This window comes from Sphingomonas edaphi (assembly GCF_003583725.1).
GTDB lineage: Bacteria > Pseudomonadota > Alphaproteobacteria > Sphingomonadales > Sphingomonadaceae > Sphingomicrobium > Sphingomicrobium edaphi.
Genome location: NZ_QXTF01000004.1, coordinates 1 through 57,671, shown reverse-complemented (window position 1 = coordinate 57,671; position 57,671 = coordinate 1). Strand labels below are relative to the sequence as shown.

General features: G+C 60.1%; 42 protein-coding genes (1 of these 42 running past the window's edge). 21 read left to right on the top strand and 21 right to left on the bottom strand.

The genetic code is table 11. From position 1 onward, the window contains the following. Positions 1-365: the 3' portion of a hypothetical protein gene (locus D3M59_RS10670; RefSeq protein WP_119533664.1), read on the top strand. The gene continues 307 nt to the left of window position 1, outside the view; only the last 365 of its 672 coding nucleotides appear in the window; its start codon lies off the left edge, out of view; its stop codon occupies positions 363-365. A gap of 101 nt (positions 366-466) precedes the next feature. On the opposite strand, the gene D3M59_RS11965 is transcribed toward D3M59_RS10670, so the two are convergent. The 7 genes from D3M59_RS11965 to D3M59_RS10630 all read right to left on the bottom strand — a co-directional run bounded on the left by D3M59_RS11965 (position 467) and on the right by D3M59_RS10630 (position 13,038). Beyond that, positions 467-3,427, bottom strand: a complete 2,961-nt coding sequence (locus D3M59_RS11965) for a site-specific integrase (RefSeq protein ID WP_147416748.1) — start codon at positions 3,425-3,427, stop codon at positions 467-469. Next, the gene (locus tag D3M59_RS10660) at positions 3,424-4,854 is read right to left on the bottom strand and encodes a hypothetical protein (RefSeq protein ID WP_147416747.1); all 1,431 of its coding nucleotides are present in this window, start codon (positions 4,852-4,854) and stop codon (positions 3,424-3,426) included. Before D3M59_RS10660 ends, D3M59_RS11965 begins: the two co-directional genes overlap by 4 nt. 286 nt (positions 4,855-5,140) lie before the next feature. Further along, a complete protein-coding gene (locus tag D3M59_RS10650; protein ID WP_147416746.1) occupies positions 5,141-7,024 on the bottom strand; it encodes a polysaccharide biosynthesis protein in 1,884 nt (627 codons plus the stop codon). Positions 7,025-7,139: 115 nt separating this feature from the next. Then, a complete protein-coding gene (locus D3M59_RS10645) occupies positions 7,140-9,395 on the bottom strand; it encodes a GumC family protein (protein WP_119533659.1) in 2,256 nt (751 codons plus the stop codon). A 15-nt stretch (positions 9,396-9,410) separates the two neighbouring features. Next, positions 9,411-10,109 (bottom strand): polysaccharide biosynthesis/export family protein, encoded by a 699-nt coding sequence (locus D3M59_RS10640; protein ID WP_119533794.1) that lies wholly within the window; start codon positions 10,107-10,109, stop codon positions 9,411-9,413. A gap of 108 nt (positions 10,110-10,217) precedes the next feature. Then, a complete protein-coding gene (locus tag D3M59_RS10635; protein WP_119533658.1) occupies positions 10,218-12,755 on the bottom strand; it encodes an O-antigen ligase family protein in 2,538 nt (845 codons plus the stop codon). A gap of 22 nt (positions 12,756-12,777) precedes the next feature. Further along, positions 12,778-13,038, bottom strand: a complete 261-nt coding sequence (locus D3M59_RS10630) for a hypothetical protein (RefSeq protein ID WP_119533657.1) — start codon at positions 13,036-13,038, stop codon at positions 12,778-12,780. A 501-nt stretch (positions 13,039-13,539) separates the two neighbouring features. Between D3M59_RS10630 and D3M59_RS10625 the strand changes: the two genes are divergently transcribed. From D3M59_RS10625 to D3M59_RS10615, 3 genes are read left to right on the top strand one after another with little or no spacing between them, the layout of a single operon-like run. After that, the gene (locus D3M59_RS10625; RefSeq protein WP_158582008.1) at positions 13,540-15,633 is read left to right on the top strand and encodes an ATP-binding protein; all 2,094 of its coding nucleotides are present in this window, start codon (positions 13,540-13,542) and stop codon (positions 15,631-15,633) included. Beyond that, complete coding sequence (locus tag D3M59_RS10620; protein WP_119533655.1) at positions 15,633-16,004, top strand: response regulator; 372 nt, start codon at positions 15,633-15,635, stop codon at positions 16,002-16,004. Before D3M59_RS10625 ends, D3M59_RS10620 begins: the two co-directional genes overlap by 1 nt. Then, positions 16,001-16,279, top strand: coding sequence for an Hpt domain-containing protein (locus tag D3M59_RS10615; RefSeq protein WP_119533654.1), 279 nt, complete (start codon positions 16,001-16,003; stop codon positions 16,277-16,279). Before D3M59_RS10620 ends, D3M59_RS10615 begins: the two co-directional genes overlap by 4 nt. Here D3M59_RS10615 and D3M59_RS10610 read toward each other — a convergent pair. From D3M59_RS10610 to D3M59_RS10585, 6 genes are all read right to left on the bottom strand, one after another. Next, positions 16,267-17,685: a glycosyltransferase family 2 protein gene (locus D3M59_RS10610; protein ID WP_119533653.1), complete on the bottom strand. Its 1,419-nt coding sequence runs from the start codon at positions 17,683-17,685 to the stop codon at positions 16,267-16,269. The two genes, D3M59_RS10615 and D3M59_RS10610, sit on opposite strands and share 13 nt — an antisense overlap. Next, entirely contained in the window at positions 17,682-18,719 is a 1,038-nt protein-coding gene (locus D3M59_RS10605; RefSeq protein WP_119533652.1) for a HEAT repeat domain-containing protein, read from the bottom strand. Before D3M59_RS10605 ends, D3M59_RS10610 begins: the two co-directional genes overlap by 4 nt. Further along, positions 18,719-19,705, bottom strand: a complete 987-nt coding sequence (locus D3M59_RS10600; protein ID WP_147416744.1) for a YaiO family outer membrane beta-barrel protein — start codon at positions 19,703-19,705, stop codon at positions 18,719-18,721. The genes D3M59_RS10605 and D3M59_RS10600 overlap by 1 nt, the downstream gene beginning before the upstream one ends. A gap of 23 nt (positions 19,706-19,728) precedes the next feature. After that, a complete protein-coding gene (locus tag D3M59_RS10595; protein ID WP_119533650.1) occupies positions 19,729-20,109 on the bottom strand; it encodes a response regulator transcription factor in 381 nt (126 codons plus the stop codon). A gap of 237 nt (positions 20,110-20,346) precedes the next feature. Continuing rightward, entirely contained in the window at positions 20,347-20,787 is a 441-nt protein-coding gene (locus D3M59_RS10590; RefSeq protein ID WP_119533649.1) for a hypothetical protein, read from the bottom strand. 86 nt (positions 20,788-20,873) lie between these two features. Further along, complete coding sequence (locus D3M59_RS10585) at positions 20,874-21,353, bottom strand: peroxiredoxin (protein WP_119533648.1); 480 nt, start codon at positions 21,351-21,353, stop codon at positions 20,874-20,876. Positions 21,354-21,451: 98 nt separating this feature from the next. On the opposite strand from D3M59_RS10585, the gene D3M59_RS10580 reads away from it, so the two are divergent. Then, positions 21,452-22,012 carry a YqgE/AlgH family protein gene (locus D3M59_RS10580; protein WP_119533647.1) on the top strand — a complete coding sequence of 187 codons (561 nt, stop codon included), beginning with the start codon at positions 21,452-21,454 and terminating at the stop codon, positions 22,010-22,012. 1 nt (position 22,013) lies between these two features. Here the strand turns inward: D3M59_RS10580 and D3M59_RS10575 are convergent, their stop codons facing one another. Next, positions 22,014-23,807, bottom strand: a complete 1,794-nt coding sequence (locus D3M59_RS10575; protein WP_119533646.1) for a tetratricopeptide repeat-containing sulfotransferase family protein — start codon at positions 23,805-23,807, stop codon at positions 22,014-22,016. A 135-nt stretch (positions 23,808-23,942) separates the two neighbouring features. Between D3M59_RS10575 and ahcY the strand changes: the two genes are divergently transcribed. The 11 genes from ahcY to secA all read left to right on the top strand — a co-directional run bounded on the left by ahcY (position 23,943) and on the right by secA (position 43,326). Further along, positions 23,943-25,334 (top strand): adenosylhomocysteinase, encoded by a 1,392-nt coding sequence (ahcY, locus tag D3M59_RS10570; protein WP_119533793.1) that lies wholly within the window; start codon positions 23,943-23,945, stop codon positions 25,332-25,334. Positions 25,335-25,494: 160 nt separating this feature from the next. After that, positions 25,495-28,842 (top strand): TonB-dependent receptor domain-containing protein, encoded by a 3,348-nt coding sequence (locus tag D3M59_RS10565; protein ID WP_119533645.1) that lies wholly within the window; start codon positions 25,495-25,497, stop codon positions 28,840-28,842. Positions 28,843-28,954: 112 nt separating this feature from the next. Continuing rightward, the gene (locus tag D3M59_RS10560) at positions 28,955-31,306 is read left to right on the top strand and encodes a sensor histidine kinase (protein ID WP_119533644.1); all 2,352 of its coding nucleotides are present in this window, start codon (positions 28,955-28,957) and stop codon (positions 31,304-31,306) included. Beyond that, entirely contained in the window at positions 31,303-31,740 is a 438-nt protein-coding gene (tsaE, locus tag D3M59_RS10555; protein ID WP_119533643.1) for a tRNA (adenosine(37)-N6)-threonylcarbamoyltransferase complex ATPase subunit type 1 TsaE, read from the top strand. Before D3M59_RS10560 ends, tsaE begins: the two co-directional genes overlap by 4 nt. Beyond that, positions 31,725-32,729, top strand: a complete 1,005-nt coding sequence (locus tag D3M59_RS10550) for an aminoglycoside phosphotransferase family protein (RefSeq protein WP_119533642.1) — start codon at positions 31,725-31,727, stop codon at positions 32,727-32,729. The genes tsaE and D3M59_RS10550 overlap by 16 nt, the downstream gene beginning before the upstream one ends. Beyond that, a complete protein-coding gene (locus D3M59_RS10545) occupies positions 32,726-33,487 on the top strand; it encodes a nucleotidyltransferase family protein (protein WP_119533641.1) in 762 nt (253 codons plus the stop codon). The genes D3M59_RS10550 and D3M59_RS10545 overlap by 4 nt, the downstream gene beginning before the upstream one ends. Next, a complete protein-coding gene (gene addB / locus D3M59_RS10540; RefSeq protein ID WP_119533640.1) occupies positions 33,480-36,419 on the top strand; it encodes a double-strand break repair protein AddB in 2,940 nt (979 codons plus the stop codon). The genes D3M59_RS10545 and addB overlap by 8 nt, the downstream gene beginning before the upstream one ends. Then, positions 36,412-36,663: a hypothetical protein gene (locus D3M59_RS12170; RefSeq protein ID WP_199662504.1), complete on the top strand. Its 252-nt coding sequence runs from the start codon at positions 36,412-36,414 to the stop codon at positions 36,661-36,663. The genes addB and D3M59_RS12170 overlap by 8 nt, the downstream gene beginning before the upstream one ends. Then, positions 36,648-40,055, top strand: coding sequence for a double-strand break repair helicase AddA (gene addA / locus D3M59_RS10530; protein WP_119533639.1), 3,408 nt, complete (start codon positions 36,648-36,650; stop codon positions 40,053-40,055). Before D3M59_RS12170 ends, addA begins: the two co-directional genes overlap by 16 nt. Before the next feature lie 58 nt (positions 40,056-40,113). Next, positions 40,114-40,440, top strand: coding sequence for a thioredoxin TrxA (gene trxA / locus D3M59_RS10525; protein ID WP_119533638.1), 327 nt, complete (start codon positions 40,114-40,116; stop codon positions 40,438-40,440). 132 nt (positions 40,441-40,572) lie between these two features. After that, positions 40,573-43,326 carry a preprotein translocase subunit SecA gene (secA, locus tag D3M59_RS10520; protein WP_119533637.1) on the top strand — a complete coding sequence of 918 codons (2,754 nt, stop codon included), beginning with the start codon at positions 40,573-40,575 and terminating at the stop codon, positions 43,324-43,326. A gap of 4 nt (positions 43,327-43,330) precedes the next feature. On the opposite strand, the gene D3M59_RS10515 is transcribed toward secA, so the two are convergent. Then, positions 43,331-44,455 (bottom strand): acyltransferase family protein, encoded by a 1,125-nt coding sequence (locus tag D3M59_RS10515; RefSeq protein WP_119533636.1) that lies wholly within the window; start codon positions 44,453-44,455, stop codon positions 43,331-43,333. Positions 44,456-44,574: 119 nt separating this feature from the next. On the opposite strand from D3M59_RS10515, the gene putA reads away from it, so the two are divergent. After that, on the top strand, positions 44,575-47,694 hold the full coding sequence (putA, locus tag D3M59_RS10510) for a bifunctional proline dehydrogenase/L-glutamate gamma-semialdehyde dehydrogenase PutA (RefSeq protein WP_119533635.1): 3,120 nt from the start codon (positions 44,575-44,577) through the stop codon (positions 47,692-47,694). A 55-nt stretch (positions 47,695-47,749) separates the two neighbouring features. On the opposite strand, the gene D3M59_RS12365 is transcribed toward putA, so the two are convergent. Then, complete coding sequence (locus tag D3M59_RS12365) at positions 47,750-47,872, bottom strand: hypothetical protein (protein WP_267896960.1); 123 nt, start codon at positions 47,870-47,872, stop codon at positions 47,750-47,752. Between the two features lie 549 nt (positions 47,873-48,421). On the opposite strand from D3M59_RS12365, the gene D3M59_RS10505 reads away from it, so the two are divergent. Beyond that, positions 48,422-48,805: a lysozyme inhibitor LprI family protein gene (locus D3M59_RS10505; RefSeq protein ID WP_119533634.1), complete on the top strand. Its 384-nt coding sequence runs from the start codon at positions 48,422-48,424 to the stop codon at positions 48,803-48,805. Positions 48,806-48,980: 175 nt separating this feature from the next. On the opposite strand, the gene D3M59_RS10500 is transcribed toward D3M59_RS10505, so the two are convergent. Together D3M59_RS10500 and D3M59_RS10495 are read right to left on the bottom strand one after the other, a co-directional pair. Next, positions 48,981-50,849, bottom strand: coding sequence for a DUF885 domain-containing protein (locus tag D3M59_RS10500; protein ID WP_119533633.1), 1,869 nt, complete (start codon positions 50,847-50,849; stop codon positions 48,981-48,983). An 83-nt stretch (positions 50,850-50,932) separates the two neighbouring features. After that, the gene (locus D3M59_RS10495; protein ID WP_119533632.1) at positions 50,933-52,783 is read right to left on the bottom strand and encodes a DUF885 domain-containing protein; all 1,851 of its coding nucleotides are present in this window, start codon (positions 52,781-52,783) and stop codon (positions 50,933-50,935) included. Between the two features lie 550 nt (positions 52,784-53,333). Here D3M59_RS10495 and D3M59_RS10490 point away from each other — a divergent pair. Together D3M59_RS10490 and D3M59_RS10485 are read left to right on the top strand one after the other, a co-directional pair. Then, entirely contained in the window at positions 53,334-53,540 is a 207-nt protein-coding gene (locus D3M59_RS10490) for a cold-shock protein (RefSeq protein WP_119533631.1), read from the top strand. A gap of 79 nt (positions 53,541-53,619) precedes the next feature. Further along, a complete protein-coding gene (locus tag D3M59_RS10485; RefSeq protein ID WP_119533630.1) occupies positions 53,620-53,841 on the top strand; it encodes a hypothetical protein in 222 nt (73 codons plus the stop codon). Between the two features lie 96 nt (positions 53,842-53,937). Here D3M59_RS10485 and D3M59_RS10480 read toward each other — a convergent pair whose 3' ends face one another. From D3M59_RS10480 to D3M59_RS10470, 3 genes are read right to left on the bottom strand one after another with little or no spacing between them, the layout of a single operon-like run. Next, entirely contained in the window at positions 53,938-54,324 is a 387-nt protein-coding gene (locus D3M59_RS10480) for a VOC family protein (protein ID WP_233543233.1), read from the bottom strand. Between the two features lie 3 nt (positions 54,325-54,327). Beyond that, a complete protein-coding gene (locus D3M59_RS10475; RefSeq protein WP_119533628.1) occupies positions 54,328-55,974 on the bottom strand; it encodes a carbon-nitrogen hydrolase family protein in 1,647 nt (548 codons plus the stop codon). Then, positions 55,949-56,257, bottom strand: coding sequence for a DUF6481 family protein (locus D3M59_RS10470; protein ID WP_119533627.1), 309 nt, complete (start codon positions 56,255-56,257; stop codon positions 55,949-55,951). The genes D3M59_RS10475 and D3M59_RS10470 overlap by 26 nt, the downstream gene beginning before the upstream one ends. A 466-nt stretch (positions 56,258-56,723) precedes the next feature. On the opposite strand from D3M59_RS10470, the gene D3M59_RS10465 reads away from it, so the two are divergent. Next, a partial coding sequence (locus tag D3M59_RS10465) for a VCBS domain-containing protein (RefSeq protein WP_199662502.1) occupies positions 56,724-57,671 on the top strand: 948 nt, incomplete at its 3' end.

Genomic DNA, 57,671 nt, shown 5'->3' with positions numbered 1-57,671 from the left:
TCGACGAAGCAGTGCCGCTTATGAAGGCGTTCGACCTAGCGCGCTGCGATCACCAACCGGCAACGCTCATCTATGCGACGCTTTCGTTCCCGGACACACGCCGGCTCCATCATGCATGGGAAGAGAGCAGGGCATTCGCTTATGAAAACCTTGCTCGGAAACGCCAGCTACCGGTTCTTCTGATCGAGCACCGTCCAGGCGATGCGGGATCCAATAATCCGGTTCATATCCATTTGCTCATTTCGGCACGACGGATGGACGGCACGGGATTCCGAGGCTTTGCCGACGACCTCATCTGTGACGAGGGGCAGCGCGTCCTTTATGATGAATGGGCGGACTTTCGGTCTCGCTGGGCAACCAGATAGGTCTTAGACGGTCGAGGGTCGGTCGTTCGCTCTAGAAGAACATCGACCCTCGGCAAACCGGTCCAACACCACCTCAGTCATGGGCGCTCTCAGCCGACCTACTAAGAAGGATTATCCTTCGTAATCCCGCGAAAAATTGCCAGCATCTGCAGGCCAAAGAGATAGGCGGAAGTGCCCGGCTGATAAACGGCTCTTCCGCCCTCATTCAGCTTCTTAATCTCATTGGCTCGCGCCTCCCTCTTAGCTTTCGCCGCCAATCTCCGTTTGGATAGGAGCTCGCCGGATCGGAGGGCTTCCTCGTCACGCAAGTCATTTAGCGCGTCGAGGCGGTGCTGACGGGAGAATGACCAGCCCAGCTCGTCCTCCTCGAGCTTGATATAACTGACCCACAAAGCAGGTCTTTTATCTGCTCGGGGATGCTCTACCGGTTTAAGCTTGGCTTCTCGGTAATGATATGGTGCTTCCTCGGGATATAGGGCCATTTTATCAGTGTGATGCTGACACGCGCGGACCTCAGTTCTTGATCCAAATGCGATGCCGATATGCTCCCCCGGTACGCCGAGACTGCGTAGCAGCGCCGCAAATTCTTTGGCCCGCTCCTCGCTAGAGAACCGGCAGGCTCCATCGTTCGTTCGATAACCGTCGAGGAATTCCCGTAACAGGCTCAAATCCTGCTCAGTCGATACCTTGGCTTTCCGCCTCCAAAGCTTCTCGACCAGGTCATCCGCGATTGCCCCACGGGGCAGGTACAAAGTTTGCGGACGGGTCTTAATCTGCGTTTTGCCAACGAGAAAGCGACGGCTTTTCCGCCATCTGCTCAGCCGGTCATTGGAGACGCGAGATTTCAATGCCAGCGCACTTGCTACGAAGGGCGGCAGAGTGATTAGCTTATGAACCAATTGCCAGTCTGTCGAATCCTCGGGGGCCGGTTCGGACTGTTCGGTTGTCCACGGCGCCAAGCCCGATTTTCGCCATTCGCCCTGCTTCTCTCGGAATTGTGTGTTCTTGTTCAGCGGCAGGAGATCATCCGAGCTCTTTAGGAGAGGCTTCATTTCGCGAAGCGATTTCTTCAAAAAATTCGGATCGATCAACTTAGGCGGCGCCAGCCTTGGCTCATCAAGGTCCTCATCGAGGTGGTCGCGGATGTATTCACAAAGCGGGACTTGGCTGACGGAACGTGAGCAATAGAGGTAGACGGCCAAGTCCAGCAGATGCTGATAGCTCTTCAAGGTCCGCGGAATGCCGGTGTGGCCCATCAGCATGCTTACGGCATGCATAGCGGATTGCCCCAGCGAGCCGCGGCCAATCAACCTGTTATGCAGTTGCCGGCTGTGGCTCCACGTGACGATATTGCGAAACGAGCCCGGAATAAGGAGTTCGCTCTCCGGATCCGGAAGCAGCAACTTCAGCATCAGGTAGCTAGAAAAGCTGTGGCGAAGGCAATGATAGGTCAGATCCTGGCCGGTAATTGCCTTTAATATCTTGTCGATCCTATCGGTCAGATATTTGGCGGACGGCAAAATCTGACCGCCCAATGGCCCGAAGCAAAGGATTGGCCGCCCGATTTTGCGGGCATGTTTTCGCCTTGGAGCGAGCCAGCCATTCAAAAAGGCCAGTTCGCGAGGCGTCATTAAAACGTCGAGAGGAACAATCCGCCTGCTGTCCGGCGTCTTGAGGTTTCGATAGCGATTGCTTTGTAGGTGTAGTTCGTGACGCTTGTCAGACGATGCGAAGTCTGACGTTTCGAGCCCCGCGACCTCTGTCATTCGCAGGCCAGCACGAAAGCCAAGGATAATCATCATGGCAAAGTCGCCCGACGGGTCCATCTTGTAGGCATAGCTGAGGCAACGGCCATACTCGTCGTCGGAGATGATTTCGGCCTCGACGGGATCCAGGAACTGAGATCCGCCTCCCGCTCCGCCTAAACCGGTGCTGGACAGACGCTGGCTAGTTTTGTGCTCAGCCCACGCAAACCTGTCGTCCATGAATCGTACGAAATCGACCGCTGCACTGGCTACCAGCCGGCGACGAGTATGACATTGCTCGCAGGTTATGGCTACTTTCGCCCGCGAGAGAACCGCATATCTATTGAGGTCTGTTAAGGTGACAGGATAATTGCCTGCGAATATCCCTTCGAGGAGGGTCACGAGCTTCTGCTCTACGGTATAAGGGGCGTAGCCTTGAGGCCCATAGGGCCGCCGGAGCAAAAGTAGTGCAATGCACCAGCTCAAGATCTGCTGTCTTGCAGGCTCGTTCGTAAAAGAACTCTGGGCTTGTCTCAACCAACTCGCGCAAATGACCTTGATCTGCCGAGGGGAATATTCGCTGCGTTTGGCTATTTGCCGCCCATGGGCAAATGCCTTGCCCTCCCGCGTATTTTTCGCGGTGTAATTGGCGTACCACGCGGCCATGGCGTCATGGGCACTGGGCGGTCTTTGGCGCCATGTCCTGTTCGGATGAACTGGCGGAGAATAATTTTCGGCGGCCGCTCGTCCCTCAGTCAAGCGCAGGTATGAGCGCTCACCGATGGCGGTTGTTTCGCAATTGCCGAGCGCCTGATCGATCAGCAGAGGCGGCATCCTCAAACGCCAGTGAATGGCAGCCCATTTCTCAAGATCGTCGATTGCTGAGACGTTTACTGTTTTTCCTAAATTACGGTCCCGGAGAAAGGCCAGCAGGCACTGCTCTGCGTCCATAGTAGGATTAGTTCTGCGCCACTGCAGCCGCCGTTCGAGGAGCCGGTGCGTAATTGGATCGGCAAACCAGCGCCGCGTGCGGTACCCGCTGGGCGACTGACCGCACTCCACCTCGTAGCTGATCCATGCCAGGCCGTCAGAGGTTCGCATTCTGTCGACGGCATCCATCCAGCTTTGCCAAGCGCCCCGATCCAGCAATGCGCCGTGCACAACCGCAGAGCATAAAATTTGGCCCAAGCGCTCTTCACTGGAATACCAAGGATCCTCTGCAAGCCATTCAGCCGGGAGAAAATCGAGGGGCCGAGCCGCAGTTCCGATTTCAATCCCGAAAAAGGGGGAGGCTCGGAGGGCATTTAGGCGGCTCATGCGACTGCTCCGGTCGCATCGCGGGCATGCCAGCGGATTTTTTTCAGCATCTCCGTTAGTACGCCGTCTATTTCGGAACGATAGAGGAGGGGGTCGAGGCAAGAGCCAAACGACCAAGGCTCGTTTCCGAGGAGCCAGTGACCGAAGAAGGCATGCAGGGTATCGCTGCTGCATCGGCCCGACAAAACCGAACGGAGCCAATGCCGTCCTGCATTAGGTGTCATCGGTCGCCAGAGGCCTAACTCGGTGCTGAGATCTTGCCATAGGGCCCGGTAGCGCAGCCGCACCATCGCGCCATTCTCTATGGAAAAGATCGGCAGTCTTCCGCTGGCCACCATGTTGAGAACCCGCTGGTGGTCCTGCTTTTTAAGCAGGCTGCCAAGAACGCCCAAGTGGTCTTCGTAAATCGCAATTTGCTCCCGGGCGACATCGGCAACCCAGATCATTCGGGCGTGGTCCGCACGTTGGCGTAGCTTGTCATGAATTTTGCAGAACCCCGTGATCTCGTCGATCGCGGCTGAACCCGGTAAAGCTTCGCCCATCCCTCGATGGCCGGTCGCAAAACTAAGAAGTGCCACTGTTTGAAAGGTCATGGCCTTGTGGCTTTTCAAAGGGTTTCGAGCAGTCTTCTTTAAATACTTCCGGCAAGCTTCGGCGAGGTCGCGGACTTCTCGCCACACAGGTGACATCGAGTTACCGATCCTTTGATCGTCTGGTGCGTAGCTCGGGACCCATTTCTCGTCGCCACGAAGAATGCCGTTAGCGCGCTTGGCGCTTGTCGCGGCATTGCTAACGAACGTCTCGCCGTAATAATTCGCGGTCCGGCCAAGCGTTTCTTCGCGGCCGGTTAGTCTCATCGCGCCGACGAGATCTCCGCCGTATTGGAAGGTCATCGCCCGCGTCAAAAAGCGCTCTAAGCTTGGCACTGTACGTGAGCAGGCTCGTGGGCGTCCGCATTCCACCGGGCGGCGGGTATCGAGCAGTTGCTCGATCTTGGTGATGTGCGCCTCTTTGCGGGAGACAAACAGGGGCGCCGGCCCATTCCTCGCCTTGCCAAGAGGCGAGAACTGGGTCGGAAACTGTTTTAGGCAGTCCTGGACAATTTCCTCGACGTCAAAGTAGACGAATTGATAGACAGGAGGCGTCGCGACGCCCTTGCGACCTCGCGATTTTTTCGCACGCTTGGATTTGTTTCGTCTCGCGTCGTGAACGTCAGCGGTGCCCGCAATGAAGCGCCAGCTAATTTGATCCTTGTTCCAAATCAGTCCCTCGGGGTTGCACCCGGGGAGATCAAGATCGCTTTCGTATTCGACGATCGACATGCGGCGAAGGTCTTTAAGCTTGCGGCCTGTCGTCAGGATTGCCGCAATGGCGAGTTTTGCTTCCGGCTCGAGGCGTCTGGGAGCTTTGAGACCCGCCTTCAGCATTTGCCGAATTTCCCACAGATCAACCTCGGACAGGTGCCACCAGTCCATGGGCAGAAGCTGGTTTCTGCGGGTCTCGCTGAGGATTAGGGTGTCGGACGGTGATTGCGGACTGCTAGCCACGCTGGTGGTCGCCCGACGCGCCAGGGAAGCAGTCCGCTTCGTGAACTTCGATTTGAGGATACATAATGTCTACTACGCAACTGATACTGCGCGGCGCGTAGCTGCAGGCGTTTAACAAAAGGTATCGAGGCCGGCGATATCGGCCGTCGCAGTTCTTTTCCCAGACTTAGGCCGCGATAACTTCTCGCGCCTCTTCCGGTTCAATGCTCCCATGGGGCTGTCGATAGCCTGGAACGAGACCCAGAAGCGTCTTCACCGCTTGTTGCTCATCCAAGCGATGGAGCGACTTGCGCAGGTGTTCGAGCACGTCGCATAGTGTCAGCCAGCTCAGGCTTTCCTCGCGTGCCCGGACTATACGCGGATGGTTCGTTTCTTCCGCGTCTGCGTCGATGAGCAGTTCTTCATACAGCTTTTCGCCAGGGCGAAGGCCAACCTCGACGACTTCGATGTCGCCCTCGGGATTGTCCAAGGTGCGGACCGTCAGGCCTGAAAGCTCGATCATGGCTGCCGCGAGGTCCGCAATCTTTACCGGCTGCCCCATGTCCAAAAGGAAGACTTCGCCGCCGTTGGCCATGGCGCCCGCTTGGATGACGAGCTGGGCGGCTTCCGGGATCGTCATGAAATAGCGGGTGACGTCACGGTGAGTTATCGTGACCGGGCCACCCTGCGCGATCTGCTCGCGAAACTTCGGCACGACCGAACCGCTCGAACCCAGCACGTTGCCAAACCGGACGGCAGTGAAGTTAGTGCGCGACTGGGCTTCCGCGCGCGACTGGATCACCAGTTCGCAGGCGCGCTTGCTGGCGCCCATGATGTTCGTTGGACGAACGGCCTTGTCCGTGCTGATCAGGACGAACTTCTCGGTGCCAACCAATTCGGCGTTCAACGCTGAATGAAGCGTACCCAGCACGTTGTTGCGAATGCCTGCGATGCGGTTCGCTTCAACGAGCGGCACATGCTTGTATGCCGCCGCGTGGAAGACCGTTTGCGGCATCCAGCGTGCAAACAGGCGGGCGCAGTCATCCTCGTCCGCGACGTTGGCGAGATCGGGCGTGATCTCTAGTTCGAGGTTCTCGCGCCTCTTGATGTCCTGAAGCTCGGCATCGATGCGATAGAGCGAATACTCCGACTGGTCCGCAAGAATGAGGTGCTTGGGAAATTGGCGCAGGATCTGACGGGCAAGCTCACTGCCGATCGATCCACCGGCGCCGGTCACCATTACAACCTTGCCACGGATGTCGTGGGCGAGGAGAGCTTCGTCCGGTGCTACTTCGTCCCGACCCAACAGCTCTTCGATCTGAACCTCTTTTAGGTCATTGATCGACACATGGTCAAAGGCGATCTGAGAGATTGAGGGGAGGGACCGAACCGCAACCTTGATTTTCGTGTGATTGAGCCGGTCGACGATCTCGCGCTTGGCCTGCCGGGACGCCGAAGGCATCGCGAGAAATACCTCGTTGACATCTTCACGGGCCAGCACTCGCTCGAGCTGCGAGGAGTGCCAGATGGTCTTGCCCTCGAGAATGCGCCCCTTGAACGCGCGGTTATCGTCAATGAACCCGACTAGGATCATGCCAGGCTCGTGCCGCATCGAGTGGGCGAGCTGCTGCCCGGCGGATCCCGCTCCATAAATCAGGATGCGCTTGCAGTTAGGAAGCCGGGAACGAGCGTGAATGGCGTCCCAGATGATTTGGGCTGCCGCGACGCGAAGGGTCGCAGCTCCAAAGAAGAAGACGAGGGGATGAAGGACCGAGAGGGTTCTTGGGATGCCGGGAGGGTGCAGAGTAAACAGCACCGCAGCGAGCATCGACGACATGCCGATGAACACCGGAATCATCCGGAATACAGTATGCCTTCCTGAGAAGCGGATGACTGAACGGTAGGTGCCGCCGGCGAAGGCGGCGATTAGCCAGCTGGCATTCGCCAGCACCATGAACTGGATGACGGGTAGGTTAACCCAATCCCATTCGCCTAGGCGTAGCCAAAAGGCAATCCAGACTGCAAAAGAACAAATTGCGAGGTCTGCCGCAACGACCAAAAGGCGGCGCACTGCGCGAGGCAGTGCGACCAGCTCTGGCAGGTACGAGTAAACTTGACGCAACACCCTGTTTCACCACGCCTACAAACAACAAAAGCAGAATACTCTAACGTCCCTGAATACTTCGTCAGCGAAGTTTCAGAATCTCCGAGAGCTTCTTGGGTTCTTTTTGCTGCGCATACGCATATTGGTATCCGTAATTATCCCCGTATCCCTGCTCCTTGGCATCGAGCTTGGTGAGGATTGCACCCAGGATATTCGCACGCACCGCATTCAGGCGATTAATAGCCATGCGCGCTTGCGACGCGCGGGTGCGGCCGGCTTCGATTACGAACACTGCGGATTCGCAGGACCGAGCGAGCAGAATGGAGTCAGCGAGTCCGAGGACCGGCGGTCCGTCAACGATCACGTGATCGAAGGCGTGGCCGACATTCTCCATGAGCTTGTCGAAGCCGTCGGTGGCCAGAAGCTCAGCCGGGTTGAGCGGCATGCGGCCGGCAAGCATGACCGATAGGCCAGACGAACCGATCGGTTGAATGGCTTCATTCCACTGGATTTTGCCCGACAGGACGTCGCTGACGCCATGCGCCATGGGCTGCTTCAAATTACGATGCAGCGACGGATTGCGCATGTCGCCGTCGATGATGAGCACCCTGGAACCGACGCTGGCGAGCGACCGTGCGATTGCCAGCGCTGTCGTTGACTTGCCTTCGTTGGCCTGCGTGCTGGTGAACAGCATGGATGCTGGTGCCCGGCTTCCCGACGAGAACTGGATCGCCGTCAGGATCGAGAAGTATGCTTCCGACAGGTCCGAACGTCCCTGAGCCAGCTGCTCCGCGACCTCGGCCGCCGACAGCTTTGGCGTTGTTCCAAGAAGCTTGATCCCAAGCTTTTGCTGGAATTCCGCCGGAAGAATGACCGCGTCAGCGAGCTGCTCACGGACAAGCGCCGTTCCGCCGCCAGCCAGAAGGCCGAACAGGAGGCCGATGGCGAGGTTCAGCGGAAGATTGGGCTGCGACGGCGATTCCGGCGCCAACGCTGCATCGACGATCGAAACGTTGTTCGTGCCGACGCCGGCTGCCACGCCGACTTCTTTGAAGCGCTGGAGGAGCGCGTCATAGAGCGCGCGGTTCGTATCGACGTCACGCTGAATGATGTTGAACTGGATCGAGCGCTGTTGCTGGTCCAGGACGGCCGACTTCAGGCCATTCACCCGCGCCTGGAGCCCTTGCTCGTTAGCGAGCGCTTGCCGGTACTTGTCCGCCAAACCTTGCGAGACCGACGACGTCACGCGGCCTTGTTCACGTCCGATCTGGCGGTCGAGCTCGGCAATCTGCGACTTCAGCGCTGCAACCTTGGGATATTCAGGTCCGAAGTCGCTCTGGAGCTTGCTGAGCTCACCGGTGAGTTCGGCCCGCTGACCACGAAGCTGGTTGACTGCGCTATTGGTGAGCGAGGATGCCGCTGCAGCACCGCCACTGTTGGCGCGGTAGTCGGCTTCCGCCTGGACACGTGCTGCGCGGGCAAGCGCAAGCTGAGCGCTCAGCTGGGTAAGATCGGCCGAGGCAAGAGTCTGCTCGCTGGAAACACGACCTTCACCGCCTTCGCTGGCAACTTTGATGATGCCTTGCGCCTGCGCATATTCGGCCGCTTTCCGCTCGGATTCCTCGAGCTTGGCACGCGTCGCATTGATGCGGTCCTGGAGGAATTTACGGGCGTAGGTCGTCGCTTCGTAGCGCCGAGAGAGGTTGGTCTCGATAAAGTTGTCGGCGAGCGAGTTCGCAATGGTGGCCGCAAGGGCAGGGCTGGCAGCGACATAATTCACGTCAACAACGCTCGAGCCCGGAAGTGGCGCGACCTTGGTGTTAGCGTTGACCTTCTCGGTCGCAAGCTTGAACCGTTCATCGCGCGACAAGGCCTGAATGTCATCGGCGCGGTCGTCATTAAGGTCGGTAAGGAAGCTTGTATTGTCGGCCAAGCGCAGATCCCGAACGACCGCTTCAGACAGCGAACGGCTTTTCAGCAGTGCATACTGAGTCTGGTAAAATTCGAGGTTCGGCCCCGAGCTTTCCTGGGAGTCCACGCTCTCGACATCGACGACCTTGGCAGCCTCGCGCGCAATCTGCAGGCGAACCGTCGCAGTATACTGGCGCTGCATCATCATGCTGACGAGCAGGGCCAGCACGAGGCAGGCCGCTGTTATGCCGCCGATGATCCAGCGGTTGCGGTAAAAAATCCGCCAATAGTGCCGAACCAGTGACTCTTCGGGCTCTCCCGGAATCTCACCGAAATAGTTGCCGGCAAGCGCGGGGACACCAGGCGCATAGGCCTGGATTGATGAGCCAGGCCCAGCGGGGCCAGCAAGGTCACGGATATCGGACACTAAGAGACTTCCTGATTAAAGAACGGGTACGAAGCGGGCGAGGAGCGGGAAGCTCATCGTCGCGTCGCGGAAGAAACGCCGGGCGGAGTTTTCACCCACCACGACGATATCATTCCCGTAAACTTCCGGGTCGGCGTAGCGACCGGAACGAATGTCCCGCAGGTTGAACATCGCAGCCATTTTCTGGCCGCTAACCGTGCGGAAGACGATAACCTTATCGATGTCGGCCGATTCATTGGCGCCGCGTGCTGTCGCGACGGCTTGCTGAAGCGTCATCTTGCCGACAATCGGATAAACGCCGGGCTGCACGACCGAGCCATCAATGGTTACGGTCCGAGCACGAGCTTCCTTGATGTTCACCGCGACCTGCGGGTTCTTGAGATAGCGGCCCTTGAGCTTCGTTGCGATCGCGTCGCCCAGTTCCTGGGGCGTCTTGCCGCCGGCCTGGACCGACCCAACGAGTGGCATTGCGAAATTGCCGGCTTCATCGACAGCGCCTTCACGTGCCAGTTCCGGAGCGTCAAAAACGGTAACGCTGATCACGTCCAGCGCACCGATACGGTAGTTGGTAAAGTCCGCAGCGGTCACCGTCTGGTCAGGGGGGGGGAGGGCCTGCGCTACCCGAACAGCGGTCGAGTTCTGATCGAGACCAATGCCTCCGCCGCAAGCGCAAAGCGCGAGGCTGAACAAGGAAACAAAAGATCGATTAGGCATCGTCATTCTCCGCAACACGCTGGCCCGACGAGAAGGTCGAAAGCGCGGTTCCATTGGAACTTTTTGAAACAATTATCAAGTTTTTCATATTTTTAGCCGCTTCAAACTTCATCTCGCTGACAGTTCGAACTCGTCTAGTTCTGCCGCCGCAGGGCGTCCCGTAGCGAGGCCTTCAATAACCAACCTCGTGAGCAGGCAGCCTTGGGGGACGGTGAAATCGACGACAGCAGGTTCATACCTATTGTTTTGCGGGATGATCTGCGCAGCCAGCTCATTAGCTGGTGCGCAAAGCAATCGCACCCGGAACGATTCCGGAGCATCAGCCCTGGCGCGATAGGTCAGCCGATAGGCCGCTGGCGGCAATTGCAGATATCGTTCGGCGGCAATGTCGATGCGGTCACCCTTCGAATCCGCGACAAGGTGTGAAGGTGGAGCAGGCTCAACTGAGCCGGTGGCGCTGCTGCCTGACCTCACCTGCCAATCGAACAGGGTCGAATCCTTCGCATAATCTTCCTTCGGGCGATCGAAGCCACCATCCTCGAGTAGGACAGCTGGATCATTGGGCCCAAGCAGGGACCGGACCTGCATCGCGTCGGCGTATCGCTTCTTGCCGATTAGATAACTGACGAGACTGCGGATGTCCGAGCGCCGCGGAGCCGCGTCGATCGCGGCCTGCGCCTTCAGCGTCGTTATGAGGCCGCGGATTTCATCCGGATTAGGGTCGGCTGACAACTGGAAGAACTTTGCGCGCCACGGCGGCTCGATCCGCATACGGTTGGCAACTGCCTCCGCAAACTGCGGATCCATCGTCGCAATCCGGAAGATCCGGATGAAGCTTGCCGGCGGCTCTGTTGTGCGAAGTAGGGCGCCGGCGCGAAGGACAGCCGTCTGATATTCATTTTCGCTCAAGGCTTGCTGGAACGCCCAGAACTGCGTTGGCGGGTCGCGCCAGCCAAGTGCGCTTGCCAATTGCCAGGTTTGCCCGGCCGGCTTGCCTTGGGCTTCACGGGCCAGTGCGAGGCTGCGAAGGGCTGAGGCCGTCATGGGGCGGGCGATGATGGCATCGGCGGCCAGTTGCTCAGCGCGTTTCCAGTCCTTGGCGCGGAAAGCCTGGCCAGATTGATCGACCTTCACGAACGCGTTGGCTGGCATGAATGCCGCTGCAGCACTTGGCTGACCTTCCCGGATCGCAGCCTCCGCCATGCTCACTCTTACCGCCTGGACGGCGATCGGGAGCGCAAGGACGACGGCAATCGCCGTAATCATCTTGCTGCGCTTTGAAGTCTCTTCACGCTCCTTGGGAGGATTGCCGAGCAGACCGACGGCAAAGGCGAACAGGGAAGCCAGCGCCAGAGTGCGAAGCGGATAATCTGCAAGGCTGTGAAGGACCGCCAGGAGGATAATCAGCACGGCGCCCATGATGATGCCGAGGTCGCGATGATTGACCTTTACTGCCCGGTATACCGCGTAGGCGAGAGCCGCTGCGGCAATGGCGAGGTATGCGGCGCCGATCACGCCGGTCTCCGTCAGCCACTCAAGCAGGTCGTTGTGAGCGTGATTAAGGAAACCACGCTGGGCGAGATCAAGATTTTCGTTCGGCGAGAAGACTTGGACGAACGTACCAAGGCCACTTCCGGACTTCCAATATTGCTCGAGCGTATAAAGAATGTCTGGAAGGTAAGCATAGCGCGCATCTTCACCGACGCGGAAGCTCTCCCGAAGACCAAGAGAGTTGGTGCCTGGGTAGAGCAGGACGATCAGCCAGAGGAGCGCAAGCACGCCGCCCAACGCTGCCGTCCAGCGAAGCGTGGATCCACTACCCATGGCGATGAGAAGCGAGCCCGGGATTGCAAGGCCAAGCAGCAACACGCCCGCCCGCGCGCCAGCGGCAAGACACATGACGGCAAAGAACAGGATGCCGAACCAGCAGGCCAGCTTGATGCCGGATACCTGGGACTTCCTGCGCGAGCGCACTGCCGGCATCGTCCGGATCAGCATGGCGCAGACCACCATGGCGATCGCCATAAAAAGGGCCTGGTGGTTGGGATTGGCAAAGAGGCCGGACGCGGCGCCGACGCTCGGCTTGCCATAAAAGGTCAACCAGCTGGGGCTCCCGAGGGCAAGCTGGGCGGCCGCGATGAGTCCGCTGATCGCTGCGGACACCGCGATTAGCTGGAGAAGGCGGTGGCGGTGCGCGCCTGACGAGCGCAGGGTGTGTAACAGCAGCGCAACCGGAAGCAGCATGACCGTCGCGCTGCGGATGGTCGCTTCCGCGTCAAGCGTCAGTGGCCGCCAGCTGTTAGCAGCGCCAACTTGGGAAAGAGCCTGAACAGCATTTTCGCGCCCGGCGAGCTGCTTCCACATCTCAGCGGGCAGGGGAATTAGCTGAATGACAGGCACTGCGAGCAGGAGCAGTCCCGCAATCGCGATTGGCCAGGAATAACGGGGAATGGACGCAGCGCGCCCGAACTGGTCGGCCAGAACGCTAAAAAGAAGCAGGCTGCCCGCAGCAGCGAGCAGCCCGTTCTTGGCGAAGCCTTCAGCGCCGCCACCACCTATTAAAAAGACGGCGACTAAGGCGGCGGCAAAGAGCCCGTTGGCAAAGGGGGCTTGGCGCAATGCACCCGCCGGCAAAGTGGCCAGCATGTAACCCCCTTAGTTAGTGTAATTAGCCGCGGCTGATGGGCGAGCTGTCGCTGTCGTTACCCTTGGTGGCGATCCATACGCCAAACGCGAGGGTGAGAGCGATAATCGCATAAGCTGGCCAAGGAGCGAAAGCGCTCGAACCGCCGTAGGGCTGGGCGGCGCTGACGCTGCTGGCAGCGGCGGTCGGCACGGCTGCGCTCGGACGAGCGGCGATGCTAGCGGTCGGAACGGCAACAAGGGCCAGAGCACTCACGGCGGCGGCGACATTACGAACTGCACGCATAACAAACTCCCTTTTCTGATGGCCCGGCTAACCTGAACGGCCTTCTCATGCAACCCTTAGTAGCGCGAATTTGTGCCTAAATTCTGCCAATTAAATTCCGGTAAATCGCTGGAGTTCCATCGAAATAAGCTAAAACGGCGCTTTTGCGCGCCTATTTCGTTTAACGAGCGTCACGATATGCGGTGATGAAGATGCAAATAGGCAACGGGCATAAGAATCTGCTTGGCTTATGGAACCGTCCACATTTGGTCGCGTTTGCGCGCCCGACCAACAGCGATTTATTGCAACCGCATTACTATCGCTCATTGACTGGTATCGCTTTCGCTACTGAAAATCACGAAAACTGATGCGCCAATCATCGGCGTCTCTGATCCAACGAGTTCGCGGCACCTATAGTGGCGAGGCTTGTATCGGCAGGCGCAAGCCCTAAACCTCGCTGCCACGACTAACCCGATGGTACCGCGTCTCTCCTCCCAGTCCGGCTCACGCCTGCTTGCTCTAGTGGCTGGGACCATGACGGTGGCGCTCGTCCTTTTGCTCGCCATGCTCCAATGGCGGCAATTCCAGTCTGAAGCCTCGATCCGAGTTGCCGTCCAGGCATCCAATGACCGCTTGGCAATGATCGACGGCTATCTGACCATTCTCCGCGACATCGAGAATGGCCAGCGGGGCTATATGGTCACCGAGAGCGAGGAGTTTCTCGAGCCGTTCAACCTGGCGATCGGCCGACTGAAGCACTCTCACGAAGAATTGCAGCGTTTCACGGGGGCAGATGCCACGGACGCAGCGTTGACGACCCAGTTGTTGAAGACCGGTGCGGCCCGCGCACAGCGATCCTCGGAAATCATCCGCTTGCTAAATGCAGGCAACAGCGCTGGCGCGATCTCCCTCGTTCGGGAAGGTTACGGCAAGGCCATGATGGACCGGGCCCGGTCTCTCGCCGATCAGCTAACAAACCGCGAACAGGTAAAGCTGCGGCAATTGGTCTCTGGCGCGGCCAGTCAGCGATACGCACAACAACGGGCAATCCTCCTCGTCGAACTCGCTCTGCTACTGGCCGTGTTCCTCATGGTCGTCGGTCTCTTGCGAAACGTCCGCCAGGTCGAAGCCAATTCAGCAGACATGCGAGACTCCGCCGTTCGCCAGGCCGCAATCTATGAAGGCGCGACCGACGCCATGATGATGCTGGACCAAAAAGGCATCATCGAAACGGCGAACTCAGCCGCCGAGAGGCTCTTTGACAGGACCCGGAAAAGCTTGGTCGGCCAGTCCAACCTAGTCCTCTTCAAGGAGCCGCCGAGCCAAGAGGTTAGCGCAGCCTACCTCGACAGCCTTGCAAAAGGCGCTCCCTCCAGCCTCGGCAAGCGGGATTTCATCGGCTTACGCGGAGACGGAACGGACATCGAAGTCGAAGTTGTGACCACGCCAATCCAGCTCGAAGACGGGCTACATTACTTGGCCGTCGCCCGGGATGCGACGGAACGCCGGCGCACTGAGCGCTTGAAGTCCGAATTTGTCGCGACCGTCAGCCACGAACTCAGGACGCCTTTGACGTCGATTGCCGGCTCGCTCGGGCTCTTAAGTGGAGGGGCGGCCGGAGAGATGCCGCCAAAGGCGTTGCGTCTCGTAAAAATCGCGCATGACAATAGCGAACGGCTTATTCGTCTCATCAATGACATCCTCGACATTGAGAAAATCGAGTCCGGGAAGCTGCACTTCGACCTTCGTCCCGTAAAACTGTGCAAAATCCTGAGCGATGTAGTGCAGGCGAACCACGCATACGCAGAAAGGCATGAAGTCGGGCTGGTCGAAGAGCCTTGCCCAACCGACTGGGAAATCCACGCCGATCATGACCGCCTCATGCAGGTGTTCACGAACCTTGTTTCGAACGCCGTGAAATTCTCGCCGAAAGGCGCTGACGTCGTGATCTCGGCGAGGAAAATCGACGACAGCGCGATCATCAGCGTCGTCGACAAGGGCGATGGGATACCCGAAGAGTTCAAAAGCCGGATCTTCAGCAAGTTCTCTCAAGCTGACTCGACCGATGCGCGCCAAAAGGGCGGAACGGGACTTGGGCTCTCGATCGTGCGCGAACTGGTCTTCAGGATGGGCGGGGAAGTTCGCTTTGATAGCCGCAAAGGCGAGGGGACGGTCTTCAACGTCGAATTTCCGCTGGTCAGCAGTTTCGATGCCGTCGCCCAGAGCACTCTAAAGCTTGAGCGATTAAGCGAAGCAGACTTACCTTCTGTGCTTCATGTCGATGACGATCCCGACATGCTGAGGCTGATCGCCAGCGCGTTCGAGGGCAAGGCCACGATGCACTCAACGCCGAGCGTGCGGGAAGCCGAGGCGGCCCTGCAGCGCTTCGAGTTCGACGGGGTCATTCTCGACATCGGGATGAACGATGGAAACGGTCTCGACCTCATCCCGCTGATCCGGAAGACCAACGACGAGGCGCCGATCATCCTCTTTACCGCTAGGGACGAGGAAGCCATGACGGACGTGCCGGTCGATGCCTGTCTCACCAAGTCCAAATCGGACCTCGATACGCTCGTCCGGGTGACGCTCGAGCGGGTCCAGCAAAAGGAAGTCTGATGACCGACCGGGTGCTCTACGTCGACGATGAAGACGATATCCGGGAAATCGCAGCCATGGCGCTTGAGCTTGATTTGGACTTCGAGGTTCGTACCTGCGCATCCGGGAAAGACGCCATTGCACTCGTCTGCGACTGGCAGCCCGACATCATTTTGCTCGACGTGATGATGCCGGAAATGGATGGACCGACAACATTCGGCATCCTCCAGGCGAGGATGCTGGAAGACTTGCCGCCGGTCCTGTTCTGCACGGCGCGAACGCAGGCTGCTGATGTGGCGACCTACCTCCGCCTCGGAGCAGAAGGGGTGGTGCCGAAGCCATTTGATCCCATGACTTTGGCTGCAACCGTTCGGGCGCACCTGGCGAAATGAGAAACTTTGACGAGAAGTTCGAAGCGCTCCGCTCTCGCTTTCTTGCTCGGCTGGCCGGTGATCGCCGGGCACTCCTCGACGAGGCATTATCGTTGGAGGATCTGGAGGCAGTCGTTCATCGCCTGAGCGGAAGCGCGGGGATGTACGGCTATGCTGCACTCAGCACGTCAGCAGAGACGCTGGAGAATGCGATTAGAGACGGCGCCACTCGCGATACGATTGGCGACTTGGTCGAGGACCTGATCGCGGAGATCCGGGTGGTTCAGGCGCGCTGAAAGCCTCGGCGGGTCATCTGGCCCCAGCCTTGCTGCTTGCGGAGGAACTGCCAAAGTCCGCGCAGCCTCCAGAAATTGCTGAGCTGCCGATATCCAAAATTCTCCACGATCGCGACAACCGTCAGGACGATAAGGTCAGTGGGCTTCGGGAAACGGCGCAGTTCGACCTCCTCGAGGATCAGCGTCGCGACGCTCACGAAAATGCCGAACGTGAAGGTGATGGCGAGGTAGGCGAGAAGATATTCGATCGACAGAAGCCCGACGCTCCACAGCAGCGGCACGAGGATGTAGCCCGCGACCTCGATCACGGGGCCCAGCACATCGACGACCAGGATCTGGCCAAAGCCCAGAAACCCGATGCGGCCGTAGCGTGGATTGAAGAGCATGTCCTTGTGCTTGACGAAGGTCTCGAGTGATCCTCGCTGCCAGCGCGCCCGCTGTCGTCCAAGAATTGTGAGGTCTCCAGGTGCCTCGGTCCAGCACACCGGTTCAGGAATAAACTCGATCCGGTAGGGTTTCTCTTGTTCGCGCATGTGCCGGTGAAGCTTGATCACTAGCTCCATGTCTTCGCCGACGGTCCCATGGCTGTAGCCGCCGACTTCAAGCACAAGGCGCCGCCTGAAAAGACCAAATGCGCCGGAGATCACGGTTAGAGCCTGCATCCGGCTCAGCGCCAGGCGAGCCATCAGGAACGCGCGCAAATATTCGACGATCTGGACAAGCGCGAGGAAGTTGCGAGGCAATCGGACACGCGTCACCCGGCCCGCGTGAATATCGCTTCCATTTGCCAGCCGGATCGTCCCGCCGACGGCAATCACTTCATCGGGCTTCTCAATGAAGGGGCGAACGGCTCGAAGAAGAGCGTCGGATTCCAGGATGGAGTCCGCGTCGATTGAGCAGAACAGCGGGGAACGGGCAACGTTGATGCCGGCATTCAGCGCATCCGACTTCCCGCCATTTTCCTTGTCGATGACGAGAAGGTTGGGAATTCGGGGCGACGCGTAGAGGCCGCGAATTGGGGCGTGTCGGACGGTGAGATCATAGTAGCGGTCGACGGGCTGGAGCGCGAACTGGTCGATGAGCCGCTCCAAAGTTTCGTCGGTCGAGCCGTCATTGATGACGACGACCTCCATCTGCGGATACTGCAGCGAGAGGAGCGAATTTACGCTCTCGACGATGGTAACCACTTCATTGAAGGCCGGCGCCAATACCGCGATGGGCGGAGCCCGGTCGCTGTAGCGTTGCCAAAGCAAGGACGAGCGGGATACCGGCGGACGGTTGGCCAATGATATTGCCGCATAGACGAGCTGGACGATGTAGAGGCCGATCTGGAGAAGGCCGGTAATGATGACGACCCAGGCAATGGTGGTCGCCATCGTGATGACCCAAGGCTGCCACTCGATCATGCCGGGATTCCCTGTTCGGCGAGGGTCAGGCGGGCTGCACTTCGGGCCGGCTCTGCTTTGCCTTTGCTGATTCTAGACAAGATGGTTTTGCCTTCGCTCCCCAAGCGGACGAGGGCCTCGCCTGCGCGAAAGCGGACCCACCAGTCGGGATCGGATAACATCTCGCCAAGCTTGAAGGCGGTATCCGACATGCCGATGCGGCCAGCTGCCTCGGCCGCCGCAGCGCGAACCCACCAGGTTGGGGCCGACAAACAATGACGGACAGCAGGTGCTCCGCCGGGATGCGAAAAAGCGCCGAGCGCTCGCAAAAACCGGGGGAGGTCCTCGCTCGAAGGGTCGGTGCGGAGCGCCAGTTCGTTGATGGTTTTGACGAGGCCATAATCCTGCGAGGCTGAAAGCGCGTCGATGGCAGCGGCTTTGACGGAATTGGGGACCGTGGGGAGGAGAATGAGATCGCGGATTTCGGCGGGACGGTAAGCAGCAATCTTCTGGAAGAGGCTGACGATAAGCATGGAGTTTTCGCTGACCCCAAGGCCGAGCGTTTCCATCAGGCGCTCGGCAGCGGGAGCCCGGCCGGATTCTGCCAGGGCCATCGCGGCCGCAAGACGAACGTCCGGGCTTTTGTCGCTGAGCGCGAGGGCCAGCGTTTCACTGCTCTTGTCGTCGTGAAAATAGGCAAGGGCTTCAACCGCAGAGGCCCGTTTGCGAGCAGAGCCTCGTCTTGCCTGGCGTTGGAGCTCGGCTGCTGCGCCAGCGTCCGTCGCTGCCGCCGCGATCTGGGCCCGTTCATCGCCGCGCACGAGCTGTACCAGTTCGACGGAGAGCGCAGCCAACAACCACTTGGGTACTGCAAGTTCAGTAAGTGCGGTCCGCTTCTTGCCGCCAAGGAGGAGCGGCATCAGGAGCTTGCGCTGCTCGAGGATGTTTCGTCTGCGCCGCTCAGTGATGAAGCGACCGACAACCAGGGCGGTCATGATTGCGAGGGAGAGGGCGGCAAGGGCCAGGGAAATGTCCCAAAGGTCCAGCAGGCCCATCAGAACCGAATTCCAGTACCAATGGAAATCGACGTCCTCTTGGCACTGCCATCAGGATCATCATGCGCCACCGACAGGCGAACGTCCTGATTGTCTGTTATCCCGAGTGCAAGGCCACCGAACTGGCTGGACGTTCGAAGCACAACGCCCTCAGAAATGTCTGGAGCGTTGGCGACGCCGCCGAAAAGGCGCAGCTTGGGAGTGGGGAGATAGTCAGCCCGGGCGAGCCAGCCGCTGCTGTGATCGCTGCCCTGGAAAATGTTGATCCACTGGGCCGTCAACCAGACCCGGCCGCCGCCGAGATACTGCTGGACGCCAGGATTGAGCGTCCAGACTTCACCAGAAGCATAGTCGGCCCATCGAGCATCCAGCGTTGCAATCGTGGGATTGGAAGTGCCGCCGATTTTCGCAGAGCCTCCCATACCCAGCTGTACCTTGGGTCGGAAATCGGCATCCGGTGTTCCCCCGGTGAGCAGGTAGCCAGACAAATCGTTGCCTTGCCGGAAGTCTACGCGTGCTTCGCCGTAGACGTCGGTCCGGCGAAAGCGGCGAGCCAGCTCAACCCGGCCGGTCAGGACAACCGCACTGTTTTGATCATAGCGAAGCTGGACTGAGGCATCGCGCCAGTCCGGTTGGCCCTGGCTCACTGACGTGAGGCCACCATCAAGGTCGAGTTTGAACCGAGTAGCTGCAGGGGCAGGAGCGGCCTTTCGTCGCTGGGTTACGAGTTCCAAGCCGTCCCGCGCGTCCTGGTAGTTGGGCGCAACCGCCAAGGCCTGCCGGAAGGCGGCTTCCGCGTCGTCGAGCCTTCGCAGTGCCAGCAATGAATATCCATACTGAACAAGCGCATCGCTGTTTGCGGGGTCAGCCTTGAGGACTTGCTCGAGAATGGAGGCCGCGCGTGCAGGGTTTGCCGCCCTTCGTGCTTCCACAGCTTCCGCATAAGGGTCGGGCGACTGAGCCGTTGCAGGAATGGCGATGCCCAAAGCCAGGCAAGCGAACCCGAGCCTCACTGGGCTGGACCAGTCAGTCGGATCAACCGCGCGACTAATTCTTCGGGAATAAAAGGCTTTGCGAGGAAGTCCGACGCTCCCAACTCAAGAGCTCCCACAATATCCTTCTCCTGCTTTCTCGCGGTCAGCATGATGACCGGCAGAGCTTTCAATGTTGGGTTTTCCCGGATCCGGCGCAGGACCTCGTAGCCGTCGATGAACGGCATCATTGCGTCGAGAACGACGGCCGATGGTGGCTTTGACTCCAGGAGTTGCATGGCCTCGCCGCCGTCACGGGCAGCCTGCACATCGAAACCCTTCGCGGCTAGTCGGAATTCGAGGAGTTCAAGCAAGAGGGGATCGTCATCGCAGACAAGAACGCGAACGGGGGTACTCATAACGGGACTTTCAGGATTGTCAGCAAGTCAGGCTATTTCAGTCCCTTATGTCGACTGTCCGACCGACGAAAGACGAATTAGGCGCTTACAGTCAAAGCGACCGTACACCGTGCCCATGGTGCATCAATGGAAATCAATACTCTCGGCTCTCGATGAAGGGACGGACAGATGAAGGAAGAGGCGATGCTCAACGAGCACCGCCTCTTGGGGAAGTCCGAGATTGCTTAAGGGAGTAGCTTAGTACGCGACCGCGCCGGCCTTCAGTTGGTCAGAGACCATCGGGTCAACCGGCTTATTGGTCTTCGCGCCGGTGTCCTTGAGGGTCAGCGCCTCTTCGGCAATTTCAGCCTGGGACTTCTCGGCATGGCCATCCAGCCGGCTCTTCACTCGCCCAGCGACGGACTTAGCCTTCACTTTCGCTTCGGCCAGGCCATCCTTCACACGGCCCGAGATATCGTCCGTCGTCTCTTTCAGGCTCCGGTTAGAGCGCGAGAAAAAGAATGCGCCAGCAGCAAGCGCGGCAACGGCCGTTACAGCGCTGGTTGCAATGGCGGCGCTAGCATAGGGACGGTCCCTGACCGTGCGGCCGGCGCGGGCTGCGACCGATTGCTTCTGTTTACGCGAACTCGTCCGGGTCGACCGGCTCGAGGTTGTAGAGCGCTTTTTCGTGGTAGCCATCGGGATACTCCTCACTGGATCGGTTGATCATCTGTGGGGAGTAACGCCCGGCACGGCATTTGGTCGCGCCGGGCGCCGTGTAAATCTTACAGCTGGCCGAGCATGGTCTCGGCGCTCGAGGCCGAGTACTCGCCCGGCGCTTCAACATTGACCTGCTCGACGACGCCATCGTTGACGATCATTGAGTAGCGCTGGCTACGCTTGCCCATTCCGAACTTCGAGGCGTCCATGGTCAGGCCAAGCGCTTCGGCAAACTCACCATTGCCGTCGGCCAGCATGGTGATCTCCTCGCTGCCCTGCTCCTTGTTCCAGGCACCCATCACGAAAGCATCGTTGACGCTCGTGGCAACAATCTCGTCGATCCCTTTGCCCTTCAGCTCAGCCGCCTTTTCGACGTAGCTGGGCAAGTGCCGAGCCGAGCAGGTCGGCGTATAGGCGCCCGGGACTGCAAACAGTGCAACGCGCTTTCCGGAGAAATAGTCGCCGCTCTTTACCGGAACGGGACCCTCGGGGGTGGCGAGGGTCAGCTGGACGTCGGGAAGGCGCTCGCCGGGCTGGATGGTCATCGAAATCTCTCCTGTGGATGGACAGGCCGGGAGATAGGAGCGGCTGATAGCCGCCACAAGACTTGTCGGAGCTAGGCAGCAGCGTCATTGTCAGGCCCATGGAAACGCCGCGCTTTCTTTCAGGCAAATTGCTCCTCGCCATGCCCGGCATCGGGGACCCTCGGTTCGAGCACGCGGTCATCGCGATGTGTGTCCATGATGAAAATGGAGCGGTTGGCATCGGCGTTGGGCACCAACGAGCCGGGATCAGCCTGCGAAGTCTTCTTGAACAACTCGACATCGATCCCGGACAGGCGCCTGACACTCCGGTCCTTCACGGCGGTCCTGTCGAGCCCGGCAGAGGCTTCGTGCTCCATAGCGATGACTGGGGCGGGCAGGACACGATTTCTGTCGATGGCATCGGTGCGCTGACCGGCACTATCGACGTTCTCAAAGCCATTGCGGAAGGGAAGGGGCCATCCCGCTATCTCGTTGCGCTAGGCTACGCCGGTTGGGGTGAGGGGCAACTCGACGAGGAAATGACGAGGCCAGGCTGGTTCACGGCTGCCGGCCGCCAGGACATCCTGTTCGATACGCCAACGGAAGAGCGATGGCAGGCTGGGTTCAAGGCCGAGGGCATTGATCCTAAGCTGCTCGATAGTGCCGCGGGCGCGGCCTAGCTTACCGCCCAGCCAGCTCGCCTAGTTCCTCGATCATCGGGCCAAGCCACTGGCGGTAAGGCTCAGCGGATCCAATCCCTTCCCGGTTCAACGGCTTCCTGACTTGCTCGCTGCTCGCAGTCGCCACGGCATCGGTCGCCAGGTGGAAATCAACGCATCGCGGATCAAACTGGAGCCCAAGGAACTCGAGCATCCTGCGGGTCTGGCCCTCGATGTCGTCCACGACGTCCTCGTATCGAACCTGGAGAATTCGTCCGGGGGCAATAGCCGCGAGAGTATCGAGCAGGCGGACATAGTCGCGATAGAAGCGAGCGATATGCCTCAGGTCGTTCGTGGCCGGGTATCGATCGGCAAACAGCATCTTGAAGTTGGCCCAGCAACAATCGAGTGCGTTACGCCGGACATCAATGATCTTGGCGCCAGGAAGGGCCATGAGGATAAGACCGGCGTGAATCCAATTGAGGTTGGCCTTGTCGATGTAATGCGGCTTGGTTGTTTTACGATAATCTCGCGATGCTTCGATGTAGCGCTGGCCGACCCAATGCAGGTTCTCGTCGGAGATCTCAGTGATCAGCGCCGCAAATTCATCCTTCATCGTTGTCCGGCGCCGGGCGATTTCAGCCAGCCGGTTGAGGATTGAGAGCTCACCAACACCTTCGATCTCGTCGTGACGCCCAAGAATGCGCTCAACAAGCGTCGTACCTGCTCGGGGCATTCCAAGAACGAATATGGGAGCAGGGTCCTTATAGCCTGCCTGGCTCCGCTGGCTGACGAGCCCGGGAGTTAGAACCTTGATCAATCCGGACACGGCCTGGCCGACCAGTTCAGGATCATAGGGCTGAGCTTCCAGGCGAATCTTTTTCCCCGCGATGAACTGCTGGGCAGCTCGCTCCAGATCGCCGGAGCGTTCCGCGATGATGCCGCTCGCGAGCCGCAAGTTGCCTTCGTCGAGAGTGCCGCCGCCAGCGCTAATCCCGCGCTCAATGGTCTCGGCATCTTCTTGGGCCAGGCCGTCACGGAAATAGTTGGCCAGGCTCCACCAGGCTGAACCATTATACTCGTCGAGGGCGATCGCGCGCCGGAATGCCCGGATGGCATCGGCCCGCCTTCCAACAATGCGGTAATGGTGACCAAGGTGCACCCAGTAACCCACGTTCTCGGGTTCGAGCGCGGTCAGCTTCTCGGAAATTTTCACCACTTCCTCGTGGTCGTTCACTTCTGCCCGAGAAGTCACGGCGAGGCGCAGGGCGGCCTGGTTATCGGGCTTCCGCTTCAATATCTCGTCCACGACCGCGATCGCATTTCGTGGCTTCACCTGACGTTCTACGCAGTGCGCGAGCAGCATCGACGCCCGAAGATAGCCTGGGGCTCGGCCCAGTACGGTTCGCAGTGCAGCTTCGGCTTCCTCCGTCCGCCACAGGCTCAGCAACGACTCAGCTGCTAAAGTTAGGGCTAGGAGGTCGTCTGGTTGTCGGTTCAACGCGGACTGCGCCTGGACAAGCGCATCGTTGCTTCGCCCGTCTGCTTCGGCCTCAGCGATGGCTTTGAGGCGTGGATCGGCGAACCCGGCCTCGATGGCCCCGAGCTCTGCACCTTCGGCCTCAGATTGATGACCCAGCTTCCGCAGGGCAGCCGCTGCAAGCCGAAACGCCCTTGGATCTTTTGCGGTGCGAACCAATGCTTCAGCCTGCTTGATGGCGGAAGCCGGATCCCGGTCAAGCAGCCGGTAGCCGTTCTGAAGGCCTTCTTCGTAGGATCCGGGGCGCGCTTGGGTGGTCGAAGGGGAAGTAGTCATTTGCGGGTACTTAGCGGAATCGCCCGCTCGGACAATGCGGGTGCGCCGCCGAATTGCGTTTGCGGGCGCGCAAGGGTAGGGGCGGCGCAACTTTCTATCCCTGGAGATTTTGCCGTGGCAACGACCGCCGACACCATGACCCGTGACTATGTGATCAAGGACATTTCCCTTGCTGATTTCGGCCGCAAGGAAATCGAGATCGCCGAGACGGAAATGCCCGGCCTCATGGCGCTTCGCGAGGAGTATGGTACGTCGCAGCCCCTGACGGGTGCCCGGATCACCGGTTCGCTCCACATGACGATCCAGACGGCCGTTTTGATCGAAACGCTGACCGCCCTTGGCGCGACCGTCCGCTGGGCGTCCTGCAATATCTTCTCGACCCAGGACCACGCGGCGGCCGCGATCGCAGCCACGGGTGTCCCGGTGTTCGCAGTGAAGGGTGAAACGCTCGAAGAGTACTGGGAATATGTCGTCCGCATCTTCGATTGGGGCCAGGACGAAACCTGCAACATGATCCTCGACGACGGCGGCGACGCCACCATGTTCGCCCTTTGGGGTGCGCGCGTCGAAGCCGGCGAAACGCTGTTCACGCCGCAGAACGAGGAAGAAGAAGTTTTCGTCGCGACGCTTAACCGCTTCCTGAAGGAGCGTCCGGGTTACCTCACGAAGACGGTTCAGAACATCAAGGGCGTCTCCGAAGAGACGACGACCGGTGTTCATCGACTTTATGAGCTTGCCAAGCAGGGCAAGCTTCCGTTCCCGGCGATCAACGTCAACGACAGCGTCACCAAGTCGAAGTTCGACAACCTCTATGGCTGTAAGGAAAGCCTCGTCGACGCGATCCGCCGCGGCACTGACGTGATGCTCGCCGGCAAGGTCGCTTGCGTTGCCGGTTTTGGCGACGTCGGCAAGGGCTCGGCAGCATCGCTTCGCAACGGTGGTGCTCGCGTTCTGGTGACCGAAGTCGATCCCATCTGCGCGCTCCAAGCCGCGATGGAAGGCTATGAGGTAGTCACGATGGAGGAGGCCGCGAAGCGCGCCGACATCTTCGTCACAGCGACCGGCAACATGGACGTCATCACGCTCGACCACATGCGCGAGATGAAGGACATGGCGATCGTTTGTAACATCGGTCACTTCGACAGCGAGATCCAGATCGGCGCGCTCAGCAACATGAAGTGGGTCGAGATCAAGCCGCAGGTCGATGAAGTCACGTTCCCGGACGGCAAGCGGCTGATCGTGCTGTCGAAGGGCCGCCTCGTGAACCTCGGCAACGCCACCGGCCACCCGAGCTTCGTCATGAGCAGCAGCTTCACCAACCAGACGCTGGCTCAGATCGAACTTTGGGCGAAGTCGGACCAGTACAAGAACGAGGTCTACGTTCTGCCTAAGCATCTCGACGAGAAGGTGGCTGCCCTTCACCTCGACAAGCTGGGCGTGAAACTGACCAAGCTCAGCGAGAAGCAGGCTGCTTATATCGGTGTGACGCCGCAGGGCCCGTTCAAGCCGGAGCATTATCGCTACTGATTGCAGGCGGTTACGGGATAACTGTCGGTTAAACGACTCTAAGTGTGACTAAAATGTAACGAGCGGCAGGAAAGACGGTTCAGTTTCCTGTTGCCACTCGACGAAGGCGATGTCGGCGCTAGTCTCCCCCCTTTCAGGGTTATCTCAAACGGGGTGAACAATGCGCCGCATTGCTGTACTTGCACTATCTACTGCGTCCGTGGGAGCCATCGCGCTCGCCGCGGCAACACCTGCCTTTGCTCAGGACGCGCCGGCTCCGGCGCCGGAGAATTGCGCGGCGATCACCGACGACGCTCAACGTCAGGCTTGCGCGGAAGCGGCCGAAACGGCTGCTCCGAATGCCAATGCCGGCGACCAGGCGACCGTGCCGTCGGGCACCCCTGCTTCGGCGGAAGGCACTCAGGGTTCGACCGGGACGATCGTCGTTACCGGTTCGCGTCTGCGCCGCGACGAGCGCAACAGCCCGGATCCCGTGACCATCATCGACCCCTCGATGGAGGCGCGTGAAGGCAAGTTCGACACCGCAGAGGTTCTGCAGTCCTCGCCGGTTGCGGCGGGTTCGACCCAGATCACCTCGGCCATTTCGTCCAACTTCGTCGTTAACGGTGGTGAAGGCGTCCAGACGATTTCGCTGCGTGGACTTGGCGCCAATCGCACGCTCGTGCTGCTGAACGGCCGTCGTGCCGGTCCGGCCGGCGTCCGCGGCGGCGTTTCGGCGTTCGACCTTAACGTTATTCCGGTCGATGCCATCCAGTCGGTTGACATCCTTAAGACGGGTGCGTCGTCGATCTACGGTTCGGACGCCGTTGCCGGCGTCGTCAACCTGATCACGAAGAAGGACCTTGAAGGCTTCCAGCTTCGTGGCTTCTCTTCGGTTCCGGAAAATTCGGGCGGCGAGCAGTACAGCATCTCGGGAACCTACGGGACCAAGCTTGGTGATCGCGGACACGCGATGATCGGCCTCAACTTCCATCGCCAGCGCGAGCTGGAGCGTGGCGATCGCGACTTCCTCGGCTGTGAGGAAGAATACGTCACCAACGCCGATGGCGATCGCGTTGATCCGGTCGACCCGCGTACGGGCGATCCCTATTGCGGGGCCTTCCCGACCGACCAGATCTTTATCGCCAACGTCGGCCTGATGAGCGGTAACAACCTGCGCGGTCCTTGCGTCCCCGCTATCCCGGGTACGCCAGCTGCCGGAATTTGCCCGGCTAACTTTACCCGCCGTGCGATCGGCGCCATTCAGTACAACCGTCCGGGCCAGAACCTGGACCAGTATCTGAGCACGCCGGGTCAAGTCGGATCCTTCTTTAATCCGACCAACGATACGCAGTTTACGGCGCCGACCGGGTTCTTCCCGGTAGGTTCGTTCACGGCAGACGGCCTCGCACTTGCCAACAACTTCGATAGTCGCGCCCTTGGTGACTCGGTTATTCCGGACACCAAGCGTTTCACTGTCTTTGCTGAAGCTGGCTATGAGCTCAGCGATCGCGTCGAGCTCTACTTCGAAGGGCTCTACAATCGTCGTAAGACGAAGACTGACGCCTCGCGGCAGCTGTTCTTCTACCAGTTCCCGGGTTCTGGCGACACGGTCTATTCCGAGGCCTTTGGTGCGTACTATCTGCCGTACTTCTTCTGCGACGGCACGACCTGCGATCCGAACGCGGTTGGCGATCCGCTGAATGCGGGCTTTGGCGGTGCGAACCTGCTGCAGCCAGTCATCTATGCACCGTTCAACTCCAGCACGGACGTCAAATACTATCGCGGCGTTGCTGGTCTGCGCGCGGACCTCGACAATGTCCTTTCCAACGGCTTCGTTGATTTCCACGTTCAGCACAGCCGCTCGGACGGCGACTATGCTCGTCAGGTCATCTTCCGGGATGCGATCGAATTCGGCGTTGCCGAGTTCCGCACGGACCTGTGCGAAGGCACGGTAACCGCGATCCGCGGCGTCCCCTGCATCGATATCAACTACACGGATCCGCGTGTTCTCGCCGGCAACTTCACGCCGGAAGAGCGCGCCTTCCTGTTCGGTTGGGACAAGGGCAACACGCTCTACAAGCAGACCAGCGCTGAAGTGACCGCCGGCGGCGATCTCTTCGAACTGCCTGCTGGTCCGGTGAAGGCGGCGCTCGGCCTGCACTTCCGTCGTGACTCGATCAATGACACGCCGGGTGAAGTCACGCTCAGCGACAACGTTTGGGGCAGCACGACTTCGGGCGTCACCGCTGGTCGTCAGATCACTAAGGAAGCATTCGGCGAAATCGAAATCCCGATCCTCGAGAATGCTCCGATCGCACGGTCGCTGACCTTCAGCGGCGCTGCTCGTGTCACCAACACGAATGCCAAGCGTGCGTTCGACGGCCAGGAAGACTCGGATAACGGAAACTGGACGTACAAGCTCGCCGGCAACTGGCAGGTCACCGATTGGCTGCGTTTCCGCGCAACCTACGGCACCTCGTTCCGCTCGCCGGCGCTGTTCGAACAGTTCCTCGCCAGCGAATCCGGCTTCCTTGGTCAGGGTCTCGATCCCTGCATCAACTACGGCCTGAAGGACAACGCGACGCTGGCGGCGAACTGCGCTTCGCTCGGCATTCCGGACAATTATGCCGGTGCCGGCAGCTCGTTCGAGACCTTCTCGGAAGGCGGCGTTGGCCTGCTCGATCCTGAAACGTCCAAGGCATTCACGCTGAGCGCGATCTTCACGCCGCAGTCGTGGTTCTGGGATGGCGGCCAGTTCAGCTTCACGGTCGACTACATTGACATCAACGTGAAGGATCAGGTTACCCAGCTCGGTGCCGGAAGCATCCTGGCAGGCTGCTATACGTCGGATAATTTCGAAAATGAGCCGCTTTGCGACCTCATCGTTCGTAAGCCCGATGCGCCGAACCAGTACAACATCGTAACGGTCACCGATCCGTACCTGAACATCGATCAGCAGCGGAACAAGAGCCTCGATTTCACGACCCGCTTCCGTCAGGACCTGGGTTCGCTGGGCTCGCTCTCGCTGCTCGCTCAGATGACCTATCAGCTGAAGGACAAGTACACCCTGTTCCAGGGCGTGTCCGACAGCTTCAACGGTGAAGTGGGCGATCCGAAGTGGGTCGGCGACATGAACCTGACGTGGCGCAAGGCTCCGTTCACGGTGACTTATGGCCTTCAGATCATTTCGAAGACCAACGACTTCGAAGATCTGGAAGATGTTGGCGGTGCCAACCTCAACGCCGACAACTGCCTGGCGACGGCCGCAGCCTACGCTCTGCGTGGCGGACCTTACTGCCCGGTCTACAAGCTGCCGCGCGTTGCCTACCACAGCCTGTCGGCGGAACTGGAAGTGAACAAGAACTTCAACTTCCTGCTCGGCGTGTCGAACATCTTCGACAAGAAGCCGCCGCGGGTGTCGACGGTCGGTACGCCGATCAGCGGCTTCGGTCAGGTTCCGCTGCTCGGCAGCTACTATGACTACTTCGGCCGTCGCTTCTTCGTGAGCGCACAGGCGAAGTTCTAAGCACATAAAAAACTAAACTTCTGGGGCGGGGTACCATCGGTATCCCGCCCCTTTTTCTTTGTTCAGGCGCGTCCTATGACGGACAGATGCTAGGCGGGGGTAGTAGGGTCAGATGGTAGGCGCGGACGCGGCTGCAGCCATCATCGTGATCGCCGCCTTGTGGGTCGCGCTGGCCTCGGCGCTGGCTATCCTCGCGGCCCGGCGCCTCAAGAGAGCCCAGTCGGTTCTCGGTGCTGCCCAATCCATGAAGGCGCTTCTGGATGTGGCGCCGGCTCGGGCCATCATGATCGAGCCAGACGGCAAGATCGACGTCGATAATCACCTGCTGCGAGATCTAGGTTTCTCGGTCCCGCCGAAGGTCCTCGGTGACCTTACGCGCGATGGGAAGGGATTTGACCGCGAGGGGTTAGAGGCCCTTTCCGCCGATTTTGTGAATGTCCGGTTGGGCGGGGAACATATCAGGCGCCAAATTAAGCTCGCCGATAGCGACCGTGTCATTGAGGTGCGTGCGTCGCTTGCGCCGGCCCCAGCCAAACCTGGGACAGTGCTGGCGTGGCTGTTCGACATCAGCGATGCCGATGCCGACCGATCCAAGCTGACCCGTCGGCTTCAGCAGACCGATGCTGCGCTCGATGCATTAACGCAGCTCATCGAAAGCGCGCCCTTTCCGATGTGGTACCGGGGGCCAGATCTCAGCCTCGGTCTCGTCAATTCCGCCTTCGTCGCGGCTGTCGAAGGCAGTGACGCGGCCGATGTGATCGAGCGCGGCACCGAGTTGATTGACGCAGTGGGGACCGAGAGCGCGAAGTCGGGTGCCCAGATCGCGCTTGATAGCGGCCGGCCCTATTCGCGCACCCAGCCGGCGACGATCGGCCAGGAGCGTCGCATGCTGAAGCTGGTCGATGTTCCGCTGCCCACGGGCGCGGTTGCCGGCTTTGCCATCGATATCCAGGACCTGGAAGATGCAAGGATCGATCTTGCGCGCAACCAGGAATCTCAGCGCGAACTCGCCGACCGGATGACGGCAGGTGCAGTCCAGTTCGACGGCGATCGAAACCTGGCCTTCTTCAACCAGCCGTTTGCGATCATGGCGCGCATCGATCCCGAATGGTTGTCCGAGCAGCCGGCATTCGAGCGGGTCCTCGAGAAGATGCGCGAGAGCGGCCGGATACCAGAAGTCCGGGATTTCCCCGCCTGGAAGGCCGAGCGGCGGGGCTGGTTCATCTCGCCTGAAGAAACGATCGAGGAAGACTGGATCCTCGCCAACGGCGACCATCTTCGCGTCCTGGCGCAGCCGCTTCCGGACGGGGGCTTACGACTAATCTTCGAAGATCGGACCGAGCAGGTCCGGCTCGCGTCGGCCCGTGACACGCTTCTTCGCGTCCGGACCGCAACGTTCGACAACCTCTTCGAGGTCATCAGCGTGTTTGCCTCCGATGGCCGGCTCTACCTCTGGAACCGGCGCTTCAGCGAGGTATGGGATCTCGACGAAAGCTGGCTTGCAGAGCACCCCCGGGTTGACGAACTCGTTCCGGCGATGGCCAAGCGCCTGGTCAATCCGACAGCCGCAGCCCAGGTCCGTGAAATGGTGCGCTCGACCACCAGCGGCCGCCAGTTGGGTACCGGCCGCGTCTCGCTGACCGATGGTCGACATTTCGACTTCGCGGCCGTGCCATTGCCCGACGGCAATGCGCTCTTCACGATGATCGACGTCACCGACTCCAGCCGCATTGAAGCGGCCCTTCGCGAGCGTGCGGCGGCGTTGGAAGAGGCCGACCGGGTCAAAACCGACTTCGTTGCCAACATGAGCTATGAGCTCCGGACGCCTCTGACCTCCATCGGCGGGTTCGCCGAGATGCTGGCCGCCGGTTACGCCGGTAAGCTGCCGCCAGCGGCCGCGGACTATGTTGCCGCCATTCTCGAATCTGCAGAGCGTCTGTCACGCCTCATCAATGATGTCCTCGATTTGACGCAGGGCGATACCAAGGGCGTCGATCTTGAGCGGGAGCGCGTCGACATCGCCGGTATGTGCCGGTCCGTTGCGGACGATATCAAAGGCAGGGCCACCGAGAAGGACCAGAAGCTAGCGCTGAAGCTGGAGCCTTCTGCAGGCAGCGTCATTGGCGATGCGCGCCGGCTGCGGGAAGCCGTCGAGCATATCTTGAGAAATGCAGTGACCTTTACGGATGAAGGCGGGGCCATCTCGCTGACGGCCGATGGTGATGAGCACATCGCCCGGATCATGATCACCGACAATGGAAGGGGCATTGCGGCAGAAGACCAGGAGAAGGTCTTCGCCCGGTTCCACCGAACCCAGTCGACGGTGCGCGGCGAGGCGGCGCTTGGGCTCGGCCTTCCGCTGACACGGCAATTCGTCGAAGCGCACGGGGGTACGATCGAGCTGAAGTCGCAGCTAGGTAAAGGCACAAGCGTAATCCTCACCTTGCCGAGAGCGCCGAAGTGATCCTCGACGATCAAGCAGCCACGGCGGCGTTCGGGGGCAAGATCGCTGCCCTGCTTCGCGCGGGCGACGTGGTCACACTGTCGGGTCCATTATCTGCGGGAAAAACCACGCTGGCGAGGGGTGTCCTCGAGGCTCTTGGTCACCATGGCGAGGTTCCGAGTCCGAGCTTTGCGATCGTCCAGCCTTACGAAGACCTCAGGGTACCGGTCTGGCATGTCGATCTCTATCGGATCGAAGGCCCATCCGAACTTGAGGAACTGGGCCTCGACGAAATTCGGTCCGATGGCGTCCTGATCGTCGAATGGCCCGAGCACGGCGGAAACGGTGCGTGGCCTGATGCACTCGCCCTGTCGCTGGAGCCCCGAGAAGACGGCAGTCGCGCCTTGACAGCGGTCGTACCCACGGCATGGGAAGGGCGATGGCCGCCAACATGATTCCGCCCGAACACGCGTCTCAATTCCTGGCACAGGCAGGGTGGGGCGACGCCGAAATTCAACCGCTCGCTGGGGACGCAAGCTTCCGTCGCTACTTCAGGGTGGTCGCAGAAAATCGCCGGGCAGTGCTCATGGACGCGCCGCCACCACATGAAGACCCACGACCCTTCGTCGCCATCGCTGAGTGGATCACAAGCATTGGCCTGGTCGCTCCGCGGATCCTCGCACGCGATATGGACCGGGGCCTGCTGCTGCTCGACGACTTCGGCGATGAGCGCATGCGTGAGGCCCTCGATGCTGCGCCGGACGCTGAAGCAGATCTTTATGAAACCGCGATCGATGTCCTGGTTCACCTTCACCAGCATCGGCCGATGGTCGGTCTTCCGCCGCACGGTCTTGAAGAGTGGATGACCGAGCTGGAATTGTTCCTCGACTGGTATGTGCCGGCAGTTGAGCATGGAACGGTTGATCGGGCGGGTTGGCAGGCCGCATGGCGCAAGGTTCTTGAGCCTGTGGCCAACGATGGTCTCGGCCCTGTGACGGTGCTGCGCGACTATCACGCCGAAAACGTGATGCTGCTGGATGGCGAGGGCGGAGTCCGCCGGTTCGGCTTGCTCGATTTCCAGGACGCGTTGGCAGGGCATCCCGCCTACGACGTGGTGTCGGTTCTGGAGGACGCCCGGCGCGACGTTTCTCCAGCGATCGAACGGAACATGATCGATCGCTACGTCAAGAAGACCGGGGCGGACGACAGGTTCGAGCAGGCTTATTGGGCGCTCGCAGCCCAGCGCAACACGCGCATTCTCGGGGTGTTCTGCCGCTTGTGGAAACGCGACGGTAAAGACCGCTACAAGGCCTTCCAGCCCAGGATGTGGGGTTTGCTTGAGCGAGACCTTGAGCATCCGTCGCTTGGACCCGTTCGCGCCTGGTTCGACGAGAACATTCCGGTTTCCGCACGAACAGCGGCTTGGCAGGTCGAACCGGCATGACCCGCAAAGCCCGTGCCTTGTCGCTGCGACCTGAAATTCCAGCCAAGGTGCCGGAAACGGCGATGGTCATGGCGGCAGGGCTTGGAAAGCGGATGCGCCCGCTGACGGCGACCCGGCCCAAGCCATTGGTGGAGGTCGCAGGCAAAGCGCTTCTCGATCATGTGCTCGATCGCCTGCGGGCTGCAGGCGTCAGCAAGCTCGTCGTCAACGTTCATTATCTCGCGGACTCCATCGAGGCGCATCTGAAATCCCGGGCCAGCGACTTCGACGTCAAGATCAGCGACGAGCGGGACCTGCTTTTGGAAACGGGCGGCGGCATGGTGCGCGCTGAGCCGCTGATCCAGTCCGACCCATTTCTCGTGGTCAACAGCGACAATTACTGGGTGGATGGCCCGGCCGATACGCTCAAGCTACTCGCGTCGCATTGGAGAGAGGGGGAGATGGATGCACTCCTTCTCCTCGTTCCCCATGCGCGAGCAGGTAACCACGGCGGTCAGGGCGATTTCCACATGTCGCCGGGCGGTAAGCTTTCAAGGCGCAAGAAAGGGTGCGTTGCGCCCTATGTCTTTACGGGCATCCAGATGGTGTCGAAGCGGCTGCTAAGAGACGCTCCGGAAGGTGCCTTCTCAACCAACATCTTCTGGGACCGGGCGATCGAGGAGGGCCGTTGCTACGGCGCCGTGCACCAGGGATTGTGGTTCGACGTCGGCTCTCCCGCTGCCATTCCTGCGACCGAGCTCGCTCTCCAGAATGCCTGATCTCGGGCTGTTTGATCGCCGGCAGGCCGGCGATCCGCTCGTTTACTCGATTCCAGCTCACAGAAGCTTTTCCGATGCGCTGGCGACCGGCCTCCTCGCGGCATTTGGCCGAGATCCGCTGGCGCTTGCGAAGGGGCGCATCCTTCTTCCCAACAACCGCGCGGTCCGCACCGTCACGGACGCATTTGTTCGCGCGAGCGGGACGGGCCTGGTTCTGCCGCGGCTGATTGCGATCGGCGATCCGGAAATCCAGGACCGTATTGGTGGAGCACTGGACCCGCTCGAACTTGCGAACACCATCCCGCCGGCGATCGATCCTCTTTCGCGCCAATTGCTGCTTGCCCGGCTCGTTCGCGAGAAGGGCGAAAGCGCCGCCGAAGCGATGAACCTTGCCGCAGAGCTCGGTCGGACGATGGACGCCCTCGCTGTCGAGGAGGTGCCGGTTGAAAGGCTCGCTGGGGCGGTGGCCGAGCACGGCGATCTTGCATCGCATTGGCTGCAGTCGATCGAGCGATTCCGAGCAATCCTCGATCGTTGGCCTGCGATCCTTGCCGAGCGCGGGTTCATCGACCTTACGGAGCGAAGAAGCCTGCTGCTCCACTCGCTGGCGAAGCGATGGGCGGCGACGCCGCCCGAAGGCTTCACGATTGCGGCCGGTATCGCCACGTCAGCGCCGGCGGTTGCTGTACTGCTGTCTGCGGTGTCGCGCATGGCCAATGGTGCCCTTGTTCTTCCTGCCTTGGCATCCGCACACGAAATGACGCCGGACGAATGGGCGGCGCTCGGTCCTGACGACCAGAAACGCGGAGAAGAAACCCATCCGCAGTTTCATCTGAAGAAGCTTCTCGACCGGATCGGCGTCGGCCGGGACGAGGTAAGAGACTGGCGGGGAGGGGGCAGGGCCGCATCTCCGGCCGCCCGTGGCCGAGCGGTCATCCATGCCATGGCCTCGCCCCGTTTCACGGACAAGTGGATGGACTTGCCGCCGCGCGAGCGCCGCTTAACGGGAATCCGGGTTGCCGAACTGCCGGATCCGGCAAGCGAAGCGCAGGCGATTGCCATTGCGCTTCGCGAGGCAATCGAGACGCCGGGGCGAACGGCGGCGCTCGTCACGCCGGATAGAAATCTGGCTTCTCGAGTATCCGGGCATTTGCAGCGCTGGGGCATTGAAGCCGACGACAGCGCCGGACTTCCATTATCGAAAACCCCTGCAGGAACGCTGGTTCTCGCCGTTGCCGCCGCGCTCGTCGAGGACCTTGCGCCTGTCCCGCTGCTTGCGCTTCTGAAGCATCCATTGGTGGGTGGAGAAGACGGCGCGCGCCAAGAGTGGCTCGAGCAGGTTCGGCAACTCGACATGGCCTTGCGCGGTCCTCGACCGGGCGCGGGCATAACCGGCATCGATCGGCATATTGCCCAGATGGATGAACGTCGCGGAGCGAATGTCTTGCGTGCCCGCGCAGCCTGGGCCTTGATCCGCGAACGCATTGCCTCACTCCAAGATTTGTCGCTTGGAAGCACGCTGGCCGACCATGCCGCACAGATCGCGGGAATCGTCTCGGACCTGAGTGGTGCGAGTGCATGGGCGGGACCAGACGGTCGCGCGGCCGCTGAACTTCTCGCTTCGCTCCAGGAATCCGCGGACGGGCGAGTTATGCGGCTAGAGCAGGGCGACACGGTTCCGCTTCTTCGAAAGCTCATGGATAGCATCCCCGTCCGGCGGCCCTATGGCGGACATCCAAGGATATTCATCTGGGGTTTGCTCGAAGCGCGTCTTCAACAAGCGGACTTGATGGTTCTTGGCGGGATGAACGAGGGCGTCTGGCCGGCTTTGCCTTCGCCTGATCCATGGCTTGCACCGCAAATCCGGCGCTCGCTCGGACTGCCCGGCCTGGATTTCCGAACCGGCCTTTCCGCCCACGACTTCATGAGCGCTCTGGGAGCGCCTCAAGTTCTCCTCACCAGGGCGAGGAGAGATGGACGCTCGCCTACCGTTGCATCGAGGCTCTGGCTTCGGCTCCAGGCAATGACCGGCGGAATGACACGAGACCAGCGGCTCGAGCGTTTTGCGCTTTCATTGGATCGATCGGAGAAGACTGAGCCTGCCAAGAGGCCGGCGCCGGTTCCGCCCGTAGCCGATCGACCTCGCCAGATCGCCGTTACCGATCTCGATCGACTGAATGCCGATCCGTTTGCCTTCTACGCGAAGGCGATCCTGAGGCTCCGCAAGAACGAGCCGATAGATGCCGAGCAGCATGCGGCCTGGAAGGGGACCGCAATCCACAAGGTGTTCGAACTTTGGTTCAAGGAGGATAGCTGCGATCCCGCAAAGCTAGCCGACAGGGCCAAGGCGATGCTTGGAGATGCGGCTATCCACCCGATGCTGCGAGCGCTCTGGGGACCTCGTCTCATGGAGGCCGTCGAGTGGGTGGCAGAGGAGATGGAAGAGGACCGGGAGAAGGGCAGGAGGCCAATTCTCGCGGAAACAAGAGGCGAAGCGGAAATCGGGGGTGTGCGGCTCTACGGTGTCGTGGACCGGATTGACCAGCTGCCTGACGGAAAGCTGGCCATCGTCGATTATAAGACCGGCCAGGCGCCGAAGCCCAAAGCCGTTGCCGAAGGTTTTGCGCTCCAGCTTGGCCTTTTATCGCTGATTGCTCGTGAAGGCGGGTTTGGCGATGTTAAGGGGGAAGCAGGCGTCCACGAATATTGGTCGCTTGCCAAAAAGGATGGTAGCTTAGGCTATCGTCGCTCGCCCGATGCGGACGAGGGCTCGGAGGCCTTTGTCGAACGGGCTTACGCACAATTCGAGGTCGCTGCGCAAAAGTGGCTGCTTGGCCTCGAGCCATTCCACGCCAAGCTTCATCCCGCTTACGCGCCGTACGAGGATTACGACCAGCTCATGAGGCTGGAGGAGTGGTATGGCCGTGAGTGAATTAATCCGGCTTTGGGCCGCCGCGCGTGGGTTTCTTGATCTTGGACGCGTAAAGAAGCGCGGCAACAATGGCGGCCGAGCCGATACCAACAGCAACGCCGGCTTTCACAAGCTTGCCACGCCGTTCGTCGTCACGCTTCGTATCGTCGCTCATTCGATCCTCGCATCTACTGGTTGTCCAAGTCCCTATGACGGCGGCGGGCCAATGAAAAGCACCAAGGAGCTGAAATGCGCCGGCGCCTGAAGCCATTTCACAGACTGGCTGGCGCGCAGGCGGCTGCATCCGATCCACTTGTCCACGCAGCTCTCTCCGCTTCAGCGGGCACCGGCAAGACGCACGTCCTGACCTCCCGCGTCCTGCGCCTGCTAGTCCGCGGAACCCAGCCATCGTCCATTCTTTGCCTAACCTTCACCAAGGCCGGCGCTGCCGAAATGGCCAACCGGTTAGGCGAGAGGCTCGCCCACTGGGTGCGCCTTCCTGACGCGCAGCTCGCGGCCGAACTTGAGGCGCTCGGGGAACGAGCTGGCCCGGAAGAAATACAGGAAGCGCGGCGCCTGTTTGCCAAGGTGCTGGAAGCTCCCGGAGGCGGTCTTCGCATCCAGACCATCCACAGCTTCGCACAATCGCTTCTTGCTTCGTTCCCGGCCGAGGCAGACCTGGCGCCGGGCTTTCGACCCATCGAAGGGCGGGCCGAGGCTGAACTTGCGCGTTCCACGCTGTCATCCCTGCTGGCTGACGCCGACGCCGCCCAGGATGCCGGGCTCATCTCGGATGTCTCCGCGCTCAGCCTGCGTCTCGGCGAAGCAGGCGCCGTGGAATATCTAATGAAGTGCGCCCGGGCTCACGAGGCCATGGAGGCGATCGGCGATTCCGCGGAGATCGAGCCTATCCTCCTTGGCATCATTGGGGTCGAGGGCGGCGATGCCGATGCGGAAATCCTGAAGCGCCTGCAGGACCAGGCGATCGATCAAGCAACTATCCAGCGCTTGCTGCTGGCGAACCAGGGATGGGGCACGAAGACCGGGCTTCAGGCTGCCGCCAACCTCGCCAATTTCCTCGGAGCGGCCCCCGAGGATCGCCGGGATATGCTCGAGAGCGTCGGCGCGCACCTGGTTACCGCCAAGGGCGAGCCTTGCAAGGCGAAGCAAAAGCAGGTCGACGCCGATCCCGACTATGAAAGCCTGCTCGCGAGCTTCGCGAACTGGCTGGTCGAGCTACGGACGCTCATATCTGCTGCAAAGGCAGCGCGGGTTCAGGCGGCGGCCTTGCGCGCCGGTCAACGTTTCGCGCGGGCTTATGTCCGGGCCAAGCGTGCCGCAGGGGTCGCTGACTTTGATGACCTGATTGCCTGGACCCGCCGGCTCTTTGCCAAGCCCGGGATGGGCGAATGGGTCCGGTACAAGCTCGACCAGCGCACCGATCACGTCCTCGTAGATGAAGCGCAGGACACCAATTCCGATCAATGGGCTATTGTTGACGCGCTCGCCGGGGAGTTCTTCTCTGGTAGCCCGGAGGCCGAAGACCGTTGGCGAACCTTGTTCATGGTGGGCGATTTCAAGCAGGCGATCTTCGGCTTCCAGGGCACCAACCCTCGCGAATATGAGCAGTTTCGGGGTCTGATCGCAGAGCGCGCGCATAGCCTCACCGTTTCGGCTCATGGCAGCGACATCCACGTTCGTGAATTTCGCGATCTTTCGATCGATGCGAGCTTTCGATCTTCACCTGCCGTCTTGAACGTCGTCGATGCCGTCATTGAAGACGTAGGGCATGCGGCGATGGGCTTGCCGTCGCCGCCCAACCGCCATGTGGCCCATAATGCTGACTGGCCGGGGAAGGTGGAGCTGTGGCCGCCATACGATCCTGTTGTCGAGGCAGCCGAAGCCGATGAGGGTGAAGAGGGGTGGATCGACGAGCCGACCCGTCTCTATGCCGACGCGCTCGCAAGGCAGGTACGACAGTGGCTTGCGGAAGCGCCCACGATGGCGTCGACGAAGCGGCCGCTGACTCCTGGCGATGTACTGATCCTGGTCCGCAGTCGGACCGAATTGGCCTCGCTCATCGTCGCTCGCCTCTATGCTCATGGGGTACCCGTCGCAGGCATCGACCGGCTTCATCTGCACAAGCCGCTGGCGGTCAAGGACCTCCTTGCTGCCATTAGTTTCGCGGTCCAGCCCCTCGACGATTTGAACCTCGCAAACGTGCTGGTGTCGCCACTGATCGGGTGGAGCCAGGAGCAGCTCTATGAGCTCGCCCAAGGTCGCAAGGGGGCCTTGTGGACGGAGTTGTCGCGCCGGCGGGATGAGAGTCCGCTGCACGCCGAGGCTCATGCCGTCTTTGCGGACTGGCTCTCGATGGCAGACTACGTAACTCCAGCCCGCTTCCTTGAGACAATCTTGTCCGGGCCGCTTGGCGGGCGCCAGAAGTTGCTGCGACGGCTTGGCGAAGCAGCCCGTGATCCCATCGAGGAACTGGTGGCAGCCGCCATTTCCTTCGAGCAGGAAGAAGTGCCGTCTTTGGACCGCTTCCTTGCCTGGTTTGGGCAGGGCGAGGTCGAAGTAAAGCGCGATCCTTCCGCGCCCTCGAACGCCGTTCGCGTGATGACCGTCCATGGCTCCAAGGGTCTTGAAGCGCCGCTCGTCGTTCTTGCCGACGCAACGCACGACCCGGCCAAGGTAGGGGGCACGTCCTCCACGATCGACATGCCGATTTCCGAGGTCGGAGCGGTACCGATCATCCGGCCAAGAAAAGACGAGAGCGCCCCCGTTTTTCGTGCTCTCATCGATGGTGCGTCCGACGCCGCGATGCAGGAACATTGGCGGCTCGCCTACGTGGGACTGACGCGCGCCGCTGAGCGCCTGGTCATTGCGGGCGTCAAACCCAAGCGGAGCATTCCCAGCGGCAGCTGGCATGCCACGACAGCAAGGGTCATGGAGGCGCTCGGGGCGAGTATAGAGGAAGAGGGCGAGTGGGGTGGCCGACTCGTCTGGGAGGGCGACAAGAAAGCGGCCGGCGCTCCGATGGCCGCCAAAGCGTCTCTCGGTCCCATTACCCTCCCTCAATGGATCAGGGAGCCCGCGCCGGTCGAAGCAAGGCCTCCACGCCCCCTGGCCCCCTCGCAGATCGCCGAGGACAAGGACGCCGCTCTTCCGCCCACGCCAGAAATGCGCGCTGCTGCCCGCCGCGGCACACTGCTTCACTCGCTCTTTGAACGGCTTCCGGCCGTCGAACAGCAGAACCGCAAACCGCTGGCGCTTGCATGGCTTGAAGCCAGTGGTGTGGCAGAAAGCGACCGCGAAGAGATTGCAGAGGCAGCATGTTCGGTCATCGGCGACCCACAATTTGCCGACGTCTTTTCAACCCAGTCGTTGGCCGAGGCGCCGATCGCCGCAACTTTGTCAGATGGTCGGGTGGTCGCCGGCACAGTCGATCGCATCTGTATTGGCGAGGACTTGGTAAAAGTGGTCGATTTCAAGACTGGAAGCCGCGTTCCCGCCGATGCTGCCAGCCTTCCAGCAGGGCACCGCGCGCAAATGGAGGCCTACGCCGAGGCGCTGTCCGTCATTTTTCCGGGTAGGCGAGTGGAAGCTGCCCTGCTGTACACGTCTGGCCCCAAGCTCATTGTGCTCGGCGGTTGAGCAGGCAGAAGTTCATCCCCATATGGTTGCTTGAACCCGATACAAAGGAGTCCCGACTATGGGCCAGAACACCAAGACCGTCACTGACCAGAGCTTCCAGGCCGATGTCCTCGGCGCGGACAAGCCCGTGCTGGTCGATTTTTGGGCGGAGTGGTGCGGCCCGTGCCGGATGATTGCTCCGGCGCTTGAGGAAATTGCAGCTGAACTCGGCGAAAAAGTCACCATCGCCAAGATTAACATCGACGAAAACCCCGATACGCCAGGCAAGTATGGCGTTCGCGGCATTCCCACGATGCTGCTTTTCAAGAATGGCGAAGCGGTTGCCCAAAAGGTTGGCGCAGCACCCCGCAGCCAGATCCAGCAGTGGCTTGAAGCCCAAATCTAAGCGGATCGATATCTAGGCGTTTCGATTGACGGAAGGCGGGGCGCTGCCTACATCGCGCCCCGTCTTTACCCGCGCGCGGGCGAGGCGTCCTATCGCCACCGCGCGCCCGGCTTTTTGAGGATTTTTTCGTACATGCTCGCCTCCCTGGCCAAAAGCATCTTCGGCTCGTCGAACGACCGTTACGTCGCCAAGCTCGGCAAGATCGTAGAGACGATCAACAGCTACGAGCCCACCATTTCCGCCATGACGGACGATGAGCTTCGTAACCAGACGGCGCTTTTCCGCCAGCGATTGGCAGAAGGCACCAAGCTCGACGACCTGCTGCCGGAAGCATTTGCGACCGTTCGGGAGGCATCGAAGCGCACGCTGGGCCTTCGGCATTTCGACGTCCAGATGATCGGCGGCATTGCCCTCCATCGCGGCGAAATTGCGGAAATGCGCACGGGTGAGGGCAAGACGCTGGTCGCAACGCTCGCGACCTATCTTAATGCGCTCCCGGGCAAAGGCGTCCATGTCGTGACGGTCAACGACTACCTGGCACGCCGCGATGCTGACTGGATGGGCCAGATCTATCGATTCCTTGGCCTGGAAGTCGGCGTCATCGTTCCGAACCTCAGCGATGTCGAACGCCGCAACGCCTATCTGGCTGATATCACCTACGCCACGAACAACGAGCTCGGCTTCGATTACCTGCGCGACAATATGAAGTTCTCGCGCGACCAGATGGTCCAGCGGCCTTTCAACCACGCCATCGTCGACGAAGTGGACTCGATCCTCATCGACGAAGCGCGGACGCCGCTCATCATCTCGGGTCCGACCGACGACAAGTCGGAGCTCTACATGAGCGTCGACGCGATCGTGAAGCAGTTCGTGGAGACGGACTATGAGAAGGACGAGAAGCAAAAGAGCATCGTCCTCACCGAAGAAGGCACCGAAAAAGCCGAGCGGATGCTGGAGGACGCCGGCCTTATCGAGGGCAGCAACCTCTACAACATCGCCAACACCCAGGTCGTCCATCACCTGAACCAGGCCTTGAAGGCCAACAAGATGTTCAAGCGGGACATCGATTACATCGTGAAGGACGACAAGGTCGTCATCATCGACGAGTTTACCGGCCGAATGATGGACGGGCGGCGTTGGTCGGACGGTCTTCACCAGGCGGTAGAGGCCAAGGAAGGCGTCAATATCGAGCCGGAGAACCAGACGCTCGCCTCGATCACCTTCCAGAACTACTTCCGCATGTATCCAAAGCTGTCGGGCATGACCGGCACGGCGCTGACCGAGGCGCCGGAATTCTTCGATATTTATCGGATGAACGTCGTCTCGATCCCGACCAATGTCCCCGTCCAGCGCATCGACGAGGACGACGAGTTCTACAAGAACATCACCGACAAGTTCGCGGCGATCGCTAAAGAGATCAAGGGGCGGCAGGAGAAGGGGCAGCCGGTCCTGGTTGGCACCGTCTCAATCGAGAAGTCGGAAATGCTTTCCGAGTATCTCGAGCAGGAAGGCATCCGGCACAGCGTGCTCAACGCCCGCTTCCACGAGAGCGAAGCTCATATCGTCGCGCAGGCGGGCCGCATCGGTGCCGTCACCATCGCCACGAACATGGCGGGCCGCGGTACGGACATCAAACTGGGCGGCAACCTTGAATTCCGCATCGAAGACGAGCTCTCGGACATGCCCGAGGGTCCCGAGCGGGATGCCATCATTGCGCGCTTTGCGGCCGAGATCGAAGCCGAGAGGCAGCAGGTCCTCGCCGCCGGCGGCTTGTTTGTGCTTGGCACCGAGCGCCACGAAAGCCGCCGCATCGACAATCAGCTGCGTGGCCGCTCAGGCCGCCAGGGCGACCCGGGTCTCTCGCGTTTCTACCTGAGCCTGGACGACGATCTGCTGCGCATTTTTGGGCCGCAAACCGCGTTCGCGCGCCTCATGAACAAGAATCTCGAGGATGGCGAAGCGATCGTTAGCCCATGGATTTCCAAGGCTATCGAGACCGCGCAGAAGAAGGTCGAGGCGCGAAACTACGACATCCGCAAGCAGGTCGTGGAATTCGACGACGTCATGAACGACCAGCGCAAGGTCATTTACGAGCAGCGCGCGGAGATCATGGACGCCGACAATGTCAGCGACGTGATCGAGGACTTCCGTGCCGAGACCATCCAGGGTCTTGTCATGGCAAGCTGCCCGGAAGGCACGTATCCTGAGCAGTGGGACGTCGAGGGCCTGAGGGCCAATCTCGATGAAGTGCTCGACCTGCAGCCGCCGGTTGAGCAATGGCTCGGGGAAGAAGAGGTCGAGCAGGCGATCATTATCGAGCGTGTTCACGCACTGGCCGATGAGAAAATGGCCGCCAAGATTGAAGGCGCTGATCTGGAACGTTGGGTCCAGGTCGAGAAGAACCTTCTCATCCAGACGCTGGACCACCACTGGAAAGAGCATCTGGCGACTCTCGATGCGCTTCGCGCGGTCATTCACCTGCGTAGCTATGCTCAGAAAAAGCCGATCGACGAATATAAGCAGGAAGCTTTCGCGCTTTTCGAGCGGCTCCTGATTACGATCCGCGAAGATGTGACGAAGATGCTGATGCGCGCCCAGGTTCAAATCGAAGAACCGATGCCGATGCCGATGATGTCCGCAGGCGACTTCGCCTTGCCGGAATTCATCACCAATCACATCGACCCGTTCTCGGGCGATGACGACACGGCCGACGTCGATGCGGGTGGCAATCTGCTGTCCAATCTTCCGCCGCTGCAAGCGCCGCGTCCGCCGCTGCCCGAGAGCATCGCGGACGGTGAGACCATCGTCGCACCGGATAGCCGCAATGCTCCGTGCCCGTGCGGGTCAGGGCGTAAGTATAAGCATTGCCACGGCCAGGCGGCCTGATTGATTAGAGGCGGCGGGCGAGTGTCCGCCGCCGGATCCAATCTTGCGCTGGGAGCTCGAAGGCCCGGTAGCTAATGGCGGCGACGACTAATGTCGTTGCCAGGTAAGCCGCAAGGAGCGCGGGGCTTGCAAGATCGACCTCCACCACGCCGCGCGCAACGGCAATCGCCAGCATGAGCTGCAGTGGAAAGTGCAGCAGGTAGCTGGAGTAAGTGAGGTTGCCGGCAGCCTGGATTGGCCCGGCATATCGGTCGAGTGCTCGCCATTCACGTGATGCCACCAATAACAGGCAGGGCACCGCGATAAGCAAGATCATGGGTAGGGTTGCCCGGTCGCCAAGTATCCCCGTGGCGAGGCCGACCACCACTATTCCTGCAAGGGCAAGGCCGGCAGCACGGTGCAATCGCTGTGGAGCCAAGGCTGCTATGCCGCCTGCGAAGAAATAAGAGGCACAGCCGATCGAGACCCAATCGAGCCCAGCAAGCTGCAATATGAGCGCGGCAAGCACGACGCCGAGGCACAGCTTTACCGTCGGTGCCAATTTGCGCAGCAAGAGGAAGAAGCCGGCGTAGACTGCAACTTCCGCCGAGATCGACCAGATTGGACCGTTGAAGCTGAAGGGCTGGGGAGGCCCCCAATCCGTCGCGAGGAATAGCTGGCGGATCAGGAAGGTCGCGTTCTGGGCCGGATAGATAAAATCCGATCCGACTAAGTTCCGGTGCGCCGCTTGCAGGGCGATTACCAGGGCCAGCGTCGCAAGATGCAGCGGGTAAAGCCGCGAAAAGCGGAGCCAGAAGAAATCGGCCGCTCCGACCTGTCGGTCATGAACAGGACGCCCATATTTCCAGAAGAATATGTAGCCGCTGATCCCCCAGAACAGCTGCACACCGTACTGACCATATTCGTACAGCGGCCAGAAAACGGAATAAAAGGGTACGTCGGTTCTTAGGACAGATCGAACACCGACCATGTGCGCGAAATGACGATAATGGTACAAGAGCACGGCAAGCGCGGCAAAAAAGCGCAGGATTTCCAGTCCCAGCAACTTGGATGAGCCATTGGTGCTGCCGGGCCGAACTGGGTCCAGTGGCCTTGCGTTGGTAGCGTCAATCGGGGCAGCAATTCCCATCGGTTGGCTGGTAACCGGAAATGGTTACGAAAAAGGCATCATTTGCCCGCTGGTAAGGCCGCGCGGGAGCGCCTATTCCGCGCCGCGAACACCCAGCCATTTGCCGGAAAAACGCCATCATGATCGATCGTACCGCTCTTCGCCTTGCCTATCGGCCTGACGAGAATGAGATTGTCGACAAACGATTGGAGCAGGCCCGATTGACTGCGGCGCAGCAGGGTGAAGCCGGCGCAATCGCGAAGACGCTCGTAAAGGCCGTTCGTGGGCATAAGGCCGCGGGCCTCGATGCGTTCCTGCAGGCCTATGACTTGGGCTCGGATGAAGGCATTGCGCTCATGTGTCTTGCCGAGGCGTTGCTGCGTATTCCCGATGCGGAAACGGCCGACGACTTGATCCACGACAAGCTGTCCGGTCCCGACTGGGCTGAAAAGCTGGGCGATAGCCGGTCCACTTTCGTCAATGCGGCGACTTTCTCCCTGCTGCTGACGGGCAAGGTACTCGACGAAGCCAACGACAAGACTGAGGGTTGGCGTGCAGCACTGGGGCGGGCTGTCGGTCGCCTCGGTGAGCCGGTCATTCGGACCGCTGTTGGCCAGGCAATGAAGATCCTTGGCCGCCAGTTCGTTTTCGGACGGACGATTGACGAAGCACTGAAGCGGGCAGCTCCGGAGCAGCAGCGCGGATGGAGCCACAGCTTCGATATGCTGGGCGAAGCCGCCAAGACACATGCCGACGCGGCCCGCTATGCCCGCGCCTACGGTGACGCACTCGACACCATCGCCAAGGTCTCCAAGGGAGGCTTCCGCAAGGCTCCAGGTATTTCGGTAAAGCTCTCCGCACTCCATCCGCGCTACGAGTGGAGCCATGCAGAGCAGGCCATGGCAGACATCATGCCAGTCCTGCGCCAACTGGCACTACGAGCATCGTCGGCAGACGTTCATTTTACCATCGATGCAGAAGAAGCAGACCGGCTCGAACTGTCGATGGACATTATCGAGGCGCTCGTTGCGGACGATGAGTTGTTCGCCAACGGTTGGGGCGGTTTTGGCCTTGCCATTCAGGCCTATTCGAAGCGCGCGGTGCCGCTGGTCGATTGGGTGATTGAACTGGCGCGCAAGCATGGGCGCAAGCTCATGGTCCGACTGGTCAAGGGCGCCTATTGGGATAGCGAAATCAAGGTAGCCCAGGTTGGCGGGCTTCCTGACTACCCCGTCTTTACACGCAAGGTCGCGACAGATGTCTCCTATCTCGCATGCGCAAAGCGGCTGTTGGCCGCCAACGATTGCATTTACGCGGCATTCGCAACGCACAACGCCAATACAATTGGTGCGGTGAAGGCACTGGCTGGGAAGACGCCGTTCGAGTTCCAGCGCCTGCACGGCATGGGTGAGGGGCTTTACGAGGAACTGGCCAAGCTGGAGCAGGGCATCGGCGAGACGCCGACCCCGGTCCGCATTTATGCTCCGGTTGGCAGTCACAAAGAGCTGCTCGCCTACCTCGTTCGCCGCTTGTTGGAGAACGGTGCCAACAGCAGCTTCGTCAACCGCATTGCCGACGATGAAGTGCCAGTCGAAGCACTGGTTCGGGATCCGGTCGCCGAGCTTGAAGCGCTTCAGCCAAGGCGCAATCCCGCGATCCCGCTGCCCAATGCCATCTTCGGCGAGGGCCGAGTGAACAGCGCCGGCGTTGATCTTAGTGATCCCCTCGTGCGCGAGCCTTTGTTGGCTTCGTTGACAAAGCTGCAAGGCAAGCGCTGGTCGGCGGCGCCGACGGGCGGAGGATCAGGCGACAAGTGCAGCATCGTTTCGCCATTCGACACATCGCTCGTGGTTGGCGAGGCCATCTGGGCCAGCGAGAAAGACGTGGACCGGATCGTGCGCAGTGCGCACGCAGTGCAGGTCGAGTGGGACCAGCTTGGCGGGGAGGCGCGTGCCGCGTTGCTCGATCGCGCCGCCGATCTATTCGAGGAGCATCGCGAGGAGCTGTTCTCTCTATGCATTCGCGAAGCTGGAAAGACGCTCCTCGACGCCGTGCTGGAGGTGCGCGAGGCGGTAGACTTCCTACGCTATTATGCCAGCGAAGCTCGTCGCCTGTTCACCGGTGCGACGTCCCTGCCTGGGCCGACGGGAGAGCTGAACGAATTGCGCCTGCACGGCCGCGGCGTTTTTGCCTGCATCAGTCCGTGGAACTTCCCGCTGGCCATCTTCATCGGTCCTGTTGCCGCGGCCTTGGCGGCCGGCAATAGCGCAATTGCAAAGCCTGCAGAGCAGACCCCATTGATCGGCGCGCTGGCAATTGAGCTTATGCACAAGGCCGGCATCCCGAAAAATGTGGTCCAGATGGTACCCGGGGATGGGCGGGCAGGGGCGGCCTTGACGTCGCATCCACTGATCGGCGGCGTTGCTTTCACGGGTTCGACCGACACAGCCCGCGCCATCAACCGCAGTCTTGCTAACCGTGACGGCCCGATCGTTCCGCTCATTGCCGAGACCGGCGGCCAAAATGCCATGATCGTGGACAGCTCCGCCTTGCCGGAACAGGTCACGAGAGACGTTGTGGCGTCATCGTTCCAAAGCGCTGGCCAACGGTGCTCTGCGCTCCGCGTCTTGTTCATCCAGGACGACGTGGCGGATTCGATGCTTGAGATGATCGCGGGCGCACTCGATGCGCTAAGCATTGGCGATCCATCGGACATCACGGTCGACGTCGGTCCCGTTATCGATGAGGAGGCGAAGGCCGCGCTCGATGCTCATCTCGCCGAGCTAGGCAAGCCGATTGCCCAATTGGAGCTCCCTGCTAACGCAAAGCGTGGCCATTTCGTTCGTCCGACGATGGTTGAGATCAAGAGCCTGGCGGATTTGGATCGTGAGCACTTTGGGCCGATCCTGCACGTCATTCGCTGGAAATCGGGCGAGCTCGACAAGGTAATCAAATCAATTAATTCAACCGGTTATGGTCTGACACTAGGATTGCAGAGCCGGATTGACACGACGCGGCTTTATGTTGAGCGCAACGCGCGAGTTGGTAACATCTACGTCAACCGCAACCAGATTGGCGCGGTCGTGGAGAGCCAGCCCTTCGGCGGCGAAGGTTTGTCCGGGACCGGCCCCAAGGCGGGAGGGCCGCACTACGTGGCGCGCTTCGCAACTGAACGGGTAACCTGCATCGATACGACGGCTGCCGGTGGCAATGCGTCACTGATGGCGGCAATTGAAGGCAAACCCTTCGCGTCCGATTGATGCTGATTAGGAAATTAATGTATATCAAGGTTGGTGGCGCCCGCGAATGAGTCGATTAATCGACCGTGGAGGCCAGCATGTCCCCGCCGATCTCTGGTACATCGACCTTGGTTGCCCTTATCGGGGCCGCATTGGCTTTCCCGTCAGCGGCAGCGGCACAGCCGGGCATGCCATGCATTCCCGATCCATTACGCCCCTCGGTTTGCCTGGATCCTGCCACGCTCATCGACCTGTTGCGAGACCGTAAGACGGGTCAGTCGCCGACGCCAAATCGGGGAAACGTGGACAACAACGTTTATAGGAGCCCCGTGAACGTCGATGGACGCGTTCGCCAACGACCCCGTCCGCGAGTTGTGGCTCCCACTCAGCAACATGGTCGCGGCAACGTGGACAACAATATTTACGCGAGCCCCGTGAATGTCGAGAGGAGCAATCGCCAACGGGCCCGGCAGCAAGTTGTTGCTCCATCCCAGCATAGGGAAGCCGTGCCTGCCCCGGAAGGCTCTAGGGATCGGGGTCCTGCCATCGGAAGCGTTGTCGGTGCGGCCGCCGGACGTCCCGCTGGAGCCCCAACCGGTACCGCACAACCTGTCAGGCGAGACAGTGTTGTCGGGGCGGCGGGCCGAGCTGCACCCGCACCCCGGACCTTACCGGCGCCGCGCGCCGGAGCGGATGAGCAGGCGAAAGCGCGGGCCCGGCTTCGCCAGCAAACGGACGAAGACGATTAATGAAAATCTATGGGCAATTTTTGGCGGCGTTGGGCAGCGCGGCAATTTGGTCGGCGAGCCCAGTGTCAGCGGAAATGTACAACGCTGAATATCGGCAGTGTGCTGATGGACCGACGGCAGACATTCTTGAATGTCTGCAGGCGAGGAGTGAGCGCTGGGACAAACAATTGAACGTCAATTTCCGAAATGCACTGCAACGAGCGGAAGGACCGCAGAAGGCTGCACTGCGTCAGGCGCAGCGTGCCTGGATCGAGTACCGCGATGCCAATTGCGAGGCTTACGGAGCGCGGCAAGGATCGCTGCGACTGATCGAGGCGGCTGAATGCATAAGGTCTATGACGGCGGAACGCGCGTCCGAACTCCAAAACTTCGCGATGAACTGACGACCGACTGATTGCCCAACTTCAACACGGGAATGGAGAGCAGCTAAGCGCGAACGCGTCACCTGCATCGACACGCGGACTGCGGTCGCTGATGGCTGCCATTGAGGGTCGGTAGAGTCGAAGTCGTTGGGCCGGCTGCTGCGCTAATTTATGGGCAGCAACCGGCCCTGCGTCTTTATCCAGCGCGTTTGCGATCGGCGATGTACGCCGTGATCAAGTCTTCGAGAACGTCGAGCGGTACTGCGCCATTCTCAAGTACAACCGCGTGGAACTCACGAAGGTCAAACGACGCACCAAGTTCACGCTGAGCACGTTGCCTGAGTTCAAAGATCTTGAGCTGTCCGACCATGTAACTGGTCGCCTGGCCGGGCCAATTGAAATAGCGCTCGACCTCCTTCGTGGCGTCCCGCTCGGACAGCAAGGCGTTGTCTAGGAAATAGCGAATTGCCTGTTCGCGTGTCCAGCGCTTGGAATGGATGCCGGTATCGACAACCAGTCTCACCGCGCGCCACAACTGGGTCGAATACATCCCAAATTCTGAAATCGGATCCTCGTAAAAGCCGAGCTCCTTGCCAAGGCTTTCGGCATATAATCCCCAACCTTCAGAATAGGCGCCATATCCACCGAAACGCCGGAACTTGGGAACACCCGGAAGCTCCTGGGCGAGGGCAATTTGGAAATGGTGGCCCGGGGCGCCTTCGTGATAGCTGATTGCTTCCGTTTGCGGCTTCAACACCTGCGTCATGTCGGCAAGATTCACGTAATAGATGCCTGGACGCGATCCATCCTCAGATGGCCGGTTGTAGAATGCGACAGGCGCGGTTTCCTGCCGCCACTCTTCGACGGCGCGGACCTCTAGCGGCGCTTTGGGAAGGCGGCTGAACATCGTCGGCGCTTTGGCCATGACCTGAGCGATGTATCGGCGGGCATCGGCGAGGTAGGCCTCCCGGCCCTTGGCATTGTTCGGATATTTGTACTGCTGACCACGTATAATGTGGGCGAAGAATTGCTTCAGCGTGCCCTTGAAGCCAACCTGATCCTTGATCCGCTCCATTTCGCGATGAATGCTTGCCACCTGATCAAGACCGATCTGGTGAATCTCGTCCGCTGACATGTCAGTCGTCGTGGATTGGCTTAGGCGGTTTGCATAAAAGGCGCCGCCGTCGGGCAAGCTCCAGGCGCCGCGGTTGCCCGTTGCGCGGAGCTCGATCGAATCCCAAGTCGACAGGAAGGTCTGATACCCTCGAGCGAATGGGCCGGTCATCGCCTCGCGGGCCGCAGCAAGCAGACGGTCCTTCTCCGCCTGCGGTACGTCGAGCTTTGCAACCTTGCTCTTGAAGTCCGCGTAAACCGGCGTGTCCGCACCTGATGTGAAGGGGGCGCCCGCAAGGACCCGGCGGGCATCTGCCCGGACCGGCGCGAAATTGAACTTCGAGGGAATGATGCCCGCCTCGGTTTGCCGTCGCATGTTGGCAGTGATTTCATTCATCACTCGCTCAACGTCGCGGAGCCGCGAGATGTAAGCCTCGGCGTCAGCTACCGTGCTCACCCGGTGCTGGTTGATTAGAAAAACGGGAATGGAGCCTGCCGGACTGCCGTTGGTGCTGGCCGGAAAGCCATGCCAGCGCCAACGCCACGCCTCGACTTCGTCCAGCACCTCTTTTTCGAACAATCGGTAGCTAAGGCGGCCCGCAGGGCTAAGACCGGCGGGGTCAAAGTCAGCGCGCAACTGCTGCAGCTGCCGCTGCGCCAGCGCCAGGCCATCCGCGCGATATGCTTCCGTGTAACTGTCGAGGCGATCGTACTGCTCTTTCCGACCGAGCGAGGTGAGGCCCTGCGGGGATCTCGCAAGCTGCTCTTCGAACGCTGCATCCAGAAATGCAGTGAGCCGCTGATCTTCGGCCGCAGGGTCCAGGGCAGGCGTTGTAGCGACTGGAGTTGCAACTGGCGCAGGAGCCACGACTGGCGCCGTGCCAGTAGCCGGGACGCAGGCCGTGGTGGAAAGAAGCAGGAGCGACAGTGACAGGGGTAACAAGGGCTTCACGCAAGTGTCTCCTCGGCTAGGACCTGGTAATTGCTAGCATGCTCGGCGGGGTACGCCAGCGGCAGTAACGGTCTCGCTTTTTGTTATGCACGCGACGCAGCGTTGCGAGCGACGCGCTCAGCGACCTGGCGCTCGAGAATGGTGAGCGGCATCGATCCCAACAGAAGCACTTGGTGGAACTGCTTGAGATCGAAGCGATCGCCCAGCTTGGCGCGCGCCTCGTCGCGCAATCGCAGCCAGACCGTATGTCCTATTTTATAGCTGAGCGCTTGGCCCGGCCAAGCGGTGTAACGGTCGATTTCGTTCTGGCCGCGTCCACGGGCAATGCCCGTCGTGCGCAGGAAATAGTCGGTGGCGCGCTCACGTGACCAGCGCTTGGAGTGCATGCCTGAATCAACGACTAGGCGGGTAGCTCGGAACAGGAAGGACTGGAGCATGCCAGCACGCTCGAGCGGGCGACCTTCAAACATGCCAAGTTCGTCTGCAAGCTGCTCCGCATACAAGGCCCATCCCTCGGAGTAGGCAGAATAGCCGCCGTACCGCCGGATTAGCGGTATCTCCTCCGACTCTTGGGCCAGGCTGATCTGGAGATGATGTCCGGGTGTGGCTTCGTGATGGGTCAGCGTGCGCAGGCCGAACTTGGGCCGATCGAACGTATCTCTAAGGTTGATGTAGTAAATTGCCGGGCGGGAGTTATCGCGCGGCGCGCTATCGTAATAGGCACCAGGGGATCCTGCCTGGATCAATTCGGGCACCCGGCGCGCAACGACGTCAGCCTTCGGTAAGGTTCCAAACGCGCGCGGAAGTTGTGCCTCAATCTCGGCAATCTGCTTGTTGAGTTCGGCAATCAATTCCTCCCGCCCTGCGTCCGTGTTCGGGAAAAGCTGATCGGGTCGTTTGTTGAGTTCGGCCAGGCGTTCGCCGGGCGTGCCCCGCGTGAGGCCTTCGGCGCGCAGTATCTGGTTGAGCTCTGCTTCCAGTGCAGCCACTTGCTCAAGACCGATCTTGTGAACCTCGTCCGCAGTGAGCTTCGTGGTTGTCGAGGCTTCTATCGCTCCCTGGTAATAGGCTTCACCGTCCGGCAGCCGCCAGACACCGGCATCATGGACGGCTTTGGAGCGAAGCTCGGTGATAAGCGCAATTTGCCGATCAAGTGCTGGGAACACGTTGGCTGCGACGATTTGCGTCGCCTGCCGGGCCCAATCGCCCTTGATGCCCTTCTCGCGGGCGCGGCGCGCAATGGACTGCACCAGCACGGTCTGCGCCGCCTGCTGATCGCGAAGAGACCGCAATTGCCGGAGCGTAGTGTCGAGCAGGTAATCCGGCGCGAAGACACCCCGGCTAGCGTCCGCGCGTTGGCGCTCGGTCGTATCGTCCAGCGCCTTGGGGAATGAAGAGAGGCGAGAGAGGTAGGCGTGCGCGTCTGCTTCAGTCTCGATGGGATGCTGATTGTCGAGGAAATCTGGGATGCCGCGATATGGACCGTTCAGCTGGCTTAGGACGTACGGCGAGTAGCGTCCGCCTGCAGAGCCGAACTGAAACCGCTCCGAGCCGCTGATTGCTCGCTCAAGCCCGTATTCGACGACGTCATAGTCGAGGGCGGCGGGGTCACTTAACCCATCGCGGCCGAATGCGCGCAAGCTCTGGATCTCGCTTTTCGACCGGGCAAGGTCTTTTGCGACGCCCGATTGCGAGTAGTCATCCAGGCGATATCTAAGATTTCGGTGTTCGCCATTGTCGAAACCGCCCGCAGTCGCGCTTTCCGGATCGTCGGTAAGACGGTCGTAAAAGAAGCGGTCGAGAAGGGCGCGCAATTGAGCGTCCTTTGGACCGGCATCCCTAGCAGTCGCGCTGACACTAGTGGTAGCGCAGGCGGGGAGGGTGGAGGCGATTGCAAGCGCTCCGGCGGAACCGAGAAATTGACGACGATCCATGGAGCTCAACTCTCCCATAGGGTCTGGAATTGATCCGCAGCCGGTCGGCCTTGCGTTCATCACGAAGGCTTCTCTTCAGACCAGACCGAATGGACAGAGTCCAGACGTGGCGGGCATTGATCGGTCGTTGAAACGAGCATTGAAAAATCGAGGATGGGCCTGATCGAAGCCTGTAACTTCAGGCTGTCATCCAGAGCGCGTGACTGGCTGCCCCTGTTAAAGTTGCCACGCAAATTCCTTTCTGGATCTGCCGTAGAGGCTCTGAGAATTCCAGAATTCGTCCAATATTTTGCGAAAACATTCTAAGTGAGGAGTGATCTTACTAATCAGCATATAATACCGCGGCGGTAGATTATTTTTACGAAATACAGCTCGTTACGGAGCACGTGGGAAAACTAGCTGTCAAACTTTCCAGAAGCTGTTACAACTGCTCCTGCTACAGTCGCAATTGAATGGTCTTTCGGCGCTTTGCGGCTCCTATTCCTTCTCTCTCGCTTCTCCCTAGCGGCAAGGATCTGACTTCCAGGTCCCCCATTTGAAGGAATTAGTTATGCCGATCGGCACCGTGAAATTTTTCGACAACTCCAAGGGTTATGGCTTCATTACGAACGAAGCCGGTGGCAACGATGCGTTTGTGCACATCAGCGCCGTTGAAGCTGCTGGGATGACAACCCTGGAGAAAGAACAGCGCGTTTCTTACGAGCTGGAAAACGACCGGCGCGGCAAGACCAGTGCGGTCAATCTCCAATCAGCTTAACTAGCTGTCTCCGTCGCAAGGCGGAGGACAACAATTGGCGGGTGTCTTTGGGCACCCGCCTTTTTTGAATGGGAACAACATGTCAGCACAGCTCGATTTTTACCGCCAACGCGCATCCGAAGCTCGCGAAGGGGCAGCTGCAGCCAAACTCCAAAATGTCCGTGATCGGTGGCTCTCATCGGAGGCTAGTTGGACCGCCCTTGCGAAGCAGAGTGAGCGAGCCGAAGTTATGCGCGAGAAGCTCATCGCCGAGAAGGCTAGCGAACATGCCGCATTGGGTGCCGCAAAGAACCTAGTCTAATTAAGATTTGCTCTACCGCTGAACTTCGTGCGGCTTCAGGACAAGCTTGATTGTTCCGCTAGGGTGTCTTCGCCGCTCTCGCGGCTTGCCGCTTAGCTATTGGTGTACTGCTTCCAGCTTGTACCCGTCCGGGTCGAAGACGAATGCAGCGTAGTATGAAGGCCCGTAATTCGGCCGAAGCCCGGGACCTCCGGCGTCACGACCACCTTGCGCGAGAGCAGCGGCATAAAACTGATCGACGGCATCGCGATGAGGGGCGGTGAATGCCAGGTGAAAGCCTGGGCCCGGTAGCGCCATAGTCTTGGATTGGAGCTTTACCGCGAACACATCGAGCTCGCCGGGCGGGCCATAACCTATTCCGTCGTCCGCGGTCCAAATGCGAACGAAGCCAAGTGGCGCCAGCGTAGCATCATAGAACGCGGCTGACCTGCCCAAATCAGCGATGCCAAAGGACAAATGGCTAAGCATAGCGGAATGGGACATCTGTCAGCCCCCGCCAGGGGACTTCATGCCCATTGGTCGTCCGACATTAGCTGCCGGATCACCACGAGCGCCCTTATTCCAATTTATCCGGTAAAGGTCGAAGCGCCGGTCGGAAAGATTGCGCACCGTGCCTTCTGCCCGGGCCCACGTAAGATCTGCCAGGTTCACATCCGCGATCGTTAGCGTTTCGATGTTTTCGCTTGCTTCGGCCGCGACGCCATCGCGAGCGAATGGGAAGTCGCATGGCGTGAGGATGCACGACTGCGCGTATTGGACATCCATATTGTCGACGCCCGGTAGGTTGCCGACATTGCCCGATAGAACGACGAAGCACTGGTTTTCGATTGCTCGCGCCTGCGCACAATAGCGTACCCGCATGTAGCCTTGCCGGTTGTCCGTGCAGAATGGGACGAAGATGATCCGAGCGCCTTCATCCACGAGCCGCCGTGCCAGCTCAGGAAACTCGCTGTCGTAGCAAATGAGCACACCGACTGGCCCGATGTCCGTCTGGATGACATCCACTGAACTGCCACCCTTGATCTTCCACCAATAGGCTTCGTTCGGCGTCGGGTGGATTTTCTCCTGCGCATGCACGGATCCGTCGCGGAGGCAGACGTAGGCGACATTCTGGATGCTGCCATCTTCCGTGCGGGTCGGATGTGATCCCCCGACGATGTTGATGTTGTACCGCATCGCCATCCGCGACAGTTCGGCGACGATCGGCGCGCGATGATCGGTCATGCGGTCAATCGCCTCCATGGGCGACAGCGCTGCTTTCTCAAAGGACAGCAGCGACATGGTGAACAACTCGGGGAACACGACAAAGTCCGAGCGATAGTCCGCGGCCACGTCAACGAAATATTCGATGTTCTGAACGAACTCCTCGAAGCTTTTCACCGGGCGCGCCTGAAGCTGGACGCTCGCCAAGCGCACGCTTTCGACCCCGCGAGGCACACGAAAAGCCGCAGGCTCGTTGGGATCTACGTACGGATTGCGCCATACCATGTGGGCAGCGAACCCGCCCGAGGCCTTGTCGAACGGGAGGTAGTTGCGAAGAACGCCAATCGGGGTGAAGCCGTTCGACATCTGGAATCCAACAACCGGATCTCGAAGCTTTCCTTCCTGAACCTGGGAAAGGTACAGGTCAGGGCCACCTACCTTTGTTTTTGCCCGCGCATAGCCCGGCATCCGTCCGCCAAAGACGATGCCCCGCAACTCGAGGCGTTCGGCAAGCGCCCGGCGCGCATCATATAAACGCTTTCCAATGCGAAGCCCGCGACGTCGCTCGTCGACGGCCATTTCGATGCCGTAGAGCCAGTCACCAGTCGGATCGTGACGACTACCAAAGCCATTGCCCGTGATCGTCGCCCAATCATGCGGCGCCAGGGCTATCGCTTCGTCAATGCGCGAGGATGCGCAGTAGCCGACGATCTCGCCCTCTAAGACCGCGACGAACTGGCCTTCAGGAAAATTGTTGATCTGCCCACGGACCTGCCCCGGGCTGTAATTCTCAAAGCCGGGATAGGCCCTGTTTATGAGTGAAAGTATCCCGGGGACGTCTTGCGGGACGGCCGTTCGAATTTCCAGCTTTGCAGGACTCTTTCTGGGCTCGCTTGCCACGGTCCTATTTCCGCGCCTTGCGCGCGGCATAGCGGGCGTCGCGGGCAGCTTTCAGTTCAGCCTCCGTCCGAGCAACGGGCGCCACAACTGATTTGGCGGCAGCCTTAGCTTCCTTCGCGGCCTGCATCGCAGCCTGTTTCGCTTTCCGCTTTTCGGCGTCGGCCGCTTCCCGTTTTTCGCGAGCTGCCTGTCGGGCGGCAACTTCTTCTGGGTCTGCGGGCGGTTTCGCTCGCAAAGCATCCAGTGCCTTCTGCTTCGCTTCGGCAGCGCGGGCGACGCGATCCTGAAATGACTGATCCTTGAATGCGTTCATGATGAAAGACGTCTCCTGAGTTGTGCTAGATACGGTTACTGGCGGGACCTGTTCCCAAAGGGGTAACCGGGCACTCTTCGAAAGCATCGGGTTACACGGCGGAGCAGGTTTTCGTGCGGTAGGCCAACTTGCACGCCCCGGAAAGGGGATCGGCCGGCGAGCGCGCCTCGCGGGTTTATTTCGCCAACATGTCCCCGCTTAGACAACCGCAGCCGCTGGAGAAAGAAGGTAGTCGCTGGGTGCAAATAATGCCCGGTGAAATGGGATTGGCGGTCGAAGGCGGCCAGGCAGAGCAAAAATGTGACAGTCGGATGAGCGCGGTCTGTCTACGGAATCTCATGACCAAAGTCTAAGTTGTGTCAGTTTGGGACGGTTTTTTTTGACTTAGTCTTTGTTTGTGCGCGTTTATCAATCATAGTTAACGAGGATTTAACGCGACTCGGCTCGCAGATCCCGGGGACTGACCATGGCAACGCAAACAACGGGCGGTGGCTCGACGACGTCGTTTACCAATACACCGCAAGCAAAAGATGACAGCTACATCTTCGTTGAGGACGATCTGCGTAACAACACGACGCTGTACAGTATAGCGACCAGTACAATCATCCTAGATGTTATGGCTAACGACCTTGGCGGAAAAGCCAAGACGCTGTTCTCCGTTGAAGATGGTGACGGCAATCCCATCACCGCTGACTTCGACCTATTGGCGAAAGATGTTAACTCTGCCGGAGTTTCTCAGTGGGAAATGACGTTGGGCGGAAATTGGGTCCGCATCAACAACGGCAAGATCGAATATCGAATTGCCGATGGGTCAGGTGTCCCTGGGCAGGGCCGGGACATTAATTCGCTCACGGATGGACAGATCTTTTGCGATCAATTTGTCTATGCGATCAGGCTAGGTAACGGGACGCTTAGTGAGGCGACCGTAAAGATTAATATTACTGGCGCCAACGATGCGGCTTCCATATCCGTCGTCGGTGTCAGCGATAATGCTGTCGTCGAGGCGGGCGGCGTTGCCAATGGGCTGCCCGGCGATCCTTGTGCTTATGGCACGCTGGTCGTCAATGATGCTGATCTGGGCGAGAATGTTTTTCATGCTCCAGATGCCGGCGCACTTACAGGAACGTACGGCGATTTCACATTCAATCCGTTGAGTGGTGGTTGGACCTATACACTCGATAACTCGCTAGCGACGACCCAAGGTTTGGACGATGGAGAGTCGGTCACCGAAACTCTGACGGTAACGTCAATCGACGGATCAGCCAGCTATGATATCGTTGTCACGATTACCGGTGCGGACGATGCGCCGACCCTGGCGGCGGTGACGAGCGGATCGATCGCGGAGGTGGACCAGTCGGCGACGACGACCGATGGCGGCCTGTCTGGCCTGCTGGTGGGCGGCGACGTGGATGGC

Bases quoted from the DNA above. Each gene is read 5' to 3' on its own strand.
- D3M59_RS11965 (WP_147416748.1), bottom strand. From the start codon at position 3,427: ATGAGCCGCCTAAATGCCCTCCGAGCCTCCCCCTTTTTCGGGATTGAA.
- D3M59_RS10660 (WP_147416747.1), bottom strand. From the start codon at position 4,854: ATGCTGAAGGCGGGTCTCAAAGCTCCCAGACGCCTCGAGCCGGAAGCA.
- D3M59_RS10640 (WP_119533794.1), bottom strand. From the start codon at position 10,109: ATGCCTAATCGATCTTTTGTTTCCTTGTTCAGCCTCGCGCTTTGCGCT.
- D3M59_RS10635 (WP_119533658.1), bottom strand. From the start codon at position 12,755: ATGCTGGCCACTTTGCCGGCGGGTGCATTGCGCCAAGCCCCCTTTGCC.
- D3M59_RS10630 (WP_119533657.1), bottom strand. From the start codon at position 13,038: ATGCGTGCAGTTCGTAATGTCGCCGCCGCCGTGAGTGCTCTGGCCCTT.
- D3M59_RS10620 (WP_119533655.1), top strand. From the start codon at position 15,633: ATGACCGACCGGGTGCTCTACGTCGACGATGAAGACGATATCCGGGAA.
- D3M59_RS10615 (WP_119533654.1), top strand. From the start codon at position 16,001: ATGAGAAACTTTGACGAGAAGTTCGAAGCGCTCCGCTCTCGCTTTCTT.
- D3M59_RS10610 (WP_119533653.1), bottom strand. From the start codon at position 17,685: ATGATCGAGTGGCAGCCTTGGGTCATCACGATGGCGACCACCATTGCC.
- D3M59_RS10605 (WP_119533652.1), bottom strand. From the start codon at position 18,719: ATGGGCCTGCTGGACCTTTGGGACATTTCCCTGGCCCTTGCCGCCCTC.
- D3M59_RS10595 (WP_119533650.1), bottom strand. From the start codon at position 20,109: ATGAGTACCCCCGTTCGCGTTCTTGTCTGCGATGACGATCCCCTCTTG.
- D3M59_RS10590 (WP_119533649.1), bottom strand. From the start codon at position 20,787: ATGGCTACCACGAAAAAGCGCTCTACAACCTCGAGCCGGTCGACCCGG.
- D3M59_RS10585 (WP_119533648.1), bottom strand. From the start codon at position 21,353: ATGACCATCCAGCCCGGCGAGCGCCTTCCCGACGTCCAGCTGACCCTC.
- D3M59_RS10580 (WP_119533647.1), top strand. From the start codon at position 21,452: ATGGAAACGCCGCGCTTTCTTTCAGGCAAATTGCTCCTCGCCATGCCC.
- D3M59_RS10575 (WP_119533646.1), bottom strand. From the start codon at position 23,807: ATGACTACTTCCCCTTCGACCACCCAAGCGCGCCCCGGATCCTACGAA.
- ahcY (WP_119533793.1), top strand. From the start codon at position 23,943: ATGACCCGTGACTATGTGATCAAGGACATTTCCCTTGCTGATTTCGGC.
- D3M59_RS10565 (WP_119533645.1), top strand. From the start codon at position 25,495: ATGCGCCGCATTGCTGTACTTGCACTATCTACTGCGTCCGTGGGAGCC.
- D3M59_RS10560 (WP_119533644.1), top strand. From the start codon at position 28,955: ATGGTAGGCGCGGACGCGGCTGCAGCCATCATCGTGATCGCCGCCTTG.
- D3M59_RS10550 (WP_119533642.1), top strand. From the start codon at position 31,725: ATGGCCGCCAACATGATTCCGCCCGAACACGCGTCTCAATTCCTGGCA.
- D3M59_RS10545 (WP_119533641.1), top strand. From the start codon at position 32,726: ATGACCCGCAAAGCCCGTGCCTTGTCGCTGCGACCTGAAATTCCAGCC.
- addB (WP_119533640.1), top strand. From the start codon at position 33,480: ATGCCTGATCTCGGGCTGTTTGATCGCCGGCAGGCCGGCGATCCGCTC.
- addA (WP_119533639.1), top strand. From the start codon at position 36,648: ATGCGCCGGCGCCTGAAGCCATTTCACAGACTGGCTGGCGCGCAGGCG.
- trxA (WP_119533638.1), top strand. From the start codon at position 40,114: ATGGGCCAGAACACCAAGACCGTCACTGACCAGAGCTTCCAGGCCGAT.
- secA (WP_119533637.1), top strand. From the start codon at position 40,573: ATGCTCGCCTCCCTGGCCAAAAGCATCTTCGGCTCGTCGAACGACCGT.
- D3M59_RS10515 (WP_119533636.1), bottom strand. From the start codon at position 44,455: ATGGGAATTGCTGCCCCGATTGACGCTACCAACGCAAGGCCACTGGAC.
- putA (WP_119533635.1), top strand. From the start codon at position 44,575: ATGATCGATCGTACCGCTCTTCGCCTTGCCTATCGGCCTGACGAGAAT.
- D3M59_RS12365 (WP_267896960.1), bottom strand. From the start codon at position 47,872: ATGCATGGCATGCCCGGCTGTGCCGCTGCCGCTGACGGGAAAGCCAAT.
- D3M59_RS10505 (WP_119533634.1), top strand. From the start codon at position 48,422: ATGAAAATCTATGGGCAATTTTTGGCGGCGTTGGGCAGCGCGGCAATT.
- D3M59_RS10495 (WP_119533632.1), bottom strand. From the start codon at position 52,783: ATGGATCGTCGTCAATTTCTCGGTTCCGCCGGAGCGCTTGCAATCGCC.
- D3M59_RS10490 (WP_119533631.1), top strand. From the start codon at position 53,334: ATGCCGATCGGCACCGTGAAATTTTTCGACAACTCCAAGGGTTATGGC.
- D3M59_RS10485 (WP_119533630.1), top strand. From the start codon at position 53,620: ATGTCAGCACAGCTCGATTTTTACCGCCAACGCGCATCCGAAGCTCGC.
- D3M59_RS10480 (WP_233543233.1), bottom strand. From the start codon at position 54,324: ATGTCCCATTCCGCTATGCTTAGCCATTTGTCCTTTGGCATCGCTGAT.
- D3M59_RS10475 (WP_119533628.1), bottom strand. From the start codon at position 55,974: ATGCCGCGCGCAAGGCGCGGAAATAGGACCGTGGCAAGCGAGCCCAGA.
- D3M59_RS10470 (WP_119533627.1), bottom strand. From the start codon at position 56,257: ATGAACGCATTCAAGGATCAGTCATTTCAGGATCGCGTCGCCCGCGCT.